Origin of the sequence: Arthrobacter liuii (assembly GCF_014639275.1) — a bacterium.
Classification (GTDB): Bacteria; Actinomycetota; Actinomycetes; order Actinomycetales; family Micrococcaceae; genus Arthrobacter; species Arthrobacter liuii.
In genome coordinates, this window is sequence record NZ_BMFW01000010.1 from 56,014 (window position 1) to 112,875 (window position 56,862).

51 protein-coding genes and 1 pseudogene (2 of these 52 cut by a window edge) are annotated in these 56,862 nt (G+C 65.4%); 17 read left to right on the top strand and 35 right to left on the bottom strand.

Annotated features, from left to right (window positions below; genetic code table 11):
- A protein-coding gene (locus tag IEW19_RS12125) for an adenosine deaminase (RefSeq protein WP_373283602.1) crosses the window boundary here: on the bottom strand, positions 1 to 968 show its 5' portion. The gene continues 67 nt to the left of window position 1, outside the view; 968 of the gene's 1,035 nt are visible here — the first part of the coding sequence; it begins with the start codon at positions 966 to 968; its stop codon lies off the left edge, out of view.
- A 338-nt stretch (positions 969 to 1,306) separates the two neighbouring features.
- Here IEW19_RS12125 and IEW19_RS12130 point away from each other — a divergent pair, with 338 nt between their 5' ends.
- Positions 1,307 to 1,948, top strand: coding sequence for a LysM peptidoglycan-binding domain-containing protein (locus IEW19_RS12130; RefSeq protein WP_188571880.1), 642 nt, complete (start codon positions 1,307 to 1,309; stop codon positions 1,946 to 1,948).
- Positions 1,949 to 2,127: 179 nt separating this feature from the next.
- Here IEW19_RS12130 and IEW19_RS12135 read toward each other — a convergent pair whose 3' ends face one another.
- Positions 2,128 to 2,715 (bottom strand): hypothetical protein, encoded by a 588-nt coding sequence (locus IEW19_RS12135; protein ID WP_188571881.1) that lies wholly within the window; start codon positions 2,713 to 2,715, stop codon positions 2,128 to 2,130.
- A gap of 156 nt (positions 2,716 to 2,871) precedes the next feature.
- Between IEW19_RS12135 and IEW19_RS12140 the strand changes: the two genes are divergently transcribed.
- The 4 genes from IEW19_RS12140 (at position 2,872) to IEW19_RS12155 (ending at position 6,566) form a co-directional block, all read left to right on the top strand.
- Positions 2,872 to 3,792: an MSMEG_6728 family protein gene (locus IEW19_RS12140; protein WP_188571882.1), complete on the top strand. Its 921-nt coding sequence runs from the start codon at positions 2,872 to 2,874 to the stop codon at positions 3,790 to 3,792.
- 2 nt (positions 3,793 to 3,794) lie between these two features.
- Entirely contained in the window at positions 3,795 to 4,655 is an 861-nt protein-coding gene (locus IEW19_RS12145) for an NAD-dependent epimerase/dehydratase family protein (RefSeq protein ID WP_188571883.1), read from the top strand.
- A 76-nt stretch (positions 4,656 to 4,731) separates the two neighbouring features.
- A complete protein-coding gene (locus IEW19_RS12150; RefSeq protein ID WP_188571884.1) occupies positions 4,732 to 5,124 on the top strand; it encodes a DUF1622 domain-containing protein in 393 nt (130 codons plus the stop codon).
- A gap of 644 nt (positions 5,125 to 5,768) precedes the next feature.
- Positions 5,769 to 6,566 carry a YqjF family protein gene (locus IEW19_RS12155; protein WP_188571885.1) on the top strand — a complete coding sequence of 266 codons (798 nt, stop codon included), beginning with the start codon at positions 5,769 to 5,771 and terminating at the stop codon, positions 6,564 to 6,566.
- Here IEW19_RS12155 and IEW19_RS12160 read toward each other — a convergent pair.
- Both IEW19_RS12160 and IEW19_RS12165 read right to left on the bottom strand, forming a co-directional pair.
- Complete coding sequence (locus IEW19_RS12160; RefSeq protein WP_188571886.1) at positions 6,563 to 6,898, bottom strand: hypothetical protein; 336 nt, start codon at positions 6,896 to 6,898, stop codon at positions 6,563 to 6,565. The genes IEW19_RS12155 and IEW19_RS12160 overlap by 4 nt on opposite strands.
- 46 nt (positions 6,899 to 6,944) lie before the next feature.
- Complete coding sequence (locus IEW19_RS12165; protein WP_188571887.1) at positions 6,945 to 9,467, bottom strand: Tex family protein; 2,523 nt, start codon at positions 9,465 to 9,467, stop codon at positions 6,945 to 6,947.
- A 129-nt stretch (positions 9,468 to 9,596) separates the two neighbouring features.
- Between IEW19_RS12165 and IEW19_RS12170 the strand changes: the two genes are divergently transcribed.
- On the top strand, positions 9,597 to 9,914 hold the full coding sequence (locus IEW19_RS12170; protein ID WP_188571939.1) for a hypothetical protein: 318 nt from the start codon (positions 9,597 to 9,599) through the stop codon (positions 9,912 to 9,914).
- 231 nt (positions 9,915 to 10,145) lie between these two features.
- On the opposite strand, the gene IEW19_RS12175 is transcribed toward IEW19_RS12170, so the two are convergent.
- The 4 genes from IEW19_RS12175 to IEW19_RS12185 form a co-directional block, all read right to left on the bottom strand.
- Positions 10,146 to 11,216 (bottom strand): alkene reductase, encoded by a 1,071-nt coding sequence (locus IEW19_RS12175; protein WP_188571888.1) that lies wholly within the window; start codon positions 11,214 to 11,216, stop codon positions 10,146 to 10,148.
- A gap of 132 nt (positions 11,217 to 11,348) precedes the next feature.
- Positions 11,349 to 12,149 (bottom strand): PKD domain-containing protein, encoded by an 801-nt coding sequence (locus tag IEW19_RS23530; protein ID WP_229748453.1) that lies wholly within the window; start codon positions 12,147 to 12,149, stop codon positions 11,349 to 11,351.
- 131 nt (positions 12,150 to 12,280) lie between these two features.
- Positions 12,281 to 12,943, bottom strand: a complete 663-nt coding sequence (locus IEW19_RS24230) for a DUF6318 family protein (RefSeq protein WP_373283600.1) — start codon at positions 12,941 to 12,943, stop codon at positions 12,281 to 12,283.
- 201 nt (positions 12,944 to 13,144) lie between these two features.
- A complete protein-coding gene (locus IEW19_RS12185) occupies positions 13,145 to 14,872 on the bottom strand; it encodes a purine-cytosine permease family protein (protein ID WP_188571889.1) in 1,728 nt (575 codons plus the stop codon).
- Between the two features lie 187 nt (positions 14,873 to 15,059).
- Here IEW19_RS12185 and IEW19_RS12190 point away from each other — a divergent pair, with 187 nt between their 5' ends.
- Both IEW19_RS12190 and IEW19_RS12195 read left to right on the top strand, forming a co-directional pair.
- The gene (locus IEW19_RS12190; protein ID WP_188571890.1) at positions 15,060 to 15,494 is read left to right on the top strand and encodes a pyridoxamine 5'-phosphate oxidase family protein; all 435 of its coding nucleotides are present in this window, start codon (positions 15,060 to 15,062) and stop codon (positions 15,492 to 15,494) included.
- A gap of 19 nt (positions 15,495 to 15,513) precedes the next feature.
- Positions 15,514 to 16,017: a very short patch repair endonuclease gene (locus tag IEW19_RS12195; protein WP_268236254.1), complete on the top strand. Its 504-nt coding sequence runs from the start codon at positions 15,514 to 15,516 to the stop codon at positions 16,015 to 16,017.
- A gap of 128 nt (positions 16,018 to 16,145) precedes the next feature.
- Here IEW19_RS12195 and IEW19_RS12200 read toward each other — a convergent pair whose 3' ends face one another.
- Complete coding sequence (locus IEW19_RS12200; RefSeq protein ID WP_229748454.1) at positions 16,146 to 17,318, bottom strand: glycoside hydrolase family 26 protein; 1,173 nt, start codon at positions 17,316 to 17,318, stop codon at positions 16,146 to 16,148.
- Positions 17,319 to 17,597: 279 nt separating this feature from the next.
- On the opposite strand from IEW19_RS12200, the gene IEW19_RS12205 reads away from it, so the two are divergent.
- Positions 17,598 to 18,008 (top strand): Hpt domain-containing protein, encoded by a 411-nt coding sequence (locus IEW19_RS12205; protein ID WP_188571892.1) that lies wholly within the window; start codon positions 17,598 to 17,600, stop codon positions 18,006 to 18,008.
- Here IEW19_RS12205 and IEW19_RS12210 read toward each other — a convergent pair.
- Entirely contained in the window at positions 17,981 to 18,745 is a 765-nt protein-coding gene (locus IEW19_RS12210; RefSeq protein WP_188571893.1) for a response regulator transcription factor, read from the bottom strand. The two genes, IEW19_RS12205 and IEW19_RS12210, sit on opposite strands and share 28 nt — an antisense overlap.
- A gap of 94 nt (positions 18,746 to 18,839) precedes the next feature.
- Between IEW19_RS12210 and IEW19_RS12215 the strand changes: the two genes are divergently transcribed.
- Complete coding sequence (locus IEW19_RS12215) at positions 18,840 to 20,495, top strand: sensor histidine kinase (protein ID WP_188571894.1); 1,656 nt, start codon at positions 18,840 to 18,842, stop codon at positions 20,493 to 20,495.
- On the opposite strand, the gene IEW19_RS12220 is transcribed toward IEW19_RS12215, so the two are convergent.
- From IEW19_RS12220 to speB, 10 genes are all read right to left on the bottom strand, one after another.
- Positions 20,473 to 21,720, bottom strand: a complete 1,248-nt coding sequence (locus tag IEW19_RS12220) for a 5-methylcytosine restriction system specificity protein McrC (RefSeq protein ID WP_188571895.1) — start codon at positions 21,718 to 21,720, stop codon at positions 20,473 to 20,475. The two genes, IEW19_RS12215 and IEW19_RS12220, sit on opposite strands and share 23 nt — an antisense overlap.
- Positions 21,707 to 23,938, bottom strand: coding sequence for an McrB family protein (locus IEW19_RS12225; protein WP_188571896.1), 2,232 nt, complete (start codon positions 23,936 to 23,938; stop codon positions 21,707 to 21,709). The genes IEW19_RS12220 and IEW19_RS12225 overlap by 14 nt, the downstream gene beginning before the upstream one ends.
- A gap of 70 nt (positions 23,939 to 24,008) precedes the next feature.
- Positions 24,009 to 24,266, bottom strand: a complete 258-nt coding sequence (locus tag IEW19_RS12230) for a PLDc N-terminal domain-containing protein (protein WP_188571897.1) — start codon at positions 24,264 to 24,266, stop codon at positions 24,009 to 24,011.
- Positions 24,267 to 24,331: 65 nt separating this feature from the next.
- Positions 24,332 to 24,748 (bottom strand): acyl-CoA thioesterase, encoded by a 417-nt coding sequence (locus tag IEW19_RS12235; protein ID WP_188571898.1) that lies wholly within the window; start codon positions 24,746 to 24,748, stop codon positions 24,332 to 24,334.
- A gap of 38 nt (positions 24,749 to 24,786) precedes the next feature.
- A complete protein-coding gene (locus IEW19_RS12240) occupies positions 24,787 to 26,868 on the bottom strand; it encodes an ABC transporter ATP-binding protein (protein ID WP_373283601.1) in 2,082 nt (693 codons plus the stop codon).
- Complete coding sequence (locus tag IEW19_RS12245; protein ID WP_188571899.1) at positions 26,865 to 28,598, bottom strand: ABC transporter ATP-binding protein; 1,734 nt, start codon at positions 28,596 to 28,598, stop codon at positions 26,865 to 26,867. Before IEW19_RS12245 ends, IEW19_RS12240 begins: the two co-directional genes overlap by 4 nt.
- Before the next feature lie 133 nt (positions 28,599 to 28,731).
- Positions 28,732 to 30,927, bottom strand: coding sequence for an MDR family MFS transporter (locus IEW19_RS12250; protein WP_188571900.1), 2,196 nt, complete (start codon positions 30,925 to 30,927; stop codon positions 28,732 to 28,734).
- Entirely contained in the window at positions 30,920 to 31,414 is a 495-nt protein-coding gene (locus IEW19_RS12255) for a MarR family winged helix-turn-helix transcriptional regulator (protein WP_188571901.1), read from the bottom strand. The genes IEW19_RS12250 and IEW19_RS12255 overlap by 8 nt, the downstream gene beginning before the upstream one ends.
- 156 nt (positions 31,415 to 31,570) lie before the next feature.
- On the bottom strand, positions 31,571 to 33,250 hold the full coding sequence (locus tag IEW19_RS12260) for a thiamine pyrophosphate-binding protein (RefSeq protein ID WP_188571943.1): 1,680 nt from the start codon (positions 33,248 to 33,250) through the stop codon (positions 31,571 to 31,573).
- 13 nt (positions 33,251 to 33,263) lie between these two features.
- Positions 33,264 to 34,328: an agmatinase gene (gene speB / locus IEW19_RS12265; protein WP_188571902.1), complete on the bottom strand. Its 1,065-nt coding sequence runs from the start codon at positions 34,326 to 34,328 to the stop codon at positions 33,264 to 33,266.
- Between the two features lie 283 nt (positions 34,329 to 34,611).
- Between speB and IEW19_RS12270 the strand changes: the two genes are divergently transcribed.
- The gene (locus IEW19_RS12270; protein WP_188571903.1) at positions 34,612 to 35,442 is read left to right on the top strand and encodes a type IV toxin-antitoxin system AbiEi family antitoxin domain-containing protein; all 831 of its coding nucleotides are present in this window, start codon (positions 34,612 to 34,614) and stop codon (positions 35,440 to 35,442) included.
- Between the two features lie 130 nt (positions 35,443 to 35,572).
- Here the strand turns inward: IEW19_RS12270 and IEW19_RS12275 are convergent, their stop codons facing one another.
- Together IEW19_RS12275 and IEW19_RS12280 are read right to left on the bottom strand one after the other, a co-directional pair.
- Entirely contained in the window at positions 35,573 to 36,148 is a 576-nt protein-coding gene (locus IEW19_RS12275; protein WP_188571904.1) for a helix-turn-helix domain-containing protein, read from the bottom strand.
- 147 nt (positions 36,149 to 36,295) lie between these two features.
- Complete coding sequence (locus IEW19_RS12280; RefSeq protein ID WP_188571905.1) at positions 36,296 to 36,523, bottom strand: hypothetical protein; 228 nt, start codon at positions 36,521 to 36,523, stop codon at positions 36,296 to 36,298.
- A 266-nt stretch (positions 36,524 to 36,789) separates the two neighbouring features.
- Here IEW19_RS12280 and IEW19_RS12285 point away from each other — a divergent pair, with 266 nt between their 5' ends.
- Positions 36,790 to 37,935 (top strand): VIT1/CCC1 transporter family protein, encoded by a 1,146-nt coding sequence (locus tag IEW19_RS12285; RefSeq protein ID WP_188571906.1) that lies wholly within the window; start codon positions 36,790 to 36,792, stop codon positions 37,933 to 37,935.
- 41 nt (positions 37,936 to 37,976) lie between these two features.
- Here IEW19_RS12285 and IEW19_RS12290 read toward each other — a convergent pair whose 3' ends face one another.
- Both IEW19_RS12290 and IEW19_RS12295 read right to left on the bottom strand, forming a co-directional pair.
- Positions 37,977 to 39,113: an LOG family protein gene (locus IEW19_RS12290; protein ID WP_188571944.1), complete on the bottom strand. Its 1,137-nt coding sequence runs from the start codon at positions 39,111 to 39,113 to the stop codon at positions 37,977 to 37,979.
- 128 nt (positions 39,114 to 39,241) lie between these two features.
- Complete coding sequence (locus IEW19_RS12295; RefSeq protein ID WP_188571907.1) at positions 39,242 to 40,639, bottom strand: sugar porter family MFS transporter; 1,398 nt, start codon at positions 40,637 to 40,639, stop codon at positions 39,242 to 39,244.
- Between the two features lie 316 nt (positions 40,640 to 40,955).
- Here IEW19_RS12295 and IEW19_RS12300 point away from each other — a divergent pair, with 316 nt between their 5' ends.
- The 3 genes from IEW19_RS12300 to IEW19_RS12310 are packed head-to-tail and all read left to right on the top strand — an operon-like array spanning position 40,956 to position 43,661.
- The gene (locus tag IEW19_RS12300) at positions 40,956 to 41,696 is read left to right on the top strand and encodes a GntR family transcriptional regulator (RefSeq protein WP_308419994.1); all 741 of its coding nucleotides are present in this window, start codon (positions 40,956 to 40,958) and stop codon (positions 41,694 to 41,696) included.
- 17 nt (positions 41,697 to 41,713) lie between these two features.
- Positions 41,714 to 42,607: a 5-deoxy-glucuronate isomerase gene (gene iolB / locus IEW19_RS12305; RefSeq protein ID WP_188571909.1), complete on the top strand. Its 894-nt coding sequence runs from the start codon at positions 41,714 to 41,716 to the stop codon at positions 42,605 to 42,607.
- 37 nt (positions 42,608 to 42,644) lie between these two features.
- Positions 42,645 to 43,661: a LacI family DNA-binding transcriptional regulator gene (locus IEW19_RS12310; RefSeq protein WP_188571910.1), complete on the top strand. Its 1,017-nt coding sequence runs from the start codon at positions 42,645 to 42,647 to the stop codon at positions 43,659 to 43,661.
- 108 nt (positions 43,662 to 43,769) lie between these two features.
- Here IEW19_RS12310 and IEW19_RS12315 read toward each other — a convergent pair.
- From IEW19_RS12315 to IEW19_RS12355, 9 genes and pseudogenes are all read right to left on the bottom strand, one after another.
- Positions 43,770 to 45,209: pseudogene (locus IEW19_RS12315) on the bottom strand (sugar porter family MFS transporter).
- A complete protein-coding gene (locus tag IEW19_RS12320; RefSeq protein WP_188571911.1) occupies positions 45,206 to 46,081 on the bottom strand; it encodes a sugar phosphate isomerase/epimerase family protein in 876 nt (291 codons plus the stop codon). Before IEW19_RS12320 ends, IEW19_RS12315 begins: the two are co-directional and overlap by 4 nt.
- Positions 46,082 to 46,158: 77 nt before the next feature.
- A complete protein-coding gene (locus IEW19_RS12325) occupies positions 46,159 to 47,172 on the bottom strand; it encodes a Gfo/Idh/MocA family protein (RefSeq protein WP_188571912.1) in 1,014 nt (337 codons plus the stop codon).
- A gap of 30 nt (positions 47,173 to 47,202) precedes the next feature.
- Positions 47,203 to 48,120 (bottom strand): sugar phosphate isomerase/epimerase family protein, encoded by a 918-nt coding sequence (locus IEW19_RS12330; protein WP_188571913.1) that lies wholly within the window; start codon positions 48,118 to 48,120, stop codon positions 47,203 to 47,205.
- A gap of 99 nt (positions 48,121 to 48,219) precedes the next feature.
- Entirely contained in the window at positions 48,220 to 49,734 is a 1,515-nt protein-coding gene (locus tag IEW19_RS12335; RefSeq protein WP_188571914.1) for a CoA-acylating methylmalonate-semialdehyde dehydrogenase, read from the bottom strand.
- A 40-nt stretch (positions 49,735 to 49,774) separates the two neighbouring features.
- Positions 49,775 to 51,724 carry a 3D-(3,5/4)-trihydroxycyclohexane-1,2-dione acylhydrolase (decyclizing) gene (gene iolD, locus IEW19_RS12340; RefSeq protein ID WP_188571945.1) on the bottom strand — a complete coding sequence of 650 codons (1,950 nt, stop codon included), beginning with the start codon at positions 51,722 to 51,724 and terminating at the stop codon, positions 49,775 to 49,777.
- Positions 51,725 to 51,744: 20 nt separating this feature from the next.
- Positions 51,745 to 52,680, bottom strand: a complete 936-nt coding sequence (locus IEW19_RS12345; protein ID WP_188571915.1) for a Cgl0159 family (beta/alpha)8-fold protein — start codon at positions 52,678 to 52,680, stop codon at positions 51,745 to 51,747.
- The gene (gene iolC, locus IEW19_RS12350) at positions 52,677 to 53,702 is read right to left on the bottom strand and encodes a 5-dehydro-2-deoxygluconokinase (RefSeq protein ID WP_188571916.1); all 1,026 of its coding nucleotides are present in this window, start codon (positions 53,700 to 53,702) and stop codon (positions 52,677 to 52,679) included. The genes IEW19_RS12345 and iolC overlap by 4 nt, the downstream gene beginning before the upstream one ends.
- A 188-nt stretch (positions 53,703 to 53,890) precedes the next feature.
- Entirely contained in the window at positions 53,891 to 54,295 is a 405-nt protein-coding gene (locus tag IEW19_RS12355) for a tautomerase family protein (RefSeq protein WP_188571917.1), read from the bottom strand.
- Positions 54,296 to 54,445: 150 nt separating this feature from the next.
- Between IEW19_RS12355 and IEW19_RS12360 the strand changes: the two genes are divergently transcribed.
- The gene (locus tag IEW19_RS12360) at positions 54,446 to 54,808 is read left to right on the top strand and encodes an ArsR/SmtB family transcription factor (RefSeq protein WP_188571918.1); all 363 of its coding nucleotides are present in this window, start codon (positions 54,446 to 54,448) and stop codon (positions 54,806 to 54,808) included.
- Positions 54,805 to 55,287 (top strand): SRPBCC family protein, encoded by a 483-nt coding sequence (locus IEW19_RS12365; protein ID WP_188571919.1) that lies wholly within the window; start codon positions 54,805 to 54,807, stop codon positions 55,285 to 55,287. Before IEW19_RS12360 ends, IEW19_RS12365 begins: the two co-directional genes overlap by 4 nt.
- Here the strand turns inward: IEW19_RS12365 and IEW19_RS12370 are convergent.
- Positions 55,245 to 56,063 (bottom strand): triose-phosphate isomerase family protein, encoded by an 819-nt coding sequence (locus IEW19_RS12370; protein ID WP_188571920.1) that lies wholly within the window; start codon positions 56,061 to 56,063, stop codon positions 55,245 to 55,247. The genes IEW19_RS12365 and IEW19_RS12370 overlap by 43 nt on opposite strands.
- 30 nt (positions 56,064 to 56,093) lie before the next feature.
- Positions 56,094 to 56,862, bottom strand: the 3' portion of a protein-coding gene (locus IEW19_RS12375) for an MFS transporter (RefSeq protein WP_188571921.1). Its footprint extends 578 nt past the window's final position; the window shows 769 of its 1,347 coding nt (coding positions 579-1,347); its start codon lies off the right edge, out of view — the gene reads right to left on this strand; it ends in the stop codon at positions 56,094 to 56,096.

Here is a 56,862-nt window from a genome sequence, read left to right on the forward strand (position 1 = left end):
GAGGAGTGGATGGAGTTCGCTGCCAGGCGGGCTTTGTCGAAATCGGAGAGGTCAAACACGGAGGTGAGCTGGGCGAAGTTGTCATCCACGTAGCCGCCGAAGTAGGCAGGATCGTCTGAGTTGACCGAAACGTTCAGTCCCGCAGCCAGCATGGCAGGCAGCGGATGGTCGGCCAGGGTGTCCACGGCACGGAGCCGGACGTTGGACAAAGGGCAGACGGTCAGCGGGACCCGGGCGTCCACGAGGCGCTCCACGAGGTCGGGATCGTCCATGCAGCGGATGCCGTGGTCGATCCGCTCCACGCCCAGGATGTCCAGGGCTTCGATGATGTACGACGCCGAACCCTCCTCGCCCGCGTGCGCCGTCAACCGCAGGCCTGCTTCACGCGCCTTCGCATACAGCCGCTCGAATTTCGAAGGCGGGTTTCCCACCTCGGCCGAGTCCAGGCCAATGGCGCCGATGGGTGCATTCATGGCCAGGAGCCGGCCCAGGACTTCCAGGGCCGAGTCCTCCGGCAGATCGCGCAGGAATGCCGCGATCAAGATGGTGGAGATGCCATACTCCTCCTCTGAGGTTGCAAGCACCGAGGCCACGCCCTTGACGCACGCCTCCAGGGGAATGCCCCGGGAGAGGTGCGCCTGCGGGTCCATCATGATTTCGGCATGCCGGACCCCGGCGGCAGCCGCGCGTTCCAGGTAGGCCCGGGTCATGTCCGCGAAGTCCTGCTCAGTACGCAGCACGGCCATGTTGGCGTAGTAGAGGTCCAGGAAGGACTGCAGATCCGTGAACTCGTACTTTTGGCGGAGTTCGTCCAGTCCTGAGTATGGCAGCGCGATGCCGTTGCGCTCGGCAAGGGCAAAAATGAGCTCGGGCTGCAGCGTGCCTTCGATGTGCAGGTGCAGTTCGGCCACCGGGAGGGGCTTGGCGGGGACCGCGGAAACCGCCGCGTCCGTATCGGTTTCGGGCATGGGGCTGCCGCCGGAAAAGTTGTCCATCCGGTCAGGATAGTGCCCGTCCCGGTTTCGCGCCTGCCCGGGACTTCCACGCCCATGGGACGGCCGCCGTGGCAGCTGCCACTGCCCACATCCAACACGCCCACCGGAATCTCGATTTGATAACGGCCACACGATGTCCTAGCGTGAACTGCATGCCCGTTCGGCGGGTTTCTTGATTGCCCGGTGCTGCCTTCACCAGAACTGCCCAGCGGCAGCCACCGACAGTGACCTCTATTCGTCAGGGGCGGGCAGTGGCGCGACGATCTCCGGGGACGGAACCAGCGCTGGTGGCCTTCAGGAGCATCACCATCATGAAAAACACCAAATTCCGTACTGCCGCACGCCGCGGAGTCACCCTGGCCGCCGTCTCCGCGGCAGGTTTGGCCCTTTCAGCCACGGCGGCCAACGCAGCAACCCCCACTTCCACCTGGGACGCACTCGCGCAGTGCGAGAGCGGCGGCAACTGGTCCACCAACACGGGCAACGGCTTCTCCGGCGGCCTGCAGTTCACCTCCAGCACCTGGTCCGCTTACGGCGGAACCGGCTCCCCCCAGAACGCAAGCCGTGAACAGCAGATCGCGGTAGCCGAGAGGGTTCAGGCCTCGCAGGGCTGGGGTGCGTGGCCGTCCTGCTCGTCCCAGCTGGGCCTGAGCGGCGGCGGCGGAGCACCGGTCCAGAGTGCCCCCGTCCAGAGCGCTCCGGTCCAGAGTGCACCCGTCCAGGCCAAACAGGTCCAGAGCGCTCCGGTGAAGAAGGCACCGGCGCCGCGGCACGCCACCTCCGTTGCCCTCAGCGGCGAGACCTACACCCTCCAGGCCGGAGATACCTTGAGCATCGTTGCCCAGAAGCTGGGCATCCAGGGCGGATGGCAGCACCTTGCCGACGCCAACCTGGACACCATTGCAGACCCGAACCTGGTGTTCGCGGGCCAGGTCATCCAGCTTCCCGCCTAACAGCGGACGCAGCACCAAAGGCGCCCCCAGGCGCTCCGCCTTCCCAAGGCGACACAGACAGGTCGGCGATAGACAAATTCCGTCGACCAAAGAACGACGCCGGCACACCCCCAAAAGGGATGTGCCGGCTTCGTTGTTTAATCAGTCGGTCGCTGCCGAAGTGGTCGGGCGAGAAGCGGTCAGCTGGTAGGGATCTCGCGGACGATCCGCACTTTCCACTCGGAATCGTCACTGGTGTCCAGCAACGCAACGGTGCCGTGCGCAAGATTCAGGGCGACGCGTTTGACGGCCAGCAGCTCAAGGTAAAGGTGCTCGTTCATCCGGCCGGGGGTGTCGATCATGTACTTCACGGCGTCGCGCACCTTGCGGTAGTTGGCGCTGCGTTCGCGGTGCATGTGCAACTCCAGTGCGGACCGCTGCCTAAGCCGGGGCTCGTGCCGGTTGAGCAGCGTCACGGCGGCGTGGACTGCAACCACGAGGGTCAGCGAAACTCCGTAAATCCACCACCCGCTGGAGAGCAGGAACAGGGGCAGGTTGCCGATGGCCACCAGCGCGATGACCGCGCGGAGGGCAGCAATGCGGCGGACCGTCCTGGCAACGGCGGCCATGCCATCGCGGAAGCGGTGCTGATCCTTGCGTGCCGCGGCGGGATCAATAATGAACTCATCGAGAACCAGGATGCCCTGGGATTCCGGGCCCAGCATCTGTCCGTAGCGGGGCAGCGCGGTGTGGGCGTGGTCGACGGCTGTGTCAGGTGTAAATGTCATGAGTGAGCTTCCAAGACGCGGGGGTGGTTGCGGTGATCTTAGTGGTTTAACCTGGGTGCCGTATGCAGGCGTCCAACATTTGGACAGGAGCGGTCAATGGGTGTGGCGGCTGGCACAGCAATTGGCACTTCCGCCGGGGACCGTCAGACTGAATGAATGCAAACGTTCCTCCCGTACCCTGACTTCCGCCAAAGCGCAAAAGCCCTGGACACCGCACGGCTGGGCAAGCAGCGGGTTGAAGCGCTGCAAACCCTCCGTGCCTTGGTGATTCCGGAATACGGCTGGCAAACCCACCCGGCAATCAGGATGTGGATGGGCTACGTGCCTGCCCTCACCATGTACGGACTGGCGATGGTGGACGAATGGATCGACCGTGGCCACCCGGACAACACCCGCGCGAACATTGCCGAGTTCGCGCCGCAGGCGGCGCATCCGGACTACGCCGCCAAAATCGTCCTGCCGCCCTGGCTCGGCGACCCGGACTTCCACCTGAGCCACCGATCCAAGCTGGTGCACAAGGAACCGAAGTTCTACAGCTCCGTCTTTCCTGACGCGATACCGGAAATGGACTATGTCTGGCCCGAGCCCCGGCACGAGTTCCTGCCGCAGGAGCCGGAGGGGGACATTCTGTGGATCCTGCGGGAGCCGGATGACGACGTCGACCCCCAGTCGCTCACGGCCGTGGCGCTTCCGCCGGTGAACCGCGGCGCTGCTGCGGCGGCCGCGACGTCGGCCGGAGATGACGGATACTCCCCTGTCTACGTTGAGGACGGCTCCCGCCGGCCGTCCCGGGCCCCCAAGAAGGCGCCGCCCAAGCCGCAGGCAAAGAAGCCCACCCGCAAGCGCCAAGCACAGGAAGAGGCCTTCCGGACCCTTCCGGGAAAGACGCCGGTTGCCGTCCCGTTCCAGAATGGGGCCAGGTTCGCCGTGGGACGGGTGCTGGGCCGCCCGATCACCCTCGATGACGGCCGTTTCGGTAGGAATTTCGAAGTCACCGAGATCATTGACCGTTCAGCATTCGCATACCCTGCGTTGCTGCAGGATCCCCGCGTGTTCTTCCCGGTCGAGGCACCGTAGGCGTGACGATTCTTTTGGCAGGGTGCGGTGACCTGGGAACCGAGGCAGGGTTGCGGTTTGCTGCCTTGGGCCACCGGGTCGTGGGGTGGCGCCGCTCCCCCGCAAAACTGCCGGCAGCAATCGAAGGTGCTGCGGCCGACTTGGGATCGGCTGACCTGCCGCCGGTCCCGGCGGACACCACCGCCGTCGTCATCGCTGTTGCTGCGGATGCCCCCACCGAGGAGGCATACCGCGCGGCGTATGTACGCGGAGTGGCAAACGTCCTGGATGCGCTCAATCGCGATGCCGTGGCACCGGAGAGGATCATCTTTGTTTCCTCCACGGCAATCTATGGTGATGCCGGCGGCGGATGGGTGGATGAGTCCACTCCTCCGGATCCAGGCGGCTTTTCCGGACGGGTGTTGATGGAGGCCGAGGAACTCCTGCACACCAGGCTTGCCGGAACCAGGACTGCCGGCATCTCGCTTCGGCTCGGCGGCATCTACGGACCGGGGCGGACGCGCCTGATAGACCAGGTGAAGACGGGCTCTGCCGTAATCCCTGAAGACGTGCGCTACACCAACCGAATCCACCGCGATGACGCCGCGGCCGCCCTCGTGCACCTTGCCACGATGGAAGCCGCTCCTGCGCCTGCATATATCGGTGTGGACAATGAGCCGGCAGATCTGGGTGCCGTGCTGCGCTTCCTGGCGGCCCAACTGGAGCGGCCTTCTCCACCTGTTGGCGACGCCGGCCCTGCGCGTGGGGGCAACAAGCGCTGCCGCAACGACCTGCTCCGCAGCACCGGTTTTACCTTCGCGTTTCCCACGTTCAGGGAAGGGTACGTGGACGTCATAGCAGGGAACGGCGTCCGCCATCCGTGACTGAGGCCACTGTCCCCTGGCCGTTGCCAGGATGGCGGCGCAGGTTGGCAGCGGGGGCGCCCGAGGTGAGGCAGGCATGGAATTTCGTCAGATCATTGAGTCGGTTGGACAACTTGTCGACTTCGCAGGAGTCGCAGTCATGGTGATCGGGGCCGTGGTTTCCCTCCCGCTGGCGATCCGGGGCCATCAGCCGCGGCAGCTTCCACCCGGGGCGGACAAGTTGAGTTTCTACCGGTCCTACCGGCAGTTGCTGGGCAGATCCATCCTGCTCGGACTTGAGCTGCTCGTCGCTGCCGACATCATCCGCACCGTTGCCGTCACGCCAACGTTCGCCAGCGTGGGCGTGCTGGCCATCATCGTGCTGATCAGGACATTCCTTAGCTTCTCGTTGGAGCTGGAAATCACCGGGCGTTGGCCGTGGCAAAAGGAAGCATCAACGTCCCGTACTGGTTCGACCTCGGCGGGCTGAACCGCGGTCCGGGTTTTCCACATGGGTTTTGAAGGGTCGTGATTGTCGGTGGTGGCTGGCAGAGTAGGGCTATGGAGGCCATCGGGGAAGATCCTGGGAAGGCGGACGACGCCGACAGTTGGCTGTCGGCGCTGGCCCGCCTTCACCCCGTCCCCGGTGAGCCAGTTGTCCAGCAATCTGCGGTCCCAGATGATGAGCCCGCACGCCCATCCACCATCCCTCAACCTGCGGCGGACCATCCCGGACGGGACTTGTTCGAACGGGACTTACTGGACGGACGGGGTGCGCTGGACGGCCCGAGTGCGCTGGACAGGCTGAGCGCGCAGCTCGCGGCCGCTGCCTTGGCCGCTCCTGGGGTGCTGGCCACGGCCACTACGCGGAGGCAGCTTGATTTCGCCGGCGGGGCGGAAGGCCTGGCCGCAGTGTGGAGTATCTTCAACTCCTGGCGGCCGGGGCTATGGACCGGACGCGTACCCAGGCCGTCAGCGACGGGTGGTTTGGGTGAAGTCCAGCGCCCATCCGATCACACGTCGGGAGCAGGCGTGCCTGACGGCACACAAATACACCCAGCCTTCGCCGCTAAAAGCGGCAGCGGCGGTAAGCAGGGGCCATGCAGCTAGGCCGAGCGAAGGAGCAGAGTGACCTTGACCGGGAATTTGAATGCTGCAGCTGTGTGGCCGCGGCCGCCGGAACTGACAGTGCCGGTGTTCTCTGACCAGCGGTGGCTGGATGCCGTCTTCCTTCACTGGCGCGTCCCGGAGGCAGTGGCCGCCACATTCATGCCCGAGGGGGTTCGACCGGACATGTTCGACGGCAGCTCTTGGGTGGGCCTGATCGGCTTTCGGATGGTGCAGGCGGGACTCGGACACGGTCCCGCCATTCCCTACCTGGGAAGCTTCAATGAGGTCAACGTCCGGCTCTACTCCCGGGAGCCTAACGGGACCCGCGGAGTCGTGTTCCTAACTCTGGATGCAAACCGTCTACTAGTTGTTCTGGCAACGCGCGCTGCCAGGATTCCCTACGTGTGGTCACATGTCCGGCAACAGCCGCCCTTTCCCGGAAGGGGCGGCCAGCGGCAGCACGTCAACAGCGCCGCCAGTACAAGTGAATCTCCCGTGGGCTATTCGGTTCGCCGGTTTGGAAGCACCGCGGCCCACAGCAGCTTCACGGTCATCCCCAAACTCCATGACGCGGCCGTCGACCCGTTGTCCATCTTCCTGACCGCCAGGTTCGGCATGCACGGCCGCTTCCACGGGAAGACCGCCTGCATCCCGAACACCCACAGCCCCTGGCCGCTCTTCGCCGCGACGGTCCACCATCTCAGTGATGAACTGATCGGAGCGGCCGGCATCAACGTCAGTGGAGCGCCGGAGTCAGTCCTCTACTCCCCTGGAGTCCGGACAAGGTTCGGGCGGCCGCGCCTGCTGGGGACTGGCGGCTAAAGGCCCGCGTCCTGGACATCTTGCCAGCCCCGGCCTTCGCGAAAAATGCTCACCAGGGTGCCCACACCTGTCTGCAGGGAGTTGGACGAATCGAAGTACAGGGACGCTTCCGAGGCGCGGCTGTGGGTGATGAGCTGCTCCGCCTCAAGCTTCGCCTCGGGCACGCTGGCACCGATGATTCCGGTGCGGGCCGGGAGGCCCGGGGTATGCACCACGTCAGCGTCCGTCTCGCTTAGCGGGACCGTAGTGCCGGAGTTGATCTCGTCGTGCGGGAACTCGAACTCTCCATCACCAGGGGCGGCAGGAACGGTGTACTCCAGGACGTAGGTCATACTCCACCCTCGCAGAAAGTCCGCCACTGCCAAAGGCCCCGGCGGACTACTTGCCCAGGCCGGCCTTTCTCAGCGCCTCGGCCATTGCCGTGTTGACGGGCCGGGGCTGGGGAGCTTGTCGGCCCCCACCGCCGGCCTTGCCCGGCGTCTGAGTCCCCTGCTGTGTGCGGTCCGGGTGTCCGCTGGGCCCAGCCTTTCGGCTGCCCGCTTCACGCCGGTTGTCCTGCCCGCCCGGCTTGGCCAGAGCAGGCTGCGCTGGACCGCCGCGTCCTGCGGTGCCACGTTCTGGGCCGCCCTGCCCGGAACCGCTACGGCCTGACCCGCGCCGCCCGGAACCTGCGCCGCCGCCGGCGGGTTCGTCGTCGAGCCTCAACGTCAGCGAAATCCGCTTCCGCTCCGGATCGGCCTCCAGTACCTTCACCCGCACTACCTGGCCGGACTTCACCACCTCGCGCGGATCGGACACAAAGCGGTTGGCCAGGGCAGAAACGTGGACCAGGCCGTCCTGGTGGACTCCCACGTCCACGAACGCCCCGAATGCCGCAACGTTGGCCACCGTCCCCTCGAGGATCATGCCCGGCTCCAGGTCCGAGATTTTCTCAATCCCTTCCGAGAACGCGGCGGCAGCAAAGGCGGGCCGCGGGTCGCGCCCGGGTTTGTCCAGCTCAGCGAGGATGTCCCTGACCGTGGGAAGACCGAAGGTATCGTCGACGAATTTTTGCGGGTCCAAGGAAGACGCTGGCGCCGAACCGGCCGCCACCAGGATCTTCCGTGCCACGGCGTAGGCCTCCGGGTGCACGCTCGACGCGTCCAGCGGCTCAGCTCCCCCAGTGATCCTCAGGAAGCCGGCGCACTGTTCGAAGGCCTTTGCACCCAGCCGCGGCACCTTCTTGAGGTCGGTCCGCTTGTTGAAAGGTCCATGCTCGTTCCGGTACGCAACGATGTTTTCACTCAGCAGGGGCCCGACGCCGGCCACCCTGCTCAGCAGTGCGGGCGACGCAGTGTTGACGTCGACACCCACGGCGTTCACGCAGTCCTCGACGACCGCGTCAAGGCTCCGGTCCAACTTCGACGCCGTCACATCGTGCTGGTACTGGCCCACACCGATGGATTTGGGGTCGATCTTGACGAGTTCGGCCAGTGGATCCTGCAGTCGGCGGGCAATGGAGACGGCCCCGCGCAGCGAAACGTCCATCCCGGGCAGCTCGGCGGCAGCGAGCGCGGATGCAGAGTAAACGGACGCGCCGGCCTCGGACACCACGAGCTTCTGCGGTTTGCGGCCAACTTCCGGCAGCAACTTGATCAGTTCGGCAGCCAGTTTGTCCGTCTCGCGCGACGCCGTCCCGTTGCCGATAGCCACGAGTTCGACGGCGTGCTGCCGCGCCAAACGCACCAGGGCAGCCAGCGCGTCATCCCACTTCCTTGCCGGAGCATGCGGGTAGACCGTGTCAGTGGCGACCACCTTGCCGGTGCCGTCCACCACGGCGACCTTCACCCCGGTCCGCAGCCCTGGGTCGAGCCCCAGTGTGGCGCGGTTTCCGGCAGGGGCGGCCAGAAGTACGTCCCGAAGGTTGGCGGCGAAGACCCGGACCGCTTCGTCCTCCGCTGCCGCGAACATCCTGGCGCGGAGGTCCGAGGTGAGGCGAGCCAGCACGCGTGAACGCCACGCCACTTGGGCCGTCTGCATCAACCACGCGTCGGCGGGCCGGCCGCGGTCGGCGACCCCGAGGAACCTTGCCACCGCAGACTCGTAGCGGGCGCGGGCGGCGGTCAGGGCGGCGTCGTCCGCTGGATCTGCTTCGGCGAGGTCCAATTCAAGGATGCCGTCCTTCTCCCCACGGAACAGCGCAAGCACCCGGTGGGAGGGCATCCGGTCGGGTGCCTGCGCGAACTCGAAGTAGTCGGCGAACTTCTGGCCTTCGGCCTCCATACCTTTCTTGACGCGGGACACCATCCGGCCCTGGCTCCACATCCGGTCCCGCAGGTTTGCGGCGAGGTCCGGGTCCTGGGCCACCCGCTCCACCAGAATGGCCCGGGCACCTGCAAGCGCGGCGGCGGCATCACCGATGGAGTGCTCGCTGTTGAGGTACTTCCCGGCCGCGTGCTCGGGATCCAGGTCGGGGCGCTGGAGCAGCGTATCCGCCAGCGGCTCCAGCCCGGCCTCCCGGGCGATCTGGGCCTTGGTACGGCGTTTGGACTTGAACGGCAGATAGATGTCTTCAAGCCGCGACTTGGTGTCGGCAGCCAGGACCGCCTTGCGCAGTTCCGGAGTCAGCTGGCCTTGCGCCTCAATCGCGTCGAGGACGGCACGACGCCGGTCTGCAAGTTCGCGGAGGTAGCGGAGCCGTTCGTCAAGGTCGCGGAGTTGGGTGTCGTCCAACGTCCCAGTGGCTTCCTTGCGGTACCTGGCGATGAACGGAACTGTGGCCCCGCCATCGAGCAGCCCAACCGCTGCCCGCACTCGCCAGGCCTTGACCCCCAGCTCGGCAGCGATCTGGGCAAAGACGGCGTCCTCCTCTGAACCCCGGGAGGCGGCGGATACGGGGGAAGGCGCAGGCAGTTGAGTCACCAGAACATCTTGCCCTACCGGCCCGCCAGGCTCCACCGGACGCTGCGCGAAGAGGGACACAGCGGGGAAGAAAGGGTATTCCGCTGGGCCCGGCAAAGTGCTGTAGTGGACATGCCGTTACTGGCGCCGATGCTCAAGGAAGAGGCCATCATGCGGGAACTGCTTGTGGTGTTTCAGGAGGGGTTCGACGAGGCCAACATCACCGTGACCGTCAACGGCAAGGAGGTGCGCAGGGACCTGGGGGTCTCCACCAATCCGCTGCTCGGCATAGCATCCGAGGTGTCCGTGGAGCTGCCGGCGAAGGGGGCACAGGTGGGAGTCGAAGTCACCAACCGGGGTCTGAAGGCCATCACCAAAGTCAGCGGCAAGCCCAAGAGCGTGCTGGTGTCGATCGAGGACGGGCACCTGCTGATGAAGGAGGGCACCGGCCGCGAGGCTGTCCTGTAGCCGATATTCCAGGACGCGAAACTGGCTCTGGTAAGAGTCCATTCGTTGGAGTAGCATCTGATCACCGCCGGCTTCCAGTGGAGTCCGGCGGGCCACACAGCGCTTCAGCCGGAGGCCGTCGGATGGCCGCCCGGCATCGCTGCCTGGGACCAGCACTCCAGGCAGCCACGACGGCGGCACCCGTGCAGGTGCCGCCGTCGGCGTCTTTCTGGGGCAGGCCGATACCGCCGTTTAGCCTTGGTACACCGGGTAATCCGTGTAACCGATGGCGCCGTCCGCGTAGAACGTGGAGGCGTCAGGCTCGTTGAGCGGGAGGCTTTCCTTCCAGCGGCGGGCGAGGTCCGGGTTGGCGATCGCGGGGCGGCCCACCACAACGGCGTCCGCGTGGCCCTCGGCCACCAGGTTCACGGCTTCCTCCCTCGTGGTGATTACACCGAAGCCGGTGTTGACCAGGAAGGTGCCGCCGAAGCGCGCACGGAGGTCCTGCACAAGTTCTCCAGTGGGCTCGTGGTGCAGGATGCTCAGGTAAGCCAGGTTGAGCGGCGCGATGCTGTCCACGAGGACCTCGTAGGTGGCACGGACGTCCGCGGCATCTGTTTCGGCGATGCCCTGGACGTTGTGCTCAGGGGAAATGCGCACGCCCACCCGGTTGGCGCCGAGCGCTGCCACTACGGCGTTGACGGTCTCGATGACAAAGCGGGCGCGGTTCTCGGGCGAGCCGCCGTAGCTGTCCGTCCGGATGTTGGAGTTCGGCGCCAGGAATTCGTGCAGGAGGTAACCGTTGGCCGAGTGCAGCTCCACGCCGTCGAACCCTGCCTCGATGGCGTTCAGCGAGGCGCTGACAATTTCCTGGATGACCATGGGGAGTTCGTCCGTGGTCAGTGCGTGCGGCACCGGATAGGGCTGTTTGCCAGCCGGGGTCCGGACGATACCGTCGATGGCTACAGCGCTGGGAGCAACGACGGGCAGTCCGCCGGTGATGTCAGGGTGCGAGACCCGGCCGCCGTGCATGACCTGGGCGAACATGCGGCCGCCTTCGGCGTGGACGGCGTCCGTAACCTTCTTCCAGGCGGCAACCTGTTCCTCGGTGACGATTCCGGGCTGGCCGGGGTACGCCTGCCCTGCAGGGGTGGGGTACGTGCCTTCGCTGACGATAAGGCCAAGCGAGGCCCGCTGGCGGTAGTGCTCGACGACGATCGGGCCCGGGACGCCGTCCTCACCCGCGCGGAGGCGGGTCAGGGGTGCCATCACCAGCCGGTTGGGAAGTTCAAGCTCGCCGAGGGTGAGTGGGGAAAACAGCATGCGCAGTCCTTTCGAAGGCTGAAGACGTACTGCCTATGCCAACTGTGGGGCACATGCAACTATTCCGGGCTTCCCCTCGGTGCGATGGGGCTCACACTCTCCTTTTCCGCTCTGGACCTCGACTGACTGCGCTCAGCGCAGCGCTCCGACACCTGGGCAGCCCTGGCCCTGCGGGTTGGTGTTGCAGTCGTCGGCGTAGTTGCGGGTGAGTGAGCGCCAGACACTGATGCCTTGCGGTGGCGCGCTGAATTGCCCCTGGCCCGGGATGGGCAGCGGCGGACCGGCGTTCACCGAATAGGTGCCCTGGAACGAGGTAGTCAAAATAACCTGGAAATCTCCTGTTGTTGCATACGCGTGGCTGGTCCGGGTCTTCTCTCCCCACCGGTCCTGCGGCAACTGGCCGCCCATGGACGGCTGGGGGCCGAAGACGGTGCCGTCCCCATAGTTCCACGTGTACTGCACTGGCGTGGCGACCACGTGGACCTTCTGGCCAAGCATGGTGATATCGAACTGCTGTTCAACTGCTTCGGCGTAAAAGTTCGTCTCGGCGCCGCGAAGGGTGTTCGGGCTGGGCTGAGCCACGACCCTGCCGGCGTTCACCGGCAGGTTCTGGAACTGCCGCTGGATGTCCGCGGCGATGCGGGGCAGGAGGTCCTCGGGCTTTGGATCGTAAAGGCAGGTCGGTCCCGAATGATGAGCCCAAACCGCGCCAGGGACGCCCCGCGGACGCGACAGCCACATGACCGGAATGCCCTTGGCGCCATCCTCGCGGTCCTTGCAGTCGAGCTGACGGGCAAGGCAAGGGGTATCGAAGTCGCCTCCGCCAAGATGGCATTGGAGTTCGTACTTGTACTCGTTAGGGTCGGTGGAGGGAACATGTGGGTCCGCCGGGACGAACTCCTTCCGTTCCGCGTCCCACGTATGCCCACCCATTGTGAGGCCGGGACTCCAGGAACCGCCAAATTCTGGATCCTCACCACCCTCCGCCCGCGCTGGACCAGCAGTCACACCTAAAGACATGACCGTTATGAGGAGGAGGGAGAGCAGTCGCGAAAGGGACATTGCTATCCAACTATGCTTCCGAGCTCAACCACCGACCATTCACCCTCACCATATTTAAGTACGAGGAGGTTTCCTTGATCGGGTGTCTGGGGGTCTGTCCGAGCCACAGTTCCATCTGCTCTGACGTAGGAGAGGGGCTCCTGATGAACCTGGACCGCAACTTGGTACGTGCCATCCTGGCCCTTATTGAAGGTTGTGTTTGATACCGGCGTCGATAACTTGCCGCCAACCAACCAGCGACCTTCAGAGTGCCAGTCCCTAATCACTTTACTGACCTTCTGACAGGCTTCGCATGGGCTTGGCGCGATACTTTCGAATAGGGCAGCGTCACCCGTCTCGTATGCATAACTCAGAATTGAAAACCAATGCTTAGTGAAGGCTTCTGCCCCTTCCTTCGTCTCCGTCTTGGCCACCTCGGGAAGCACGGGGACCGGCACGTTTTGGGCGGGACCGGTCGCGTCGGCGGGTTTGTAGACGGCGCTTGGTGTGGGCGTCGGAGTGGGAGTGACGCTGGGGGACGCTGGCTCTGCAGCAGTCGCGGACGCTTTGCCGGGGTCTGCGGGTGCTCCCCCTGCGCAACCCGCCAGCATGAGTGAGAAGCCCACAGCCAGGGCTGCTGCACCCGACTGCGCGGCGCGGGACGAAAAGAAGTTCTGTGATGTCATGGGCCGCTATTCCCCCAAGTTTCAAGACGGCTTGCTCCGAACAGTGCCTTAAGGGTAGCCCACATCACAAATTAGCAATCAAAGTTATCCACAGACACAATCCCCCCAAGACAAGGTCCACCATCCGTAATGCAGCAAAAGAAGTCATGAAGGAAGCCGGCGCATTTACATGCACCGGCTTCCCGTGACAAAACCAAACTGCTACCTCTGGCTCGGCAGCACCAGCTCCCCTGTCTTGTCGGTAGACAAGGCGAGTGAAGAAACGTACTGCGGGCCGCCGTCGGGCGCGTCCTGCGCTGAACGCACCATGTCGGGACGCTCGAACTCCAACCCCGTCACGTGGCAAAGGAGCTTGGTGTCGCTTGGGTTCCCATCGGCGTCGAACAACGGCACGTCGATGCCGTCGTCGGTGCGCCGAAGATAGAACCGGCCGCGCGTCGCGATGGCCAGCATGGGCGGCAGCACGAGTGCCAAGCCGACTGCGAAAATCGGTGAGTACGGCTGGATCGAGGTACCGAACGCCCCGAAGAACACAGCAATGGAAACCCCGGCGGATGCCAGCATGGACACGAACCCAACAGGGTTCACGGCGTACAGCATGCCGCGCCGGAACTCAGGCACCTTGGGGGAGATCTTGAGCAGGTACTTGTTGATGGCGATATCGGACGCCACCGTGACCACCCAGGCCATGGCGCAGTTGGCGTAGAACCCGAGGATGGTGTTGAGGAAGTCGAACATGTTCGCTTCCATCAGGACCAGTGCGATCAGCAGGTTCACCACCACGAACACCATCCGGCCCGGGTAGGTCTTGGTGATGCGCGTGAAGGAGTTGGTCCACGCCAGCGAGCCCGAGTACGCGTTGGTGACGTTGATCTTGATCTGCGAGATGACCACCAGCACCACGGCCAGTGTCATGGCCAGCCACGCCGGCATCATCTCCTGGTACACACCCAGGAACTGGTGGACCGGTTCATTGGCCGTGGCCGACGCGGCGGGATCCAGGGTGGCGATCAGGTAGATGGCAATAAACAGGCCCACGGTCTGCTTGATGGCACCGAAGATAACCCAGCCCGGCCCCGCCAGAATCACTGCATGCCACCAGGCACCCCGGTTGGCGTCGGTACGCGGCGGCATGAACCGAAGGTAGTCGATCTGCTCGGCGATCTGGGCCATCAGGGACAGGCACACGCCGGCGGCGAGCATCACGGATGCCAGATCGGGGCCACCGTCACCGGACGCGCCTGTGTAGGCGAAGAAGCTGTCAATGCTCTCAGGGTGCGAGATCAGCAGGTACCCCACGGGGACCACCATCAGCAGCAGCCACAGCGGAGTGGTCCACACCTGCAGCTTGGCCAGCGTGTTCATTCCGTAAATGACCAGCGGAATGATGATCACGGTGGATGCGGCGTATCCGAGCCACTGCGGAATGCCCAGGCCCAGCTCCAGCCCCTGCGCCATGATGGAGCCTTCCAGCGCGAAGAAAATGAAGGTAAAGGTGGCAAAGATGACGTTGGTGACCACGGAGCCGTAGTAGCCGAAGCCGGAGCCGCGGGTAATGAGGTCCAGGTCGATGTTGTAGCGGGCTGCGTAGTAGGCCAGGGGAAAACCGGTGGCGAAGATGACGACTGCGGCCACCAGGATCCCAAGGATTGCGTTGACCGTGCCGTATGAGATACCGATGTTCGCGCCAATCGAGAAGTCCGCCAGGTAGGCGATACCGCCCAGCGCGCTGGTAGCTACTACCCCCGCACTCCACTTGCGGTAGGAGCGCGGCGCGAACCGCAGCGTATAGTCCTCCAGGCTTTCCTTGGTGGCGTTGAGTGCGGCAGTGTTGCCCGCAGTCGGAGTCTCCGGGGAACGTCCGACGACGGCGGCGCCAGCGGGTGCCGCCGGTTCCAGCAGTTGTGTTGTGTCCGTGTCATTGCCCATTGGGTGCACCGCTTTCGTTTGCATTCAGCCGTCATGGCCCTGCGTGCGACGCTATCCAGGGTGAAAGACAGCCCTGTCACAGTCCTGTTTCAAACCTGTTAAGCCTTGATTGGCTTGTCACAAACGTGGAGGGATTGAGGGCACAAAGCCTCTGGCGTCTTTCTACCTTGGGTAGAAGAATGGCCGCATGATGTTTGAACACGCGGACGGCAATCCCGTCCTGGAACTCGATGATGAGCAGTCGTGGCGGCTTCTGGCGGCAACGCAGCACGGCAGGCTGGTGGTCTCCGTTGCGGGGGAACCGGACATCTTCCCGGTGAACTACGTGACCTCCAACCGGATGCTCTACCTCCGCACAGCTCCCGGGAACAAGCTGGCGCAACTAACGATCAACGCCAAAGTGCTGTTCGAAACCGATGGCATCCTGTCGCAGGAGGCCTGGTCCGTTATCCTGCGTGGGACGGCCCGGGTCCTCAGCAACTCGGACGAGCTCGCTGCCATCGAGGAACTCGGCCTGAAGACGTGGGTTCCAACGCTCAAGGACTTCTACGTGGAGATCGAACCGAAGTCGGTCAGCGGCCGGCACTTCGTGTTCGGCGAACAGCCGGAACGGGAGATCTAGGCACTCCTAGACTGGAAGGATGGCGGACCAGCCCATCCCGGACAAGCGGACGCAAGACGAGCCCGCCCCTGACAATACAGGCGCGCTGAAGCCCACCGCTGACAGGCTCAGCCCCGAGCAGCGCAGTTGGAACATGTCCCGGATCCGGGGCAAGAACACGAAACCCGAGCTGCAGGTGCGCCGGCTCCTGCATGCCAAGGGCTACCGGTACCGCCTGCACGGCAGGTCGGGCAGCGCCAGGCTGCCGGGCAACCCTGACCTCGTCTTCGCCGGGCGGCACAAGGTGATCTTCGTGAACGGCTGCTTCTGGCATTTCCATGACTGCAGGGTGGGCCTGCATGCACCAAAAGCCAATGCGGAATTCTGGGCCGCCAAGCGCACCCGCACCCGTGAGCGTGACGCCGGCCAGCTCCGCCAGCTGGAGGACGCCGGCTGGGAAGTACTGACAATCTGGGAGTGCGAGCTGAAAGACCGCTCAGCCCTCGAAAGCCAGCTGGTGCACTTCCTCGAAGCCGGCGCCTGATTCGGGAATCTTGAGGCAATCTTTAGCTGTTGCCACCGCTGTCCTTGATCCTGCCGCGACAGGATGAACGGGTTGCCGGCGATCAGGCAGCCGCCACTGACAGTTCCGGAGCAGCTATCCCCTATCCCCTAGCTTCTCCTGGCCGTCAGGGCGGACTTGAAGGCCGCAGCCGACGAGTCACTGCTGTTGATCCGCCAGTCTGTTTCCTTCTGCATGTGGAACCAAACGAAGCCCATCACATCCGGCTGGGCGGCCAGGTAGGACACCAGGTCCGTGTTCCAGCTGGCTTTCGAACCACCCATCTCGCTGGACGCCGTTTCGGCGATCAGCACAGGTTTTCCGGGCGCCAGGGTGCGCAGCTGGGAAATGCCCGGCGCAAAGAGGTCCACCGGGGAAACCCAGCTGCTCCAGGTTTGCGAGGTGCCCCAGTTGTAACCGTCCAGGGCCACCACGTCCACGTAGCCTGGGCCGGGAAACAGCCCTGCCAGGTCGGTGGAGCCCAAGTAGGGCACGTTCGGCGACCAGACCCACTGGACGTTGCTGGCTCCCGTGGCGGCAACGACGTCATGCACATGCCGCCAGGCAGCCACGTAGTCCCCCGCCTGGTTGCCGTTGACGCCTTCGGCCCACGGATACCAGTTGCCGTTCATCTCGTGGGCAAAGCGCAGCATGACCGGCTTGCCCCAGGCTGCGAGGGACTGGCCCCATTGGGTGATGTAGCCGTCGAAGTCCCCTGCAGTGATCCGGCCAAGGGCGTATGCGGGCTGGTCCACGCCGCCTCCCCACGCCCATGGCTCCCAGGTGACCAGGGATGTGGCTCCGCGAGAGCGGACGGCGTCCAACTCAGTGATTGGCGGGGCCTGCAGGAAGTCCTTGTAGCTCATCACCACGGAAGGGATTTCTCCGGCAAGGGTGGCCACCTCGTCCAACTCGGCGCTGGCGAGGGGTCCCCCAGGGGTTGCCACTCCGAAGCGCAAGGTGGCGGTACTGATGGCTGGCGGCGCGGGCGCCGGTGCCGCCTGCACCACGAAGACTGCCGACGCCTTGATCGCGGACGTCTTGGCCGTGATGGTGAGGTTTCCGGAGGCGGCGGCCGGAATGGTGATGGCGGTGCTGAACGCGCCCGTCGATGTGGTTTGGAACGCGAAGGTGGTGGAACCCACAATCACAGTCCCCGTGGTGGAGGCTTTGAACCCGCTTCCGGTCACAGCCACGGAAGAACCGGCCGGACCGGAACCCGGGCTGAGCGTAATTTGCGGTGAAGTGGCTGCGCTGGCCGGCTGGAGCGTGGACAAAGCCAAGCCAGCCACGATTAAGAGCGCGACAAATAAGGACCTAAGAGTTCGGAACACGGCAATCTATCCCCAGATTGAAAGGCGGCAACAGCCGCTGACGACGTCAATGCAGAAAGCACTGGTATCAATTTTATGGCCGAGAAACCGCACTCCGATCAAGAAAACCACAATTCTTGCCGAGTCTTCTGCTAGCTCAGGGGAACAGTCCTAACCTGAAAAAGAACAAGCACCCCCGCATAAACCGGTCCCGCTTCCGAGTCCGCAACTCCAGCAGAAAGGAGTGTCATGAGCACCTCAGATGATGCCCCCAGGCCGCTGGTGGACCAGTCTGTCCTGGACCGGCTGCGGGATGAACTCGAGGAGGAAGAGGGCTACAGCAGGGTCTTCGTTGGCAACTTCATCGAGTACCTGCCACAGCGGCTGGGCCGGTTGCGGCTTTCCCTGACCACCGGAGACCTTGATGGCTCCATGGACGCTGTGCTGAGCCTGAAGACCTCAAGCCAGATGGTGGGAGCCGAGCGGCTGGCGGGACTGGCCCTGGAATTGGAGAACGAGATCAGGGCGGAGGCGCGTCACGCTGACATGGCAGTGGCGTTGCCCAGGCTGGCTGCCACCTATTTGCGGCCCATCACCCAGTGCAGCAGGCAAACCATGCACCGGCTCCAGGCTCAGTGCTGTCCCGGCGCCAGGCGGTAACCCACCCCGCGAACGGTCTGCAGCCACCGCGGCTGCTGCGGCGAGTCCCCCAGCTTCTTGCGAAGGTTGCCCATGTGGACCTCCACGGAACGTTCGTCGGCCTCGCTGATGTAACTGCCGACGTCGTAATCCTCGTCGCGGAGCCGGCGCACCAGATCCGATTTGGTGCGGACCGTCCGGCCGGCTTCCAGCAGCGCGTACAGGAGTTCGAACTCCGTGCGGGTCAGGTTCATCTCTTTGCCGTCGACCATAACGGTGCGGGACGCGTAGCTCAGCTCGAGGCCATTGTGGCTGAAGTTTCCACGCTCCGGGTGGGCAGCGCTGTCCGGGGAGACTTCCGCTCCCACGTCGCCCGGGTCGGGAACGGAGCGGGGCCGGCGCATCATGGCCGCGACCCGCGCACGCAGCTCCCGCGGGCGGAACGGCTTGGTGAGGTAGTCATCGGCGCCCGATTCGAGCCCAATCAGGGTGTCCAGCTCCTCTGTACGCGCCGTCAGCATCACGATGTAGGCATCCGAAAACTCCCGGATCTGCCGGGAGACCTCAAAGCCGTCGATGTCCGGCAAACCCAGGTCAAGGGTTATGACGTCAGGATTCAGGCTCTTGGCCATCAGCACGCCCTCAGCGCCGCCGCTGGCGACGGTGACGTCAAACCCAGCCTGGGTCAGCACAGTTCGAACCAGTTCCCGAATGTCGTGGTCATCCTCGATGACCAGACCCACACGTGCCTCACTCATAGAGCCCCCTCAGTGCCAACGTCAGAAGTATAGCTGGCTGCGGATATCCTGCTGGTATGGTCTCGCACTCCCCAACATCCGCGTCCTCCACGCCATGAGCACCCCCACGGTTTGGTCCTCTGGACGGTTGCGGTTTTTCAAGCGGCCGTTCCACGAATACCGGCTGACGGACCGGGTGGCATTCAGCCAGATGCCGTTGTTCGTGACAACTCTCCTCACGGCATTCCTGATGTGGGCGTTTTTTCCCGACACGATGGACAATCCCTTGTTCGTCGTATTCCTCGTCTCGCAGTTGGCGATCATGGCCCTGTGCTACGCCATTCCGTGGGACCGGCTGCCCTACACCAGCTTCCTGGCCATCCCGCTGCTTGACTTCGTCTCCATCGCAGCAGGCAGGGAAGGCGGCCAGGAGAGCCTTACGGGAATCAGCCTGCTGGCAGTCTTTCCCGTCATCTGGCTCTGCGCATCCGGGTACTACCCCCGGGCGGCACTGTGGCTGTCCTTCCTGGGTCCGCTCGCCATTATCTGGGTGCCGCTGCTCCTGAAAGGCAACTACTCGCCGCAGGACTTTGCCCGTTCCCTGCTGCTGCCCGTCATGATGCTGGGCATCGGGGTCTCCGTGAGCGTCCTGACCCTGAGCATGATGCGCCAGCAGAAGCAGCTGGAGGAAAAAGACGAACAGCTCCAGGCCAACCTGCGCACCAGCAAGCGGCAGGAATCTCTGTTGAACACCGTTCTGGACACCGTGCACCTGGGTGTCCTGGCCGTTGACGCCGACGGCCATGACGTCCTGATGAACCGCAAGCAGCGCGCCAACCATGAACTGGCCCGGCCAAAGAACATCGCGGACCCCAACGAGTCCCAGCTGCTCGTCTACGGGCCGGACCGGAAGACCCTGATCCCCGTCCAGGAGCGCCCCGTTCGCCGCGCCGTAATGGGGGAAACCTTCACCGATTTCCTGGTGTGGCTCGGTGAGGGGAAGGACCAGCGGGCCCTGGTGACGACGGCGCGCGCCATGAAGGACTCCGACGGCAAGTTCACCGGTTCGGTGATCGTCTTCAGCGACGTGACGGACCTGGTGAACGCGCTCACGGCCAAAGACGACTTCGTCTCCAGCGTCTCCCACGAGTTCCGCACCCCGCTGACCTCAATCCTTGGCTATGTGGAGATCCTGCTTGCAGATGAACCGGACGCACCGCAGCGCGAGATGCTGGAAATCATCCGCCGGAACTCCGAACGGCTGCTGACCCTCGTATCGGACCTGCTGTCCAGCCGAAACGGCCAGTTGATCGTCACGCCCCATACCGTGGACGTGGCCGAGCTCGTGCGAAGCAGTGTGTCATCGGCGATGCCCCGCGCGGCCGCCGCCGGGGTGGCTCTCAGTGCGCAAACCCCTGAGCGGCTGGAGGCCCACGTGGACAGCGCCCGGATCTCACAGGTCCTGGACAACCTGGTGTCCAACGCCATCAAGTACTCCCCCGACGGCGGTGAGGTGGTGGTTTCGGTGGCACAGGAAGACGGCCATTTGGCGTGCCGCGTCATGGACACCGGCATGGGCATGAGCCCAGAGGACACCTCCGAGGTGTTCGCCAAATTCTTCCGAACCAGCAGTGTCCGCCGCACGGCCATCCCGGGCGTGGGCCTGGGGCTCCCCATCAGCAAGGCGATCGTGGAGGCGCACGGCGGAACCATCGACGTCGACAGCACGCTGGGCAAGGGGACGACCTTTACGTTCCGGGTGCCGGTTTAGTCCCAACCCGGGCCACCTCGCCCCAGGACTGCCGGGCAAGTTCCTGGATCGAGGCCAGGATGGCCGACGGCGGCTGGCTGAGGTCCAGCGGGAATTCCACGATGTCGATGTCGGTGTTGAGGATGCGGCGGAGTTTCATCTCCCCCTTGCCGGCGTACACCAGCCAGGCGGTGGGCACAGCCAGCGCCGTGCAGTGCGCCAGCATTTGGTAGTGGTCGACCGTCAGCGACGCGCCGGCATCCGACGCAGCCCGGTACTTGGCGTTATAGGCCACCACCGGGCGCCCGCCCAGCAGGTGGACCGCATCCGGGCTGACGGAGAGGCGGTCGGAATCGCGCACCGCCTCGCTGAGGAGGGCGTTGTAGCGCAGCCGCAGCTCCCCCGGATAAGAAGCCATCGCACTGCGCAGTGCCGTTCCCACGAAATCCTCGAACACCTGCCCCATGTCCACCACGAACGCGGCCGTCTGCTGCCTGCCCTCGCCGGCCTCGGCCGACGCGTTCTTCAGGATCAGTTCGGCCAGGCGCAACACGCCGTGGTAACGCAGGTTCATCCTGGTTGGTTTCCACGGCGGCACCGGGGCACCGGACGGAAGGCGCGTGACGGCGTCGAGCTTTCCCTTCAGCTGGCGCAGCCGGCCCAGCACCTTGGGCCGAACCCCTGGCACCTGTCCCATCCGCTCCAGCGCGGCGCGAAGGATCCGGTTCTCGGCGATGTCCTCGGTGAACTCGTCGTACGAGACCTCCAATGGAACCAGCATGCCCGGCCGGCGCGAAATCTGGTCCGAGATCCGGATCCGCCCTTTGACGGTCCGCAGCGACTCGTCCACGGTGAGGTAGCCCTGCAGGACGCCCCGGCCCAGCGCCCGTTCGGCCAGCTGGGCCAGCGATTCCGCCAGTGCACTCCACAGCTCCCGGTCCTCGTCAGCCGCGACGGAATCCGGCCGGAAACCCTGCTCCCCCGCGTAACTGAGCAGGAACAGGAGCCGGCTGAGGCCCAGCCTGCCCTTGGGCCGCACGTCCAGCTGGACCGTGGGTGTGCGCACTGAACCCACCTTGCCTACCGGTTCGATCCGGTACAGCCCCAGGCCCATGGGCGAAGCCCTGGCCAAGCCGCTGGAGTTCAGGAAGGTGGCGCTTGATGCGTCCAGCCGTTCCACCAAGCCACTGGAGAGTTCGTCCAGGACCAGGTGCCGCACGGGCGCCCGGGGATCAGCGCGCTGCAATGCGTCCCAGCAGCTGGTCCAGCCCGAAGCGCTCCTCCAGCTGAGCCCGCGTCAGCTGGCCATGGTAGTGCTCCTCCAGCAGCGGCATGAGCTCGTACTTCCAGATCCGGTGCAGTCCTGCCGGTGTCTGGGCGGCCGGCTTCATGAAGTACGACGGCCCGATCATCAGGTCACGGTCCCATTCATCGATGGCCCCGTTCAGCGCGTCCAGCAGCAGCGCGGGGGTGGTGTCCAGCTGCCTGGCCCGCAGGAACCGGAGCAGGGAGCCCTTCACCGGTTCGGTCTGGGGGTGCAGCTCAATGAAGGAGAAACGGCGGCGGATGGCGGCATCCATCATGGCGATGGACCGGTCCGCGGTGTTCATGGTGCCGATGATGTAGAGGTTGTCCGGCAGGGTGAACGGCTCGTTGGGGCTGTACTGCAGGTAGATCCGGTCATCGCGGTACTCCAGCAGGAAGTACAGCTCGCCGAAGACCTTCGCCAGGTTGGCGCGGTTCATCTCATCGATGATCAGGAAGTACGGCTTCTTCTCGTTCCCGGGCTTGGCGGCCTCCTCCGCCAGGCGGCGAAGAGGGCCGGCCACCAGCTTGAATGACACTTGGCCCTCATCCGTCTTGTCCGGCCGGTAGCCCTCGAAAAAGTCCTCGTACGCGTAGGACGGGTGGAACTGCACCAGCTTGACCCGTTCGTCGGTGGTGTCGTCCGCCAGCTCGGCGGCAAGGTGCTTGGCCAGGTAGGTCTTGCCGGTGCCGGGAGGGCCGTAGAGGACCAGTTGCCGGTTCTCCTCCAGCAGGTCGGCGATCTCCTGGAGCGGCTCCAGCTCCATGTGCAGCGACGCCGCGAATTCCTGCGTCAGCGGGCGGAAGCCTTCCTGCTCAGGGAGGACGACGGCGGCACCGTCAGTTTCGCCGTCGGCCTCGGTTTCCGCCTCGGCCGGCAACAGCGCCTGCAGTGCCTGGACCACCCTGGTCACGTCAACCACGATGCCGGGGGTGGCAAGCTGGCGCTGGACGTGCCGGGGCAGGCTGGTGGTGGTGTGGCCGTCGTCGAACCAGCGCACCTTGCGCCGCAGCCGTCGGTTGGAATCGTTGTACTCGGGCTCCCCCAGCACGCCGCCCAGCCGAACGGTCCCGGCGTGCTGGTACAGCACCAGGTCCCCGGGCTTCATGACGGTCAGGAAGGCAAGGACAGCGGTCTTGGTGTCCTCGCGCTCCACGTAGCCAAGGTGCTTGTAGTCTTCGTCAACGGCGTGCTGGACCACTCCGGCGCTGACGCCGGGGTCCAGGTGGCGGAGATGTTCGACGTCGAGGGTCACCTTTTCCTCGCCGTGCCAGGCGGAGAGCAACTCGGCGTGGTCGCTGTGCGTCCGGAGCAGCCAGGCCCGCCGCCCGGGATCCCCCACCTTCCGCCACTGGCTGACCAGCTGGCGGGAGTACCAATCGATACGCTGGCCCGCCTGCTCGTCCAGGTGCAGCCGGATGCGGTGGATGTCGGCGGTGATGTCCTCTTCGGTGTCCCCCTTGGCGCCCCCGACCAGTGAGGCGAACGCGTCCCGGATCTCCTGCCGCTCCACGTCCGCCACTACCGGCTCGAAGTAGCTGGGCCAGGCGAGGAACTCGATGCTGCGGCGGATCGCGGGCTGGTCATCGGGGGTGGACGCGGCGAGCCGGTGGAACTGCAGCGGGTCCTTGACCGCTGCCTGCACCACGGCCGCCGGCCGCTGGGCAACGTTCCGGACGAACCGGCAAAGCCACTTGAGGTGGTCCCAGATGGTCCAGTTGAACTCGGCGGTCCGGTCCCGGATGACGCCGTGGTCCGTCATGCCGGCATACAGCTCGTCGGGAAGCTCCAGGGGCGGCTCCAGCCAACCGGCGGCCTCGGCCACCCGGGCGCGCTTAACCTTCAGGGACTTGACCTCGTGGGCCAACGGAAGCGACTGCAAGAAGAGCAGCTCCACGGCCAGTTGCTTGGCCCCGCGTGTGGCACCCTCCAGGTTGTCGCGGAGGTTGGTCATCATCGGCGCCTTGGGATCCGCAATGCCCCGCTCCAAACGGTCCAGCAACTCCGTGGCGGCCGGAACGGACCACGTCCTGGTGCGGCCGTCTAAGGGCGATGCCTTTCCGTGGAGCCCCGGCCCCAGCACGAACCACGCCGCATCCTCAATCTCCTTGGAGATGCCGAGGGCGCGGGTCATGGCAGCAGTGGCAGCGGGGGTCATGCCCTCAAATTTACAGGGTCAAGCCGGGCGGCCGCGCCACGCCGCCGGAACCTGCCGTCCGCGGGACGGTCTACTTACCGATGGCGGTGTGCTTCCGGCCGAAAATGAAGTACCCCATGGGTCCGATGAAATTGATGAAGGACGCTGCGCGCCAGACAGCCTTAGGCCCGTGGATGAGTTCTGCAGGCCTCTGCGAGATGTCCCGCTGCGCGGCAATCAGCAAGGACACCTGCACGATCGTCGTCAATATGGTGCCCACCTTGGCGGAAGGGGTCATTTCCTTCCACGTCTTCTTCGACCGGGCGGCTCGGATCTTGTTTATGGCCATCGGGAATCCTTTCGCTGTTCGTGGTGGTTTCAGTCCACTGGGTCCGGGCGGTCCTGCATAGGGGCTTAGTGCCTGTAGGGAGCCATCCGGTCTTTTTGTTCCTGGGTGAGTCTTTGCACCCTGCCCGTCGCTTCGTCCACGAACGCCAGGTGGCTGCTGGCCTTCACGCAGTCCTCACCGGAAACGGGGTCCTGGAGCAGGTAGTGGATGTCAAAGCTGGCTCCCTTGACGGCGCCGATCCAGAGCTGCACCACCGCAGGAACGTTGCGGTACTCCAGGGTCCTGACGTAGCGGATCTTGTGGTCCACCACCAGGGCAAGGGTTCCGTCCGGGACGTCGTTGAACAAGGACACCGGCGGCTCGATGCCGGGAAGTCCCGCGCCCTGCGGCGGCCCGAAGGCGGCGATCCTCGCCTCCTCCAACATCCTGACGATCTGGACATTGTTGATGTGGCCATAGGCGTCCATGTCGCCCCAGCGCATGGGCACCAGGACTTCGATCCGCTGGCCGCCGTGCGCGCTCAGCTGTGCACCGCCGTCGAGTCGTCCACGGGTACTTCCCCGGCGTCCGTACCAGCGAACTGCGACATGTAGAGGCGGTGGTAGGCCCTGCCGGCGGCGAGCAGCACCTGGTGGTTGCCCTGCTCCACGATCCGTCCGTTCTCCATAACCAGGATGGTATCGGCGTCGCGGATGGTCGAGAGCCGATGCGCGATGACGAAGCTGGTCCGGTCGGAGCGCAATGCCGCCATCGCCTTCTGCACCAGGAGTTCGGTGCGGGTATCCACGGAACTGGTGGCTTCGTCCAGGATCAGCAGCGAAGGGTCGGCCACGAAGGCACGGGCGATGGTGATGAGCTGCTTCTCACCGGCGCTGACGTTGTTGCCTTCCTCGTCGATTACGGTGTCGTAGCCTTCGGGCAAGGCCCGGACGAAACGGTCCACGAACGTGGCCTTCGCCGCGGCCAGGACCTGCTCCTCCGTGGCATCAAGGTTGCCGTAGCGGATGTTGTCGTGGATGGAGCCGCCGAACAGCCACGCGTCCTGCAGCACCATGCCAACCTTGGAGCGCAGCTCGGAGCGGCTGAGGTGGGTGATATCCACTCCGTCCAGCGTGATGGAGCCGGAGTTGAGCTCGTAGAAGCGCATCACCAGGTTCACCAGGGTGGTCTTGCCTGCTCCGGTGGGGCCGACGATCGCCACGGTGTTGCCCGGCTCTGCCGTAAAGGACAGGTTTTCGATGAGCGGATTGTCCGGGGTGTAGCTGAAGGTGACGTTCCTGAAGTCCACGTGACCGTCAGTCTTCGCCGGCAGGTGCTCGGTGGCGGTTTCGGCGTCCTGTTCGTCGGCGTCCAGGAATTCGAAGACGCGCTCCGAGGATGCCACGCCGGACTGGAGCATGTTGGCCATGCCGGCCATCTGGCCCAGCGGCTGGGTGAATTCGCGGGAGTACTGGATGAATGCGGTGGCATCACCCAGGGACATGGCGCCCGATGCCACGCGCAGCCCACCCACCACCGCGATGCCCACGTAGCTGAGGTAGGAGACGAACTGCATGACCGGGAAGATGATCCCGGTGATAAACTGCGCTCCGAAGCTTGCTTTATAGAGTGCCTCGTTGCGTTCCTCGAACCGGGCCAGCATGTCCGCGTCCCGGCCGAAGACACGGACCAGGTCATGCCCGGAAAAGGATTCCTCGATCTGGCCGTTCAACGATCCGGTGTTCTTCCACTGCGCAGCGAAGAGTTTCTGGCTCCGGGCCCCGATCAGGCCGGCTGCCACTCCGGACAGGGGGAGGGCGACCAAGGCGATCAGCGCCAGCTGCCAGGACACGATGAACATCATGATCACGATGCCCAGCACGGTCAGCACGGAGTTCACCAGCTGCGCAAACGCCTGCTGGAGCGCCTGCTGGATATTGTCCACGTCGTTGGTCACCCGTGACAGGACGTCTCCGCGCTGCCGGGTGTCGAAGTAGTTCAAGGGAAGCCGGTTCAGCTTGTTCTCGGTGTCATCGCGCAGCCGCCTGATCACCTTCATGACGATGCGGTTGAGCACGTACCCCTGCAGCCACATGAAGATGTTCGCCACGAAATACATGACCAGGACGATGGCGATGAGCATGGTCAGCTTGTCGAAATTGATGCCGGTGCCGGGCACCAGTTCCATCCGGGAGACCATGTCGGCGAAGTTGTCCTGGCCCTGCTGGCGGAGGGCGGCAACGAACTGCTCCTTGCTGGCCCCGGCCGGCAGCTGCCTGCCTACCACTCCGGCGAAAATGACGTCCATGGCCTGGCCCAGGATCTTGGGGGCGATGACGTTCAGGACCACGGAGATAACCACGAGACCCACCACGGCATAGATGCCAAGGGCTTCGGGCTTCAGCAGGCCCATGAGCCGTTTGGCCGAAGGCCAGAAGTGCTCGGCTTTCTTGGCTGGCATGCCGCCAAACATGTCCCCGTCGGCTTCTGAGGGGGTGAACTCCTCCTCGAAGTAGTCGTCGTCCTCCGGTTGGCCTGCGCCTGGTTGCGTCTTTCCGGCGGCCGGCTGTGCGGTCTGCGTTGCCTCTTCCACGGCAGTGGCGTCCTTCCTGCGGGGGCTCATGCCACTTCCTCCACGCTCAGCTGGGATTCGACGATTTCCTGGTAGGTGGGTGAGGTTTCCAGGAGTTCTTCGTGCGTGCCGCGGTCCACGATCCGCCCGTTGTCCAGCACCAGGATCTGGTCGGCCTCGGTGATGGTGGAAATCCGCTGGGCCACGATGATCACGGTGGCGTCGGAGGTGGTGCGCTTGAGGGCAGTCCGGAGCCGGGCGTCAGTGGCGACGTCCAGGGCCGAGAAGGAGTCGTCGAAGAGGTAGACCCGCGGTTTTGTCACCAGGGCGCGGGCGATGCAGAGGCGCTGGCGCTGGCCGCCGGAAACGTTGGTGCCGCCTTGGGAGATGCGGGAGTCCAGGCCGTTCTTTTTCTCCCGGACAAAGGACTCGCCCTGGGCTACCCGGAGGGCGTCCCACAGTTCCTGGTCCGTTGCCTCCGTCTTGCCGAACCTCAGGTTGTGCTCGATGGTGCCGGAGAACAGGTAGGGACGCTGCGGCACGAGGGCCACGCGTTTGGTGATCTCGGCCCGGTCCAGCCTGTCCACCGGGACACCGTCCAGCAGCACCTGGCCCTCCCCGGGGTCGTACAGCCGCGGCAGGAGGGACAGGAGGGAGGTCTTCCCGGCACCCGTGGACCCGATGATGGCAATGGTTTGTCCTGGACGTGCGGTGAAGCTGATGTTGCTAAGCACCGGCGACTCCGCTCCGGGATATGCGAAGGTGACGTTGCGGTACTCCACCACCCCGGCAAGGGACGCCGGGGCTTCGGGGCCTTCGGGATCATGGATGGAGGGTTCGACGCCGAGCACCTCGCCGATGCGGTCGGCGCAGACTGAGGCGCGCGGAATCATCATGGCCATGAAGGTGCCCATCATGACGGCCATCAGGATCTGCAGGAGGTACTGCAGGAACGCGGTGAGCGAGCCCACCTGCATGGCGCCTGCGTCCACTCTCTGGCCGCCGAACCAAAGGACGGCGGCGGTGGACAGGTGGAGGATCATGCTGATGGCCGGGAACATCAGGACGAACAGCGCCCCAATGCGGAGCGAGACGTCCGTGAGCTCCTTGTTGGCACCGCCAAAACGGTCCGTTTCATACGGTTCACGCACGAAGGCCCGGACCACGCGGATACCGATGATCTGCTCGCGCAGCACGGCGTTGATCCGGTCGATCTTCCTTTGCATGGAGCGGAACAGTGGCATGAGCCGGACCACCAGGTATCCCACCACCACGGCCAGCAGCGGGACGGACACCCAGACCAGCCAGGACAGGCTGATGTCCTCGCGCAGCGCCATGATGATGCCGCCGATGCACATGATGGGTGTGGCCACCATGAAGTTCAGTCCCATCAACAGCAGCATCTGCACCTGCTGGACGTCATTGGTGCCACGGGTGATCAGCGTGGGAGCTCCAAACGCGTTGACGTCCTTGGCGGAGAAGCTGGTGACCTTGCGGAAGACCGCGCGGCGCAGGTCCCGGCCCACAGCCATGGCAGTCCTGGAGCCGAAATAGACGCCGGCGATGGCGGCAGCGACCTGGGCAAAGGCCACCAGGAGCATCACAGCACCCGTACGCCAGATGAAGTCCGTGTCTCCGCGCGCCACCCCTTCGTCGATGATGTGGGCGTTCAGGCTGGGAAGGTATAGGGCCGCGATGGTGGAGGCGAGCTGGAAAATCACGACAGCCAGGATGTACGGCAAATACGGTTTGGAGTAGCGCCGTATAAGGGTGAGGAGCATGGATCCAACTCTAGTGATGCCCACCGACAATGGGGCAGAAAAGCCGCAGCCCCGTACCCGGAAGTTTTCCAGGTGCGGGGCTGCGGCTTTGTTGCCAGTGCGTGGGCTTTGGCCCGGCGGTTACGGCCTGGGCCTACTGCCCCCGGGCCGGCTCCGAACCATCACCGGCGGACGGGGCGGCGGCACTGTGTTTGCCGTGCCCGGCCAGGTACAGCGCGGCGGCCGCCTGGATCTTGCGTTCCTTCAGGAGCTTCCGCTGCAGCCTGCTGAGCTCTGCCGCCGTAGCTGCCTGCTTGGCAGCCACCTCCCGCTGGGAGCGCAGCTGCTCCTGGACGTCCAGCACCAGGCCGCCCAGTTCTGCCTGCTGGCGGGCCAGCAGGTGCTGGGTGTCCTGCAGCTTCTGCAGGGTGGCAGCCGCGCTCGCGACGGCGTCGGCAGCCTTGTCCACGTTGTCCGCGGACCGCAGGTCCAGCTCTTCGGAACGGAAGCTCCGGGCGAAGGCTTCCTCGAAGTCCTCCGTGGCCACCCTGCCGGACGCTGCGGCGGCGGCGGCAGCACCGCCGTCGTACACCTTGGCCGGTGCAGCGGCCGAACCCGCACGTGCAGCGCTCCTCGCGGTCACTCCGGTCCCGGCGGGGACGTCCCCGGCTTCGGCGGAGACCATGGGCAGCTGCCCGGTCATGGTGGCGGTCATGCCTGCTTCACCGGCGGCGTTGGCCTCAAGCGTCTTTTCGGGGGTGATGTCGACGGTCTTGCGCAGCGGCACTTCCTTGATGAACAGCACGGCCAGGAGGGCGACGGCGCTCACGACGGCGGAGATCATGAAGATGCCGGCCGTGGCGTCGCCGTAGGCAGCGCGCATGATGTCGGCGATCGGTGCGGGCAGGTCCTTGAGGTCCAGCGTGGCACCGCTGTTTCCGCCGGCCTGGATCCCAATCTTGGCCAGCCCGTCGGTGGCCAGGTCCTTGACATGGTTGGCCATGACGGCGCCCAGGACGGACACGCCGATGGCACCGCCCACGGAGCGGAAGAAGGCAACGGAGGCACTGGCTGAGCCGATGTCCGTGGCGCGGACGGTGTTCTGCACGGCGAGGACCAGGTTCTGCATCAGCATGCCCAGGCCAATGCCGAAGATGCCGGTGTAAAGACCGGTCAGCCAGAGTTCAGTGGTGTGGTCCATCGTTCCGGCGAGCGCCAGGCCGCCCATCAGCAGGATGGTGCCGCCGATCAGGAAGCGCTTCCACTTGCCGTAACGGCTGATCAGCTGGCCGGAGACGACGGAACCGATGAGGTTGCCGGCGATCATGGGCAGGGTCAGCAGGCCGGCCTCGGTGGGTGTTGCGCCGCGGGCCACCTGGTAGTACTGGCCCAGGAAGGTGGAGGAACCGAACATGGCAACGCCGACGGCGACGGAAGCAACGATGGCAAGGGCGGTGGTGCGCTCGGAAATGATCTTCAGCGGGATGATCGGCTGGGAAACCTTGGATTCAACCAGCACCAGCAGTGCGAGCAGGAGGACGCCGCCGCCTACCATCACCGCGGACTGCCATGACCACCAGTCGTAGTAGTCGGCCTTGCCGGCGAAGGAAACCCAGATGAGGAGCAGGCTCACGCCGCTGGTCAGCAGGATGGCTCCGAACCAGTCGATCTTGGCCGGCCGCTTGACGTGCGGAATCTTCAGCGTGACCTGGAGCAGGATCAGGGCGACGACGGCGAGCGGCACGCAGACGAAGAAGGTCCAGCGCCAGCCGAGTGAGCTGTCCACGATGAATCCGCCGAGCAGCGGGCCGCCGGCAGTGCCCACGGCCATCACCGCGCCCATGTAGCCGGAGTACTTACCGCGTTCGCGGGGCGGAATGATGGAGCCGATAATCGCCTGGGCCAATGCCGTGAGGCCACCCATGGCGATGCCCTGGATCACGCGGGCAGTGAGCAGGAACGGGATGCTCTCGGAGAAGCCGGCCATGACGGAGCCGGCAACGAAGATCACGATGCTCAGCTGGACAAGGACCTTCTTGTCGAAGAGGTCGGCGAGCTTGCCCCAGATGGGGGTGGTGGCCGCGTTGGCCAGCAGCGCAGCCGTGATGACCCACGCGAAGTCCGTCTGGGTGCCCTTGAGCTCGGACATGATGGTGGGCAGCGCGTTCGCCACGATGGTGCTGCTGAGGATTGCGGTGAAGAAGGCGGCGAGGAGGCCGGTGAGGGCCTCCATGATCTGGCGGTGGTTCATGGGCGCACCGGGCTCGTGGCGCTTGGATTGCCGCGATTCCTGCCTGGCAGTGCGCTGGCGCTCCTGCTCCTGGTCCGCGGCGGCGGTGACGTTAGCCATTGATGGACTCCTGCGTTTTGTGTTCGGTGGTGGTTCCGGCCGCCCTTGCCCGGATGGAATTCTTTAGGGATGTGGTGAGCTTGCTCAGCATCGCCGCGGTTGCTGCGGCGTCGTCCTCGTTCCAGTCGGCGAGGTAGGCCTGCAGCGTCTCCGCCCGGTGCCGGACCAGCTCTGCGAGCTTTTCCTTCCCCCTCGGCGAGAGGGCCAGCAGCTGCGCCCGGCCGTCGTCCGGGTCCGGAGTGCGGACCACCAGGCCGGCGTCCGCCAACTCGGCCACGTGCCGGCTGAGTACGGGAGGGCTGACCCCCAGCCGTTCGGCCAGGTGCGCCGCCCGTGTCTCCCCCTCGCCAATGAACTTCAGCACGCCCTGGAGGGCGATGCCGGTGTCCTGGCCTTTGACGTTGACCATAGTGACGCAGCGCAGTGCGCGCTGGAGGTCGTAGATGTGGCTGACGAGGTCGGCTGCGGTGGCCGGTGCGACAGACATGATGCTCCCTAATGAATTAGTTGCTGCAAGCAACTGTATCAGAAAAAGGTTGCTTAGGGAAACGAAGTTATCTCTACGGACGGTTAACCCACGAGCTCCCCCACTTCAGCAGGACTGTGTCCGGGAAGTGAGGAAGCTGCTGGGGTGACAGTGCGGTCAGCGGTCCAGGTGCGTGGGGCTGAACATCTTCAGGAGGGTTTCAACTACGACGACGTTGGGGCCGTCCGCGGCGAACCCAGCCTTGAGCGCGTCCCCCACACCCTCCGGTGCAACCCGGGTGGCGGGGACGCCGAACGACTCGGCGAGCTTGACGAAGTCCGGCCGGGCCAGTTCGGTGGCAGTTGCTTTGCCGAACGCACCCACCATGTACTCGCGCAGGATGCCGTAGCCGCCGTCGTCCACGATCAGCCAGGTGACCGGCACGTTGTGCTGCTTCGCCGTGGCCAGTTCGGCGATGGAATACATGGACGAGCCATCACCGGAGACGGCCAGCACCCGTCCCGGCTTGCCCAGCGTTTCCAGTCCCACGGCCGCGCCGATGGCACCGGGAAACGCGTAACCCAGGCCGCCGGCGCCCTGGGCCGAGTGGAACTGCCCGTCCCGCGCGTCCCAGCAGGACCAGCCCCAGTAGGCGGCAATGGTCATGTCCCAGAACGTCTGCATGTCCGCCGGCACGGCCTCGCGGATGTCCGCCATGAACTTCAGTTCCTTGGCCAGGTCCTGCGATTCCAGCCGCGCCCGGACCTTTGCCAGGGACTGCTTCACCAGCTCTTCCGGAGTGCTGCCATGCCAGTCCGGGGTGGCCGGCCTGGCGGGCTCCAGCGCTTCGTCCAGTGCCGCCAGTGCCTGTCCGGCGTCGGCGCGGATGCCCAGCCCCGGCCGGTTGGACTCCAGGACCCGGGGCTCGGCGTCGATCTGGATGATCCTGCCGCGGGGCTCGAAGGTGAAGTAGTTGGAGCTGACTTCACCCAGGGACGATCCGATGACCACCAGGACGTCTGCATCCTCGAGGACGCCGGTCATGTACCGGTCCTCGATCCACGACTGCAGCGAGAGCTCATGGTTCCACGGGAACGCGCCGTTGCCACCGGGCGTGCTGATGACCGGGGCGCGCAGCTTTTCCGCGAGCGAGAGCAGCGGCTTCTCCGCCTTCCCGCGGCGGGTTCCACCGCCGGCGATGATGGCCGGGCGTTTGGCTGTTTCCAGCCATTTCACGGCCTCGCGCACCAGTTCTATCCGCGGCGGGTTGTCGGCCGCCTGGGCCAGGGCATCCTCCACCGGCGGGACCATGATCGGGTCCAGCAGGACGTTTTGCGGGATCTCCAGCCACACCGGGCCCTGCGGAGACGAGATGGCCTCGCTCCAGGCGTCCTGGATGGCCGAGGGAATTCCTGAAGCGTGCTGGATCAGCCGCTGGCTCTTGGTGACGTTCGCCGCGGACGCCTTCTGGTCATCGAGCTGGTGCAGCATGCCCTTGCGCCGGGCCCTCAGGCCTTCCAGCGGGATCTGGCTGGCGACCACCACCATGGGGACGCCCGTGGCGTAGGCCTCCTGCAGCCCTGCGAGCGACGTCAGCGCGCCGGGGCCGGTGGACAGGAACAGCACCCCGACCTGGCCCGTGGCGCGGGAGTACCCGTCCGCGGCAAAGGCGCTGTTGTTCTCCATCCGGGAGGAGACGAAGTGCAGGTTGCCCCGCCCCATGGCGTCGAAGAGACCCAGTGCGTGCTGGCCGGGGATGCCAAAGACGGTCTTCGCGCCGAGCGCTTCGAGGGTTTCGACGACGAGGTCCCCGCCGTTGCGGGCACCCCTCCCCTGTTTTGGGCCCGGCGTGCCCATGTCGGCCACGGCCCTACTCCTTGGTGGCGGCAGCGAAACCGGCAGGCCGGCGGACTTCCTGGCCCAGCGACTGGGCCTGGTATCCGGTCCCGCCTTTGTGGCGGCTTCCGGGCATGGCGTTGTCCGCCATGAGGGTTACCAGTTCATAGGCCACGTGGCTGGCGGCCACGCCCGTAATTTCAGCATGGTCATAGGCGGGTGATACTTCGACGACGTCGGCGCCCACCAGGTTCATGCCGCGGAAGCCCCGGATGATCTCAAGGAGTTCACGGCTGGTGATGCCGCCGGCTTCAGGAGTGCCGGTGCCCGGCGCGTGGGCCGGATCAAGGACATCGATGTCCACGGAAATGTAGAGGGGACGGTTGCCAATCCGCTCCCGGACCTTGGCCACCGTCTCCAGCACGCCCTGGTAGTAGACGTCCGCGGAGGTGACGATGCCGAACCCGAAGCGATGGTCGTCGTCGAGGTCCTTCTTGCCGTACAGCGGGCCACGGGTGCCGATGTGGCTGATGGCCTCGGTGTCCAGGATGCCTTCCTCCACTGCGCGGCGGAACGGGGTGCCATGCGTGTATTCGGCACCGAAGTACGTGTCCCAGGTGTCCAGGTGGGCGTCGAAGTGGAGCATGGCGATGGGTCCGCCGGCGCGTTCGGCGGCGGCGCGAAGCAACGGCAGGGCGATGGTGTGGTCCCCGCCAAGGGTCAGCAGCTTGCTCCCGGCAGCGGTGAGGTCCAGCGCGTTCTGCTGGATGGTTTCGATGGCGTCGTTGATGTTGAACGGGTTGATTGCCATGTCCCCGGCGTCGGCCACCTGGATGTTCTCGAACGGGCTGACATCCCAGGCAGGGTTGTAGGGGCGCAGCAGACGGCTGGCTTCGCGGACATGGTTGGCCCCGAAGCGGGCTCCCGGACGGTAGGAAACACCGGAATCGAAAGGCACCCCAACGACGGTCACATCAGCCTTGTCCACCTGGTCCAGGCGCGGCAGGCGGGCATACGTGGCGGCTCCTGCATAGCGGGGAATCCGGGATGAATCGATGGGGCCAAGGTTGCCGTTGGCTTCGATACGCAGCTCTTCCAATGGAGGCCTCTCCTTCGAGGAGTTGAGGGGCGGTTGTGACTGCCATCATACACCCGGGTTTTCTAATGAGCATCACCTGTTTACCACTCGCAGGTGCGCGTTCCTCCCCAGTTGCTCCCATGGCAGGGAAAGATCAACCCCAAGGTTCCGCACCAGGCCGGCACCTCCTAACGCGGCGACCGAAGGTAACTGGGAAGGAACGCACTCTACCGTTCCCGGAGGTTGTCCACATAGAGCCCATCCTTGGTTCCCGTGGCTATCGCAGATGCCCCCCAATGATGCTGTGGACATTCTTGACTATGTGACCCAGGCCGGCGGCATTGTTCGATCCGCCCAACTCCTCGATGCCGGATTCTCCCGGCGGGACCTGCTGCGGCTCAAGGATGTGGGCATCGCCCAGCCCAGGCGCGGAGTCTTCGTCCTACCTGGCTGCGATGAGGGCTTCAAGGCTGCGATCCTGAACAACGGGCGGTTGAGTTGCGTGAGCGCTGCCGTCCATTACGGGCTGTGGCTGCGCAAACCTCCGGCCCGCGTCCATCTCGCCTGCAACCACGGGCATGGCAGCGGTTTCATCCGGCACCGGACGGTCAGGTTCCAGGGTCACCCATTCCTGCCGCTGGCGGCCGTCGAAGACGTGGCACTGCATGCTTTGGGTTGCTTGCCTCCGCCCGCATCCACCGCAGTGGCTACCTCGGCCATCAGGCTGCATGGGGTTTCCCGGGACCTTTTGGCGGATCAACTTCGCGCGGACCGATCCGGAACCGCACTCCGCATCCTGCGGGAACTCGACGTGCATGCAGAATCCATCGTGGAGGTTGATGCGCAGCACGTGTTCCGAACCAACGGCATCGAGTATCAGACCCAGGTGCTCCTGCCGGGCATTGGCCGGGTGGATTTCCTGCTGGACGGCTTCCTGATTGTGGAAATCGACGGCTTTGCGTTCCACTCCAAGCGTGGCGACATGCTCCGCGACCGGGCCCGCAACAATTCTTCCGCCGTCAGTGGTTACACCGTCCTGCGCTATATGCCGGAGCACATCTGGTTCGATCCCAGCCTGGTGGTCAGGGAAATCAGGGCTGTCCTCGCTGGAGATCAACGGAAACCCCGCCGGTAGGCGCCCATTCCTGCCCAGTTACTCCTGCCCCGGGCCACGGATCCATCGGGAATCCCGCAGAAGCGCGCGGCCGGAACCGCGGATGACCTGAAGTAAGTGGGCAGGAGTGCACAGGGTGCGGCGGGAACAGTTACCGGCTGGCGGCGGGCACCAGAACCCAGAGCACCTCGACCGGCTTGTCCGTGGGGTTGACCCAGGTATGGGGTTCACGGCCCGGAAAGGTCACCGTGTCCCCGGTACTGAGTTCGTATTCCTCATTGGTAAGGATGAGTGTGATGGATCCCTTGATCACGTGCAGCACATCCACGTCGCAGTCCACGGCGTAAAGCTCGGACTCGCCGCGGCCGTGCGGCTCGATGACGGCCTGGATGATCTGGACGCGGCGCTCTGAACGGGCAGTGAGGAGCCGCTCCACGATGCCCTGGCCGCCAAGCGAGATCCGCGGGCCGTCATTCCGCTTGGTCAGGTGGGTCTCCGGCGCCGCGAAAAGGTCACCGATGGAAATGGACAGCACCTGGCAGAGCGTCACCAGGGAAGCGACCGACGGCGAGGTCAGGTCCCGCTCCACCCGGCTGAGGAACCCTTTGGTCAGCCCGGTGGCGTCGGCCACCTGCTCGATGGTGAGCCGCTGGGACTGCCGGGCCGCCCGGATCCTGGAGCCGATGGCAACAGGGACGTTGCTGGGCTCAACTGGCAGTGCCTTCATCTACGAACCTTTCACGGCCGGCAGTCCGGCTCCACTCTGGAGCCATCCTAAACGGCACCGCCTTTGTGACCAGGCAACGCGGCTCCACGCACGACGGCGGCGCCTCCTTTCGCTTGTCCACGAAAGGAGGCGCCGCCGTCGTAAGTCCTACTCCCCGGTGCCGCGGGGCTCGTCGTCATCCAGCGGGACCTCGCGGTCCTCGGCGTCGATGACTACCTGCGGAGGCTGGACCACCGGTTCCTCTTCATCAAGGAATTCGTCCTCCGTATCCCAGTCGGCATCGTCTACCGGTGCATCCTCGGCATAGTCGTAGGCGGGGTCCGCTTCCACGGCGTCCAGGTGCGGCATGTCCGGGTGCTGTCCGGTGGTGCTCATGATTCAACCTCCGATTGTTCGCCTGACGTGCTCTTACGGGTAGGGCGCAGGCTGCGCCACACCTTCATCACAACACCGGCCGGGCGGGCGGGTCAATAGCCGTCCCGGCCCTCCGAAAGGCGCCCGGGACAAGGGCGGAAAAGCCGCAGTTTTAAGGCGGACCGAAACTTCCCAGCGAGGTTTGCCAGCCAAAAAACCGCGCAAAACCGCAGTAGGCTGGCAGGGCAAAGGTGCGAAAACATGCCCTTTCCAGCCCAGGAGTACCAGTGTCGCAGCACGCCCAGTCCCACTCATCTGCCACGCCCCCGGAGGCCGTCCACACCGTGCAACCCCAGCCCTCACCGTCGAACATCAAGCGGTGGCGCCAGTACCTGGCCGATGAGCGCGCCGAAGCCGCCGTCTACCGGGACCTCGCCCAGAACCGCGAGGGGGAGGAACGGGCCATCCTCCTGGCCCTGGCCGAGGCCGAAGGCCGGCACGAGGCCCACTGGCTGGCCCTGCTGGGGGACCACGCTTGCAAACCCAAGAGAGCATCCGCACGCAGCCGGTTCCTGGGTTTCCTCGCCCGGCACTTCGGCTCCGTGTTCGTACTGGCCCTGGCCCAGCGCGCCGAAGGCCGCTCACCCTACGCCAAGGACCCCAACGCCACTGACGCCATGGCTGCCGATGAGCAGATCCATGAGGAAGTGGTGCGGGGGCTGGCAACCCGCGGCCGCAACCGCCTGGCCGGCACGTTCCGCGCGGCGGTGTTCGGCGCCAACGACGGCCTGGTCAGCAACCTTTCCCTGGTGATGGGCATGGCCGCGTCCGGCGTGGCCAGCAGTGTAGTGCTGCTCAGCGGCATCGCCGGGCTCCTGGCGGGCGCCATGTCCATGGGCGCGGGCGAATTCATTTCCGTCCGCTCCCAGCGCGAACTGTTGGCAGCCACCCGCCCCACCCAGATCACGCTGGCCGTCGCGCCCAAGCTGGACCTGGAACACAACGAACTCCTCCTGGTGTACCTGGCCCGCGGAATGTCCCGGGAGGCGGCGGAGCACCGGGTGGCCGAGCGCATGGGGCTCGTGTCCTGCGACTGCGATCCCAGCCTGTCCCTGCAGCCTGAACTACCGGACGCAGAGGACCGGCACGAGGCAGTGGGTACGGCCTGGGGGGCGGCATTGTCCAGCTTCTGCTTCTTCGCCTCCGGCGCCATCGTCCCCATCCTGCCGTTCCTGTTCGGCCTGACCGGCGTCACCGCCCTGGTGGTGGCAGGCGCCCTGGTGGGCGTTTCCCTCATGGCGACCGGTGCCGCCGTCGGCCTGCTGTCCGGCACGTCCCCGCTGACCCGCGGACTGCGCCAGCTTGCCATCGGCCTGGGCGCGGCAGCCATCACATACCTGCTGGGCCTGCTCTTCGGCACGGCTGTCGGCTAGCAGCGGGCAAAGGACACTCCATGGAGGTCCTCCGGCAGCGTTCAGCGCTGCCGGAGGACCTCCACTGCTTCCTCCACCGTGTCCACCAGGTGGATGGAACCGGCCATGGCCCGCCCCTCGGCAAGGCTGCGGAGCATGGGCCAGGCCGGGTACTCCTGCTCCCAGTGCCGCCTTCCCACCAGCACCATGGGGGCCACCTTCTCCCGGGCGCCGTAGTAGTTCTCGCAAGCGTCCTGGAAAATCTCCTGGACAGTGCCCGCCGCTCCCGGCAGGAAGACGATTCCGCCGTGGCACAGCTCCAGCAGGATCGCCTCGCGGATGGCGTTGGCGAAATACTTGGCGATGTGCGTGGCGAAGTAGTTGGGCGGCTCGTGCCCGTAGAACCAGGTGGGGATCCCCAACGAAGGGGTACCGTCCGGATGGCGTTCGACGACGGCCGCCGCCGCACGTGCCCACGCCGACACCGAGGGACGGAACCCGGGAACAGCGGCGAGCGCTGCAAGCGCTGCCTGCACATCGCCGTCGGACGCCTGGCTCAGGTACGCCCCAAGGTTTGCCGCCTCCATGGCTCCCGGGCCCCCGCCGGTGGCCACCGCATGGCCTTCCCGGGCCAGTAGCCGGCCAAGCCGCGCCGCCTCCGCAAACTCCACGCTGCCCCTCGGCGCTGCGTGGCCGCCCATGACCCCGACGATTGACCGGCGTATCCAGGGCCCGGACCTGGTCAGCTCGTCCAGCGCGTTGCCAATGGCGTGATCGTGCAGCGCCGAGGCCAGGGTGGCGTCCACCCGCTGCCGCTGGCCGGGCTGGATGCTCCAGTGGTAGATGCGGGCGTCCGGCAGTTCCTCATAGGGCGACGTCGCCAGCCCGGAATACAGTTCAGCCGGGGAGTACAGCCCTGCGCGGTAGGGGTCGAAGGGGACGGCTTCGAGCTTCGGGAAGATCAGGGCCCCGCGGCTGCGGAGGTTGCCTTCCATGCCGTCGTCGAACGTGCAGCCGAGGAACATGGCACCCTCGACGTTGACGCTTTTGAGTGCCGCGGCCCGGCCCCGGAGGTCCAGGGACTGGGCGTGCCAGCCGTGCAGGTTGACGGCCCCGCCAGCCACCAGGCGGTCGAAGCTGGCCAGGTCCTGGACCTCGAGGTTGCGGGGGCGCGGACCAAGGCTTCCGGCGAAATTCACGGCTGCCGCCCGGTGGTCCACGTCATGGAGCCAGCCTAGGTCACCAAACGCCACGCGGGGCCTTACCAGCCCCTCCGGCGACAACCGGAAGAGCCGGGTCCGACCCCGCGTTGCTTGATCCGAGGCGGCTAGGCGGAGAGCTTCGCCGGCACCTCACCGTCGCGGAAGTGCGCTTCGAGGTCCTCGAGCGAGTGGCCCTTGGTTTCCGGAACGAACTTGATGACGAAGGCCAGGGACGCGAGGTTGACCAGGACGAACAGGCCGAAGGTGCCCGTGGAGCCGAGCGCGTTAACCACGATGGGGAACAGGAACGAGATGGCGGCATTCACGGTCCAGAGCGCGAAGACCGCGATGCCCATGGCGAAGCCACGGATGGCCAGCGGGAACATTTCGGACAGCAGGAGCCAGACGCAAGTGCCGATGAAGCACTGGACGAACGCCACGAACAGCATCATGGCTGCCAGGATGGTGTAACTGGCGAGGTCGGACTGGGGCAGGAGGAAGACGATCGCCAGCAGGCCCTGGGCGCCCACTACGCCGGAGAAGCCGATGATCAGCATCTTGCGGCGGCCCACGAAGCCCAGCAGCCAGATGCCAAGAATGGTCATCAGGACGGAGGTAACGCCAACGCCGATCGTGGCCACGAGCGAGGCGCTGACGCCAAGCCCGCTCTTTTCCAGGATGGTGGGGGCGTAGTAGTTCACGGTGTTGATCCCGGTGGCCTGCTGCACGGTGGCCAGGCCGATGCCGATCCAAAGAAGCCGGCGCATCCATGGGTTGTTCCGTAGGTCCCGGAGGGCGTGGCCGCGTTCCTGTTTAGCGGTGCGTGCCGCCAGGGCGATTTCCTCGTATTCGGCGGCTGCTTCCTGCGGGCTGCGGCTGAGGTTCAGGACGCGGCGGCTCTCTTCGAGGCGGCCGCGGATGGCATACCAGCGGGGTGACTCGGGAAGCATCAGCATGCCTGCCAGCAGTGCCAGGGCGGGAATCGAGGCGATGCCCAGCATGGTGCGCCAGACCTCGCTGTCGTGGATCAGGGCGTCCAGGAGGGCGTTGATGGCGAAGGCGAGCATCTGGCCCGTGACGATCATGAGTTCGTTGATGGTCACCATGCGGCCACGCAAATGGGCCGGCGCCATTTCCGCCAGGTACAGCGGGCAGGTCACGGCGGCGGCACCCACGCCCAGGCCCAGCACGATGCGGGCGGCGATCATGAAAGTCACGTTCGGTGCAAGCGCGCAGCCCATGGCACCGAGCAGGAACAGCAGTGCGCAGACCAGCAGCGAGCCCCGCCGGCCCAGCTTGTCGGCCATGCGGCCGCCGGTGAGGGCGCCGACGGCCGCACCCGGGAACAGGAGTGCGCTCACCACGGTTGCTTCCTCGACGGCGGTCATGTTGAGGGAGTCGTTCATGTACAGCAGGGCGCCGGAGATAACCCCGGTGTCGTAGCCGAAGAGCAGGCCGCCCAGGGTGGAGATGACAGTGAGCCGGGCCAGGTATCCGCGGCGCTGACTGCCGGAGGTGCCCATGGTTTGTTTCTGCAACAGCATTGTTGCCTCTCAGATTCTCTCGGGACCGAAAAGCCGGTCGGGAATGTGATGCGTGCCACCGACTTTAGAGCGCTCTAACGCATGTTGTCAATAAAAAGTCTTAATGTCAGCACAATTCAATCCGGACGCTTCCAGCAAGTGAATTCAGAGCGATCCCTTGACCCCCGCAGCACGCCTGCTACGATCGGAGGAGAAGGTATGTCCTATCAAGCGAACATATAGAGCCAAACTGCCGTTGGTGCCGGCGTCCATCCCGGACCAACGCGCGGGACACCGAAACATGAGGGAACGCACCGTGGCGAACAACCTGGGACTCAGCATCGACCGCTCCTCGCCGGTGCCCTTGTACCACCAGGTGGTCCAGGGCATCGAAGCCGCCATCCACAGCGGCGCGCTGGAGCCGGGCAGCCGTCTGGATAACGAAATCGACCTTGCCGCCCAGCTCAACCTGTCCCGGCCCACCATGCGCAAGGCAATGGATGAACTGGTCCGCTCCGGCCTCCTGGTCCGCAAGCGCGGCGTGGGAACCCAGGTGGTTTCCAGTCAGGTCCGCCGCCCGCTGGAGCTGTCCAGCCTTTACGACGACCTCACCAACAACGGCAAGAAGCCCACCACGGAAGTCCTGAGCTTCTCCCACATTGACGCCGACGATGCCACCCTTGCCGCACTCCAGCTTCCCGCCAAATCCAAGGTGTACCACTTCACCCGCCTCCGGAAGGTCGGCGGCAAGCCGCTTGCCCTCATGGAGAACTGGGTGCGGGACGACATCGCCGACATGGATGAGGCCATGCTGGGCGCGGAGGGCCTCTACTCGATCCTCCGCCGCGGCGGCGTGAACTTCCGGCTGGCCACCCAGCGCATCGGCGCCATGACCGCCAACGACTACCAGGCGTCGATGCTGGACACCGCGGCGGGTTCGGCGCTGGTCACCATGGAACGCACGGCCGTGGACGACACCGGGCGCCGCGTGGAAACAGGCCACCACGTTTACCGCGCGGACTCCTACAGCTTTGAAATGACACTCGTACAGCGATAAACCAAGGAGCCAACTCCATGACCAACTGGGTCTATCCCCTGGGCACCGCCGCCGACGGCAAATGGGACGTCTCGATCGGAACCTCCGACTCCTCCCTCACCGTGGACGGCTGGGCGCACACCGGACTGAAGGTGGCCACCCTGCCCGCGGGCGCCGCCGTCGAACTTTCCGCCGCGGAGGAGGAACGCATCGTGGTGCCGCTCAACGGCTCCTTCACCGTGAGCGTTGACGGCACCAACTACCCGCTGAACGGCCGCGCCTCGGTGTTTTCCGGCCCTTCCGACGTGCTCTATTCCGGTACCGGGCGTGCCGTGACCATCAGTTCCGCCGGCGGCGGCCGGGTGGCCGTTGCCACCGCACCGGCCAAAGCGTCCTACCCCACACGCCTGGTACCTGCCGCGGAAACCCCCGTGGAACTGCGCGGCGCCGGCAACTGCTCGCGGCAGGTCCACAACTTCGGCACACCGGCAGCCCTCGAGGCCGACAGGTTCATCGTTTGCGAGGTCCTCACCCCGGCCGGCAATTGGTCCTCCTACCCTCCCCACAAGCATGACGAGGAAACGGAAGGCGAGACCTCGCTCGAGGAAATCTACTACTTCGAAACGCAGGTGGCGGCCGGCTCGCCAGGACCTGCAGACGCGGACGCCATCGGCTACCAGCGCGTCTACGCCTCCGACGAGCGCCCCATCGACGTGTCCGCGGAAGTGCGCACCGGCGACGTCGTGCTTGTCCCCTACGGCTGGCACGGACCCGCGATGGCCGCGCCCGGCTACGACCTCTACTACCTCAACGTAATGGCAGGGCCCGGCCCGGCGCGGGAATGGCTGATCAGCGACGACCCCCACCACGGCTGGGTGCGGCAGACCTGGGATAGCCAGAACATCGATCCGCGGCTGCCGTTCGGCGCGTAGCCGGGCAGGTGGCCGCGGGCTGGCATAGTGGGGACTTGTGAAAGAGACTTCCGCCACGCCGCGGTCGGTGACCATGGAGGACGTGGCACGCGACGCCGGAGTAAGCCGCGCCCTGGTATCCCTGGTGATGCGCGAATCCCCCAAGGTTTCCCCCGCCAAGCGGACGGCAGTGCTGGAGAGCGCCGCCGCCCTGGGCTACTCCCCCAACCGGCTCGCCAGTCGGCTGGCGAGCCACCGCACCAACACCCTGGGCGTCCTCTTCCTGGACCTGCACAACTCCGTCTTCGCTGACATCTATGACGGCATCACCGACGGCGTGGCGGGCAGCGGAAACCAGGTGATGGTCGCCGTCGGCTCCGCTGATCCCGGCACGGAACTGGAGGCAGTGCGGTCCTTCGTGGACCTCCGGGTGGACGGCGTGCTGCTGGCCGGCTACACCGGCACCTCCGCTGAACTGGCCGGGGCACTGCGCGGGACGCCCGCCGTCGTGATCACCCGGGAGATGGAGGTCGACGGCGTGGATTCCGTTTTGACCGACGACTTCCGTTCCGGAGCGCTCGCCGTGGAGCATCTGTACGGACTGGGGCACCGGCGGATCGCCCACGTGGACATCTCCGACTGGCTGCCCTACACCGAGCGCCGCGAAGGCTACCTGCACGCCATGGAGCAGTTCGGCCTGGCGCCGCAGCTGGTCCACAGCGACATGACCGAACGCGGCGGCCGTGCTGTGATGGAGCAGTTCCTGGACTCCGGCGCCACCCTCCCCACTGCAGTTTTTGCGCACAACGACCTCACTGCCATCGGCATCATGGAGGCCCTGGCGTCCCGGGGTCTGTCCGTCCCGGGTGATATGGCCATTGTGGGTTGCGACAACATCGAAGTCGGCGCCTCGCCACTGGTTGGCCTGACGTCCATTGACCAGCACGCCGGTCTGCTGGGCCGGGTGGCGGCGCAGGCAATGCTGGACAGGATTGCGGAGGCTGGCAGGCCTCCTGTGACCCGGAAGTTCGAGCCGGCCCTGATGGTGCGCCGCTCCTCCGATCCTGCCGCTTAACCCACTTGGAGTTCCACCGCCGGGCTCCGTGTCTTCTCGCTCCGTTTTTCGGCTGCCGCGGCGAAGGCCATGACGGCCGGGCCCGCGACGGTGATGTGGATGGTCCGGTCAGGGGACCGTTGCGGCGGCAGCGGCGGCCTTGCTGCCGGCAACATTCTTGAAGTAGTGCTCCAGGTCCTCAAGGCTCTTATCCTTGGTTTCCGGGACATACTTCGCAGCGAAGGCAATGGCGGCCACGCCAAGGACGGCGAACACGAAGAACGTGTTGGAGATGCCGATGGCGGCCAGCAACTGCGGGAATCCGAACCCGATCAGGAAGTTCACGATCCACAGCAGGAAGGCCGAAGCCCCCATGCCCAGGCCGCGGATCTTCAGCGGGAAGATTTCCGAAAGCATCAGCCAGGTCACCGGGGAGATGGCACCCTGTTGGAAGGCCAGGAATGTGACGGTGAGCGCCAGGATGACGAAACCGCGAGCTGAGCCTTCCGGCAGGATCAGGGAGAAGAAGCCGATCAGCAGCAGCGCCGTCGTAGTACCCACCTGGCCGGTGATCAGCATCCTGCGCCGCCCCACCTTGCCCAGCAGCCAGATTCCCACGAATGTGGCGAGCACTGAGATGACGCCGTTGGCGATGTTGGCCGTCAGCGCCGCTTCACGGCCGAACCCTGACTGCGACAGGATCTGCGTTCCGTAGTACATGATCGAGTTGACGCCGGTGATCTGTTGGATCACGGCAAGGCCAAGGCCCACGAAGAAGATCCGGCGGAGCCACGGGATGCCCAGGTCCTTCCATGAGCCCATCTTGGACTTATAGTCCTCCACGGCCATGGCCTTGACTTCTTCGAACTCCGTCCGCGCTTCCTCCTGTGAGCGGATCCGCTGCAGCACACTGAGTGTCTCGCCGAAGCTGCCCATGGAAGCCAGCCAGCGGGGGCTTTCGGGCATGAAGTTCATCCCGATCCACAGCGCGATGGCCGGCAGGGTGGCGATGACCAGCATCCAGCGCCAAATGCCGTGGGATTCGCCGAAGGAAGTGCCCAGGTAGGCGTTGAAGATGAACGCCAGCAATTGTCCCGTGACAATCATGAGTTCGTTCTGGGTGACGATCCGGCCGCGCCGGTTGCTCGGCGACACCTCGGCCAGGTAGACGGGCACGGTTACCGATGCCCCGCCCACGGCGAGTCCCAGGATGAACCGGGCGGCGATCATCACTTCCGTGCTGGGTGCGAAGGTGCAGCCCAGGGTGCCCAGCAGGAAGACCACTGCCAGCACCATGATCATCTTGCGCCGGCCGTTGCGGTCTGCCAGGCGTCCGCCGAACAGGGCGCCAAAGGCAGCACCGAACAGCAGGGACGAGGTGACCAGGCCTTCGGTCAGCGGTGTGAGGCCCAGGTCTTCCTGCATTTAGGGCAGGGCGCCGTTGATCACGCCGGTGTCGTAGCCGAACAGCAGCCCGCCGAAGGTGGAAATGATGGTGACAGTCCGCAGGGCCCGCTGGTGGTTGCCGGGCTTCTTTACGGCCGCTTCCCCGGAGACAGGCGAACTCATACGCTCACCTTTTGGATGTGCTGCTTCATGGTCTCCAGCTGGTAGCGGGAGACGTCCTCGGCTTTTTCGTTTTCGGCGAAGACGCTGGACACCATGACGGTGTCGTCGCGGTCCAGGAAGCCGATCTCCTTCAAGCCGCCGAAGAACTCGTCCCAGTTGACGTCGCCGTCGCCGATCTTCAGGTGCTGGTGGACACGGACGGGGTTGCCCGGCGGGTTGGTGATGTAGCGCAGCCCGTGCGAGGCGTGATGGTCCATCGTGTCGGCGACATGCACCAGGCGCAGCCTGTCCCCCGCCGCCCGCATGATGTCCAGCGGTGAATTCTTCATGTGGAAGCTGTGCGAGGCCACGTACACCATGCCGACGTTCTTGGAGTTAACGCCGCGGATCACGCGGATCGCTGCGAGGCCTTCCTCCACGAAGTCGTCCGGGTGCGGGTCGATCAGCAGATCGATGCCCTCGCGCTCGATGATCGGCAGCAGCTCCTCCATGGAACGGTAGAACGCCCGTTCGGACTCCTCTGCCTTCTCAGGGCGTCCGCTGAACTCGGTGTTCATGGTGCTCACGCCGAGGTCCACGGTGATCTGGATGGCGCGCTTCCAGTAGCGGACGGCTGCCTCGCGGGCGTCCTCGTCCGGCCCCGACCAGCGCAGCACCGGCAGCACGGAGGCGATCTCAATCCCGGCATCCCGGCAGGCCTTCTTCAGCTGGCCCACGAGTTCGTCGTCCGCCTTGGGGTGGTTGAAGAACGGGATGAAGTCCGCGTGCGGGGTCATCTGCATGTACTTGTAGCCGAGGTCCGCCACCACCTTCGGGAACTCCAGCAGGCTGTGCGAGTGGTGGAACGGGGTGGGGTCAAGTGCGATTTTCACGAAAAACACTCCATTGTGGATCGGTCAGGTAGGGAGACGGGAAAGGGGACGGATGGCTCCGCCCCCCCTCTCCGGTCCTACTTGTAGAGGTCCGGCTTCGAAGCCAGCTTCACGGCGACCTTCTCGCCGTTCTTCTGTGCCTCCACGCCTGCCTCGCAGCAGGCTGCCGTGGCGTACCCGTCCCAGGCGGAGGGACCGCCGATTTCGTTCTTAAGTGCCGCGTCCACCCATGACTGGATTTCGACGTCGTATGCTGCGCCAAAACGCTCCTCGAAGCCGGGGGTGACGTTGCCGCCCCAACGGCCCGAGCTGCGGGTGTAGGGACCCTTGTCGCCGCCGATACTGACGATGCCGTCTTCGAAGGAAGCCTGGGTGGCCACTTCGTAACCGAACTTGGCGTTGACGTAGATTTCGACGTCGGCCAGGACCCCGGACTCGGTCTCCAGCAGGACGTGCTGCGGGTCGTGCTGGCCGTTCGGGGCATTCCGCGTGGCCTTGCCCAGGCGGACCTGGACGCTGGTGATTTCCTCGCCGGTGAAGAACCGGATGGCGTCGAACTCGTGGACCACGGAGTCGTTGATGAGCATCTCGTTGGTGAAGCCCTCGGGGGTGCTTGGGTTGCGGTGCTGGTGGTGCAGCATCAGCAGTTCGCCCAGTTCGTGGTTGCGGATGATCGAGCCCAGGGTGGCGTATTCGGCGTCGAAGCGGCGCATGAAGCCCACCTGGATGCGCTTGTGGCCCAGTGCCACCTCGGCTTCTACAATCCTCCAGGAGGATTCGGCGTCAGGGGTGAGGGGCTTTTCGCAAAGGATCGGGATGTCCTTGGCAATGGCCTTGAGCAGGATGTCCTCGTGCAGGAAACCCGGGGTGGCGATCAGGACGGCGTTGACGTCGCCGTTGTTGAGGGCTTCCTCGGCGTCGGCCAGGGCCACGGCTCCGGGGATGCCTTCGGTGGCGGCCTGGGCGCGGGCAAGGTCGACGTCGACGACGGCGGCAACGTCGGCTCCGTGGATGCGCTTATTCAGGCGCTGGATGTGGTCGGCGCCCATGCGGCCTGCGCCGATGACGGCGACGCGGAGGTTTTCAGTCATTGTTTTGTCCTTTTGGTGTCTGAGACGGGCTTAGCTGACAGCGGTGCGGGAGCCGCAGGACAGCAGGTAGTTGCGGGTGCGCTTGGCGATCGGCATGGGAACGTCGAAGGCCACGGGGTACATGTCCTGTTCGACGATGCCGAAGATCGGCCGGTCCAGGGCCTCCACTGCTTCGATGACCGCGCGCAGGTCCGGCAGGCCGTTGGGCGGTTCGGTCATGACGCCGGCAAGGTTGGCAGCTGCCCACGTCATGTTTTCCTCGTTGACTCGTCTGAGGATCTCCGGGTTGATCTGCTTCAGGTGCAGGTAGCCGATCCGGTCCGGGTAGTTCTTGATCAGTTCCAGGCTGGACGCTCCGCAGTATTCCGCGTGTCCGGTGTCCAGGCAAAGGTTCAGGTACTGCGGGTCCGTGGCGCCCAGCAGTGTCTCGATGTCCTCCTGCGCGCCAACGTGGGAGTCGGCGTGCGAGTGGAACTGCTGCTTGAGGCCGAAATCCTCCAGCAGGGTCTTGCCCAGGCGGTCGTGGCCGGCGAACAGGTCATTCCAGGCCTTCTCGCCTAGCGTGCCGCTTTCCACCGCCTCACCGGTGACGTCGTCGCGCCACATGGCCGGGATGACCACGATGTGCTCGCCGCCCATGGCGGCGGTCAGTTCGGCCACCTTGCGGGCAGGCTCCCAGGCGGTTTCCCACTGGTCCAGGCCGCGGTGGAAAGCGGTGAACACGGTGCCGGCCGTGACCTTGAGGTCGCGCTGCTTGAGTTCCTCCGCAAGCCGGGCGGGGTCCGCGGGCAAATAGCCGTAAGGGCCCAGTTCAATCCACTTGTAGCCCGATTCGGCCACCTCGTCCAGGAACCGTTCCCACGGTGTCTGCTTGGGGTCGTCCGCGAACCAGACGCCCCAGGAGTCCGGCGCCGTGCCGATGATCAGTTTGTTCTCTGCTTCCGTCATAACAGCATTTCTTTCTTTCGTTGCATCGATTGCTCCGTAACTGCCCTTTTGAAGGCTCAAAACGACGTTTACGGAGCAATCGATTGAGGGGTGGGGAGGTCAGTTGGAGGGGAAGTTGTAGGAGGCGCCGGAGGCGTGGTGGGTTTCGGGCCAGCGGGAGGTGACGACTTTGCCGCGGGTGTAGAAGGATACGCCTTCGGGGCCGTAGACGTGCTTGTCGCCGAAGAGGGATGCCTTCCAGCCGCCGAAGGAGTGGTACGCCACCGGGACGGGCAAAGGCACGTTGATGCCGATCATGCCCACGGTCACGGAGCGCTGGAACTTGCGGGCGGCGGCGCCGGAGGAGGTGAAGATGGCGGTGCCGTTGCCGTAGGGGTTGGCGTTGATGAGCTTGATGCCCTCTTCGAGGGTGTCGACGCGGACCACGACGAGGACGGGTCCGAAGATTTCCTCGGTGTAGGCGGTCATTTCGGTCTTGACGTGGTCGAGGACGGTGGGGCCTACCCAGAAGCCGTCCTCGTGGCCGGGGACCACGAGGTCGCGTCCGTCCACAACCATAGCGGCGCCGGCGGTTTCGGCTTCGGTGACGATTTTCAGGATGCGTTCCTTGGAGGCCGGCGTGATGACCGGGCCCATTTCGGCGTCGGGTTCGGTGCCGTTGTTGACCTTGACGGCTTCGGCGCGTTCCTGGACTTTGGCGACCAGGGCGTCTGCGGCGTCACCGACGGCGACGGCGACGGAGATGGCCATGCAGCGTTCCCCGGCAGAGCCGAACGCTGCGGCGGCGAGGTGGTCGGCGGCGTTGTCCAGGTCGGCGTCGGGCAGGATGATCGCGTGGTTCTTCGCCCCGCCCAGGGCCTGGACGCGCTTGCCGTGCTTGGTGGCGGTCTCGTGGACGTACTGCGCGATCGGGGTGGATCCAACGAACGAGATGCCGTCCACGTCCGGGTGGGTCAGCAGCCCGTCGACGGTTTCCTTGTCGCCGTGCAGGACCTGGAACACACCGTCCGGAAGTCCGGCTTCCTTCCAAAGCTTGGCCAGCAACAGGGAGGCGGAGGGGTCGCGCTCGGAAGGCTTGAGGATGAACGCGTTGCCGGCGGCGATCGCCATCGGCGCCATCCACAGCGGGACCATGACGGGGAAGTTGAACGGCGTTATGCCCGCAACCACACCGAGCGGCTCACGGAAGGAGAAGACGTCGATGCCGGTGGAAACCTGGTCCGAGTAGTCGCCCTTGAGCAGGGTGGGGATGCCGCAGGCGAACTCCACGACTTCGAGGCCGCGGCCGATCTCGCCCTTTGCGTCGGAGAGGACCTTGCCGTGCTCGGCGGTGACGAGCTGGGCGAGTTCCTCCACGTGCGCGGCGACGAGTTCGCGGAACTTGAACAGCACTGCTGTGCGCTTGGCCAGGGAGATGTCGCCCCAGGTGTCGGCGGCCTTGCGGGCTGCGGCGACGGCGGTGTCCAGGTCGGCCCGGCTGGCCAGCCGCAGCTTGCCGGTCACGGCGCCGGTGGCAGGGTTGTAGACGGGAGTGGTGCGGTCGCCCTCGCCGGCGGTTTCCGTGCCGTTGATGAAGTGGTTGATGACGGTGGTCTCAGTGGTGGTGGCAGTCATGGGACTCTTCCTTGAGTGGTGGGTCAGGAGAAGGAGGGGGTCAGCCGAGCAGTTTGCGCTGGCGCGACTTGTGGTCAACGTAGGTCTGGAAAGCCTGTTTGGTGGAGTCCAGTGCGGAGACCTGGGAGACGGGGACGTCCCACCAGGATTCAGAGGACGGGGCGTCCAGCAGCGGGTCGGATTCGACGTGGATCAGGATCGGTCCGCTGCCTTCCGGGGCGGCCTTGGCATCGCGGATGGCCAGTTCGAGTTCGGCGATGACTTTTTCGCCGGGTTCGATCCGGATGACCTTCACGCCCAGGGACTCGGCGTTCAGGGCCAGGTCCACGGGCAGGGTCTCACCCTCGTCGAAGCTGTGCTGCTCCTCGTTCAGCGCCCGGTACTGGGTGCCGAACCGCTGCGAGCCCAGGGATTCGGAGAGCGAGCCGATAGAGGCGTAGCCGTGGTTCTGGATCAAGACCACGATCAGCTTGATGCGTTCGGCGACGGCGGTGACCAGTTCGGTGTGCATCATCAGGTAGGAGCCATCCCCCACCATCACGACGACGTCCCGCACCTGGTCGCCCGTGCCACCTGCCGCCGTCGTGCTGGCTGCCTCAGCGATCGCTGCGCGCTTGACGCCGAGGCCGCCGGGGATCTCGTAACCCATGCAGGAGTAGGCGTACTCGACGTGGTAGCCGAACGGGTCGCGGACACGCCACATCTTGTGCAGGTCCCCGGGCAGCGACCCTGCGGCGCAGATCACCACGTCGCGGGCGTCCATGGCCCGGTTGGTGGCGCCGATGATCTCGTTCTGCGCCGGCAGCGGGGTGTAGCGGGTATCGAACGCCTCATCGACGGTGGCGTTCCAGCGCTTCTTCTCGGCCGCAATCTTGTCCTCGAGGTCGGCGCCGACCCGGTAGCCGCCCAGGGCTGCGTTCAGCTTGACCAGGGCCTTGCCGGCGTCGGCGACGATCGGCAGGTGCGTGCCGTGCTTGTAGGCGTCGATCGGGGCGACGTTGATGTTCACGAACTTCACGTCCGGGTTCTGGAAGGCGCTGCGCGACGCGGTGGTGAAGTCCTCGTACCGGGTACCGATGCCGATGATCAGGTCCGCCTCCGCAGCGACGGCGTTGGCCGCCGTCGTGCCGGTGGAACCGATCGCGCCCAGGGACTGCGCGTGGTCCCAGGGCAGGACGCCGACACCTGCCTGCGTGTTGCCCACCGGAATCCCGGTCAGCTCGGCGAACTTCGCCAACTCGTCGTTGGCGTAGGCGTAGAGGACGCCGCCGCCGGCGATGATCAGCGGGCGCTTCGCGGCGCGGATCGCTGCGGCAGCGCGGGCGATGTCCTCGTCGTCGGCGTCGGGTCGGCGGATACGCCACTCCCGCTCGGCCAGGAACTCCTCGGGCACGTCCAAGGCCTCGGCCTGGACATCCTGCGGCAACGAAATGGTCACCGCGCCGGTCTCGGCCGGGTCCGTGAGCACCCGCAGGCCGTGATGGAACGCGGAGAACAACTGCTCCGGCCGGTTGACGCGGTCAAAGAACTTCGACAGCGGCCGGAACGCGTCATTGACCGTGACGTCATACGCGTAGGGCTGCTCGAGCTGCTGGAGCACCGGGTCAGCGGCGCGGGTCGCGAACGTGTCCGACGGCAGCAGCAGGACCGGGAGGCGGTTGGTGGTGGCCAGCGCCGCGCCGGTCAGCAGGTTCGACGAACCCGGCCCGATGGAGGTGCTGACTGCATACGTCTGGCGGCGGCGCGTGTGCCGGGCGTACCCCACGGCCTGGTGGACCTGGGCCTGCTCATTGCGGCCCTGGTAGTACGGCATCAGGGCGGGATCCAGTTGCTGGTACTGCTTCAGCGCCTGGCCCACACCGGCCACATTGCCGTGCCCAAAAATACCGAACGTGCCCGGAATCAGCCGCTCACGGTACTCAACGCCATTGATGGAATCGACGGTGTACTGCTTGGAAAGGTATTCGACGACGGCCTGGGCCACCGTCATTCTGCGCGTTGCCATGATACTTACTCCGGGATTTCAGTGGTGTGGTGCAGGAGCGAGGCGGCCGTGGCGACGGCGCCCGCGACATCACCATCGGCGGGGTAGAGCAAGGTCCGGCCAACCGTGAGGCCCCGGACGCCGGGAAGCGCCAGCGCGGCACCCCAGGTGGCAAAGACCTCGTCCTGGGACCCGTCCGGGTCACCGCCCAGCAGGACGGTGGGCATGGTGGTGGCAGCCATGACGCGTTCCATCTCCGCCACCACGGGAAGCTTCATCCATGTGTAGGCGCTGGTGGACCCCAGTCCTTCGGCGATCGCGATGGACTTGATCACGGCGTTGGGAGTCAGGTCGTTCCGGACCCGGCCGTTTTCACGGACCGACAGGAACGGCTCCACCATGGCGATCAGCTTCCGCTCCGCCAGGGAGTCAATCGCCCTGGCGGTTGCCTCCAGCGTGACCACGGTGTCCGGGTCGCCCAGGCAGATCCGGGTGAGCATCTTTCCGCCGTCCGCCCCCAAGGCTTTAAGGGCGGCGGCGGTGTGGCCGGTGAACCGGTCATCGAACTCGTTGACCAGCCCGGACAGACCGCCGCGGTTCATCGAACCAAACACCAGCTTGCCGTCCAGCGCGCCCAGCAGCAGCAGGTCATCCATGATGTCCGGGGAGGCAAGGACACCGTCGACGGCGGGGTTGGCCAGGACGATCTGCAGCCGGTCCAGCAACTGCCGGCGGTCAGCCATCGCCACGGGATCGCTGCCGACGGCCAGGGCACCGCGGGCCGGGTGGTCGGCGGCGACGATGAAGTTCTGCCGGCCTGCCTTCACACCCGGGTGGCGCCGCCGGGAGTTTGCGGCCCGGGCCACGGCCTCGGGGTCCTCCAGGCGGATGGTGGTCAGGTGCTCGTAGCGGCGCGGATCATCGTCCACGGCGCTCTCCGGGCTGACGGGGGTGAGGGTCACAGTGCTGCTCCTTCGGTGGCAAGCTGCGGGGCGGAGCCGGAAACGGTGCCGGGAACCGGGCGTCCGCGTTCGGCCAGCAGCGAGGTGACCTCGGCCGGCGTCGGCATCGCATCAGCGCAGGACAGGCGGGAGGCGACGATCGCGCCGGCGGCGTTGGCGTAATCCAGGACCTGCGCCAACGGCCAGCCAGACAGCAGGCCGTGGCAGAAGGCGCCGCCGAAGGAATCGCCGGCACCCAGGCCGTTCAGGGTTTCCACGGGGACGGGGGCGGAGACAACACGTTCGGTGCGGGTCTTGGCCATCACGCCTTCCGCGCCGAGCTTGACGACCGCGATCTCCACGCCGGCTGCCAGCAACCGGTCCGCCTGCTCGTCCGGAGTGCCTTCGCCCACGGCGACGGTGCATTCCTTGTCGTTGCCGATCGCGACCGTGACCTGCGGCAGGATCCTGGCGACCTCCGCGCGGGCTTCCTCTTCGGAGGCCCAGAACATGGGCCGGTAATCCAGGTCCAGGATGGTGAACTGCCCCTGCGCCAGGCCGGTACGGGGACGGGCCTGGTGGGCGGCGATGTGCGCGGACCGGGATGGCTCCTGGCACAGCCCGGTGACCGTGGACCAGAAGATCCCGGCCGCGCGGATGGCGTCCAGGTCCAGCTCTTCTGCCTTGATCTGCAGGTCGGGGGCGGTGGGGAACCGACCGTAGAAGTACAGCGGGAACTCGTCGGTGGCCGGCTTGATTGCGCAGAAGGTCACCGCAGTGGGCCAGTCCTTGACCGGTGTGACGAAGGTGTCGTCGACGTTGAACTTGCGCAGCTCGCGGTGCAGGAATTCCCCGAACGGGTCATCCCCGGTGCGGGTGATGACGCCGGTCCTGCGGCCGTGTCGCGCAGCGGCAACAGCGACGTTCGACGGTGAACCGCCAAGGTATTTGCCGAAGGAATTTACCTCCTCCAGGCCAACGCCGATGTCGTTCGGGTATATATCAACGCTGATGCGCCCGATCGTAAGAAGCTCGTGGGTCACGGTAATCGTGGACCTTTCTGGTGTGGAACTCGAGTCCTTTGCGGGGCAGGAGTCCCGGGACTGGCAGGCCGTGGCGTGGGCCACAGGCACTACTTTGCCCCAGATCGAATGTCATGTCAAAGGTTTGTACTGACATACTTACAACAAGGGGGAACCGGGATGCCCGCACAAGCTCGCAGGCGCCCGAACTACTGCTTGGGGACGGCCAATTCGCCCGTCACGTACTGCGCACGGCCAAAGCCGAAGGACCAGTCGCCCGCAGTGTTTTCGACGTAGCCGATGAAGACGTCTTCGCCGGCGACCCCCACGGCCGCGAGCTTGTCGGCCACGGCAGCGAACAGCCGCTGCTTATCCTCTTGGGAGCGGCCACCCTGGGTGAAGATCTGGATCATCACTACTCCCCCGCTGCGTTTAAAGCCAAGCCCTGCATCCTGGGCGAAGATCTGCCCCTCTGGGTGCTCGGTGAGGATATGGAAGTAGTCCCGCTCCGGAATGCCATACTCGGCCAGCATGGCATCGTGGATGCCGCGGCTGAGCTGCTGCAGATCCTCGGCGGTGCGTCCTTCGTTGACGTCAATGCGGACCAGTGGCATGAAGTTTCTCCTCAGTAATTTGTACAGACATACTAACAAAGTCGCATTGAGAGATTCAAGCCCCCTCTTGCGCTGTGAACGGCAACAGGCCTAGCATTAATCAACCGTAAGGTTGATAAACAAAAGAGTTGATTACATGAAAGGCCGGCAGTGACGTCCCAGGATGATTCGGCTTTGGACTTGGCCTTCCTGGCCCTGGCCGATCCCGTCCGCCGGAGCATCATCGCCCGGTTAAGCCGGGGTCCGGCCACGGTCAATGACCTGGCCGAACCCTTCGAGATTTCCAAGCAGGCGGTCTCGAAGCACATCCAGGTACTCGAGCAGGCGCAGTTGGTCACCCGCAGCAGGGAGGCCCAGCGCCGGCCAGTTCACCTGAACCCCGCACGGCTTGAGGCGCTTACTGCCTGGATCGACCAGTACCGGCTGGTCCGCGAGGAGCAGTTCCGCAGCCTGGATGCCGTGCTTGGATCCAGCGCCGGGCAAGCGGCGCCAAAGGCAAAGGAAACGAAATGACCAACCCACTGAAGATCACAGCCCCCGAAGGACTCCCCTACATCGATTTCGAGCGGGAGTTCGACTTTCCGGTGGCGGATGTGTTCCGGGCGCACAAAGACCCGGGCCTGGTGGCCCAGTGGCTGGGTCCGCGGGGCATGAAGATGGAGATGGACCACTACGACTTCCGCACGGGCGGCAGCTACCGCTACATCCACACGGGCCCTGAAGGGGTGCCGTACGAGTTCCGCGGGATTTTCCACACGGTGCGCGAGAACGAGTTTGCCTTGCAGACCTTCGAGTTCGGCGGCTACCCGGACTCGGTCAGCCTGGAGTCCATGACGTTCGAGGAACTCGACGGCGGCCGCTGCCGGCTGCGGGGCCACGCCATGTACCAGAGCATGGAGGCGCGGGACGGCATGCTGCACTCGGGGATGGAGGGCGGCATGTCAGAGGGCTATGAGCGGCTGGAGGAGCTGCTGGCGGGCGCCTCGGTCTGACGCAGGAGAAGGGCTTCGTCCAGTACCCGGCCCAGGTTGGCTGCATCGTGGGCGAACCGGCCCAGGAAGAGTCCGTCCGCCGCCGGCAGTTGGGGAAGCAGTCCAGGTCCGGCGCTGCCGCCGTAGATGAGGGGGCAGCGCGGGCCCAGCGCCGCCCGGATCCGGCTCAGCACGGCGTTGACATGCTGCGGCGGGGCCGGCTCCTGCGCGCCGATCGCCCACACGGGTTCATAGGCCAGGACCAGGCTACTGGCCAGTGTGGAATCGCCGCCTGTGGCGGCGTGGACCTGCCGCACGCAAAAGTCCGCGGCAGCTCCGGCGTCGAGCCTGTCCGGCTCGCCGATGCATAGCAGCGGGGTGAGGGAATGGCCGACGGCGGCACGCACCTTGCGTGCCACCACGGCGTCATCCTCACCGAACTGCCGGCGGCGTTCGGCATGGCCGATTTCGACGAGCGAGACGCCGAGTTCGGCCAGCATGCCGGGGCTGACTTCCCCGGTCAGCGGCCCGTCCCCCCAGGCGCAGTTCTGCGCCCCGAGCAGTACGGGTGAGCCGGCCAGAATCCGCTTGGCCTGATCAAGGACGGGGAAGGATGGGATGACGAAGACCCGGACCGGGGAATCCTCGGCGGAATTCATGGCCAGTCCGGGCCTGTCGTCGACAACAGAGCGGACCTCCGACAGCCAGCGCAGGCTTGCCTGGTAGCCCAGGTACATTTTGGTGCTGACACCGACATAAAGGGTGCCGTTTCCTGCGCTGCTGCCGGAGGTGCTCATGGGTTTCCTTGCGTGGATGGTGTGACGAACTCAGTCCAGCAGGTCGTCGGCCTTGTTCCTGAACCGCTTGGTGGCATACATCATCGCCGCCGCGACGAATGGCAGGACACCCAGGGCGTAGACGCCCATCGACCCGGTTGGCGACTGCGTGGCTTCGTTGACTGCGGTCCGCAGGATGGGCGCCACGAACCCGCCCAGGTTGCCAAGGGAGTTGATCAGCCCGATGCCTGCGGCGGCGGCGGAACCTGCGAGGAACGCCGTGGGATAGGACCAGACCACCGGGCCGACGGCAAGGAAGCTGCAGACAGCCAGGGTTATGAAGATCATGCCCAGGACCGGCTGGTGGTTGGTTCCTGCCCAGGCCGAGCCGAAGATGCACAGGCCAGTGGAGAGGAAGAGGATTGTGCCGAACTTCCGCCGCTTGGCCACGGTGTCAGCCGCTTTGCCAATGAAGTAGCAGGCGAAGATGCCGAAGAACCATGGGACGGCGATCAGGAGGCCAACGGCGAGTCCCACCTTTTGGCCGGTCAGGGAGGACACCTGCTGGGGCAGGAAGAAGGTCACGCCGTAGACGGCGATCTGCAGGCAGAAGTAGATGGCGGTGAAGTACCAGACGCGGCCGTTGCGCATGGCCGCAAGGATGCCTCGGGGACCGTGCTCGTCCTTGATGTTGTCCTCCAGCGCCATGACTTCCTTCAGCGCGTATTTTTCCTCGCTGTTGAGGAACTTGGCCTTCTCCGGGCCATTGATCAGGAAGAAGAAGGCCGCGATGCCTGCCAGGACGGCCAGCAGGCCCTCG

Excerpts from the sequence above, each read along its gene's own strand:
- IEW19_RS12275 (WP_188571904.1), bottom strand. The coding sequence starts at position 36,148 with ATGAAGGCACTGCCAGTTGAGCCCAGCAACGTCCCTGTTGCCATCGGC.
- IEW19_RS12190 (WP_188571890.1), top strand. The coding sequence starts at position 15,060 with ATGATGTTTGAACACGCGGACGGCAATCCCGTCCTGGAACTCGATGAT.
- IEW19_RS12230 (WP_188571897.1), bottom strand. The coding sequence starts at position 24,266 with ATGGCCATAAACAAGATCCGAGCCGCCCGGTCGAAGAAGACGTGGAAG.
- IEW19_RS12175 (WP_188571888.1), bottom strand. The coding sequence starts at position 11,216 with ATGCTGTTTTCCCCACTCACCCTCGGCGAGCTTGAACTTCCCAACCGG.
- IEW19_RS12335 (WP_188571914.1), bottom strand. The coding sequence starts at position 49,734 with ATGACTGCCACCACCACTGAGACCACCGTCATCAACCACTTCATCAAC.
- IEW19_RS23530 (WP_229748453.1), bottom strand. The coding sequence starts at position 12,149 with ATGGGTGGGCATACGTGGGACGCGGAACGGAAGGAGTTCGTCCCGGCG.
- IEW19_RS12210 (WP_188571893.1), bottom strand. The coding sequence starts at position 18,745 with ATGAGTGAGGCACGTGTGGGTCTGGTCATCGAGGATGACCACGACATT.
- IEW19_RS12355 (WP_188571917.1), bottom strand. The coding sequence starts at position 54,295 with ATGCCACTGGTCCGCATTGACGTCAACGAAGGACGCACCGCCGAGGAT.
- IEW19_RS12140 (WP_188571882.1), top strand. The coding sequence starts at position 2,872 with ATGCAAACGTTCCTCCCGTACCCTGACTTCCGCCAAAGCGCAAAAGCC.
- IEW19_RS12330 (WP_188571913.1), bottom strand. The coding sequence starts at position 48,120 with ATGACGGAAGCAGAGAACAAACTGATCATCGGCACGGCGCCGGACTCC.
- IEW19_RS12160 (WP_188571886.1), bottom strand. The coding sequence starts at position 6,898 with ATGACCTACGTCCTGGAGTACACCGTTCCTGCCGCCCCTGGTGATGGA.
- IEW19_RS12185 (WP_188571889.1), bottom strand. The coding sequence starts at position 14,872 with ATGGGCAATGACACGGACACAACACAACTGCTGGAACCGGCGGCACCC.
- IEW19_RS12195 (WP_268236254.1), top strand. The coding sequence starts at position 15,514 with ATGGCGGACCAGCCCATCCCGGACAAGCGGACGCAAGACGAGCCCGCC.
- IEW19_RS12250 (WP_188571900.1), bottom strand. The coding sequence starts at position 30,927 with ATGGCTAACGTCACCGCCGCCGCGGACCAGGAGCAGGAGCGCCAGCGC.
- IEW19_RS12295 (WP_188571907.1), bottom strand. The coding sequence starts at position 40,639 with ATGGGCACCTCCGGCAGTCAGCGCCGCGGATACCTGGCCCGGCTCACT.
- IEW19_RS12205 (WP_188571892.1), top strand. The coding sequence starts at position 17,598 with ATGAGCACCTCAGATGATGCCCCCAGGCCGCTGGTGGACCAGTCTGTC.
- IEW19_RS12150 (WP_188571884.1), top strand. The coding sequence starts at position 4,732 with ATGGAATTTCGTCAGATCATTGAGTCGGTTGGACAACTTGTCGACTTC.
- IEW19_RS12255 (WP_188571901.1), bottom strand. The coding sequence starts at position 31,414 with ATGTCTGTCGCACCGGCCACCGCAGCCGACCTCGTCAGCCACATCTAC.
- IEW19_RS12365 (WP_188571919.1), top strand. The coding sequence starts at position 54,805 with ATGACCAACCCACTGAAGATCACAGCCCCCGAAGGACTCCCCTACATC.
- IEW19_RS12325 (WP_188571912.1), bottom strand. The coding sequence starts at position 47,172 with ATGACTGAAAACCTCCGCGTCGCCGTCATCGGCGCAGGCCGCATGGGC.
- IEW19_RS12370 (WP_188571920.1), bottom strand. The coding sequence starts at position 56,063 with ATGAGCACCTCCGGCAGCAGCGCAGGAAACGGCACCCTTTATGTCGGT.
- IEW19_RS12260 (WP_188571943.1), bottom strand. The coding sequence starts at position 33,250 with ATGGGCACGCCGGGCCCAAAACAGGGGAGGGGTGCCCGCAACGGCGGG.
- IEW19_RS12240 (WP_373283601.1), bottom strand. The coding sequence starts at position 26,868 with ATGAGCCCCCGCAGGAAGGACGCCACTGCCGTGGAAGAGGCAACGCAG.
- IEW19_RS12215 (WP_188571894.1), top strand. The coding sequence starts at position 18,840 with ATGAGCACCCCCACGGTTTGGTCCTCTGGACGGTTGCGGTTTTTCAAG.
- IEW19_RS12170 (WP_188571939.1), top strand. The coding sequence starts at position 9,597 with ATGCTCAAGGAAGAGGCCATCATGCGGGAACTGCTTGTGGTGTTTCAG.
- IEW19_RS12135 (WP_188571881.1), bottom strand. The coding sequence starts at position 2,715 with ATGACATTTACACCTGACACAGCCGTCGACCACGCCCACACCGCGCTG.
- IEW19_RS12245 (WP_188571899.1), bottom strand. The coding sequence starts at position 28,598 with ATGCTCCTCACCCTTATACGGCGCTACTCCAAACCGTATTTGCCGTAC.
- IEW19_RS24230 (WP_373283600.1), bottom strand. The coding sequence starts at position 12,943 with ATGACATCACAGAACTTCTTTTCGTCCCGCGCCGCGCAGTCGGGTGCA.
- IEW19_RS12130 (WP_188571880.1), top strand. The coding sequence starts at position 1,307 with ATGAAAAACACCAAATTCCGTACTGCCGCACGCCGCGGAGTCACCCTG.
- iolD (WP_188571945.1), bottom strand. The coding sequence starts at position 51,724 with ATGACGGTGGCCCAGGCCGTCGTCGAATACCTTTCCAAGCAGTACACC.
- iolB (WP_188571909.1), top strand. The coding sequence starts at position 41,714 with ATGACCAACTGGGTCTATCCCCTGGGCACCGCCGCCGACGGCAAATGG.
- IEW19_RS12225 (WP_188571896.1), bottom strand. The coding sequence starts at position 23,938 with ATGACCCCCGCTGCCACTGCTGCCATGACCCGCGCCCTCGGCATCTCC.
- IEW19_RS12280 (WP_188571905.1), bottom strand. The coding sequence starts at position 36,523 with ATGAGCACCACCGGACAGCACCCGGACATGCCGCACCTGGACGCCGTG.
- IEW19_RS12235 (WP_188571898.1), bottom strand. The coding sequence starts at position 24,748 with ATGCGCTGGGGCGACATGGACGCCTATGGCCACATCAACAATGTCCAG.